The sequence below is a fragment of the Kitasatospora sp. NPDC001309 genome, assembly GCF_042896295.1.
Classification (GTDB): Bacteria; Actinomycetota; Actinomycetes; order Streptomycetales; family Streptomycetaceae; genus Kitasatospora.
Map to the genome: position 1 here is coordinate 57,672 of NZ_JBIAXC010000017.1, position 55,487 is coordinate 113,158.

The following is a 55,487-nucleotide window of genomic DNA, read 5'->3' on the forward strand; positions in this document are numbered from 1 at the left end:
CCTCGTGCAGTCGGACCCGGGCCAGCATCGCGCCGGCCTGCTCCAGGAGTCTCGCGCTCTCGGTCGCCATCACCTCGCCCGCCTCGGTCAGCGCGACCGAGCGGCGGCTGCGGTCGAACAGCTCGACCCCGACCGTCCGCTCCAGTCGGGCGACCTCCTGGCTGACCGTCGGCTGCGAGATGTGCAGCCGCTCGGCGGCCCGGCCGAAGTGCAGCGTCTCGGCGACGGTCAGGAAGACCTCCAGCTGCCGCAAGGTGAAGCCCATGCGGGTCATCCTAGTGCGAACCAATAGCTGACCGGCTATCGGAAACCCCAGGACTCATTCTGGTTTCCGATCCGAACCGTCCATACGCTGAGCGTCACGTTGCCCCACCGCAGTGGCATCTCACAGGAAGCTCCCGCCATGACCGGACAGCCCGCCAGCACCCCCGCCATTCAGATCTCCGAGGAGGTCGCCCGGGCCGTCGCCGACGGCCGGCCCGTGGTCGCCCTGGAGTCGACGATCTTCACCCACGGCCTGCCGCGACCCCGCAACCTGGCGGTCGCGCTGGAGGCCGAGCAGCAGCTGCGGGCGGCGGGCGTCGTCCCCGCCACCATCGGCGTGCACGCGGGCGTCCCCACCGTCGGCCTGAGCACCGAGCAGATCACCGAACTCGCCGCCACCGACGGCCTGGACAAGGTCAGCCTGCGCGACCTGCCGGTGGTCGCCGCGCTCGGCCGGCACGGCGGCACCACCGTCGCCGCCACCGCCTTCCTCGCCCACCGCGCGGGCGTGCGGGTCTTCTCCACCGGCGGCCTCGGCGGCGTCCACTTCGGTGCCGCCGAGAGCTTCGACGAGTCCGCCGACATGACCACCCTGGCCGCCACCCCGGTCACCGTGATCAGCGCCGGGGTGAAGTCCATCCTCGACATCCGGGCCACCCTGGAGCGCTTCGAGACCCTCAACATCCCGGTCATCGGCTACCGCACCACCAAGTACCCCGGCTTCTACGTCACCGACTCCGGCCACGAGATCAACTTCGCCGTGCAGTCCGCGACGGAGGCGGCCGCGGTGATCGACGCCCGCGACCGGCTCGACCTACCGCAGGCCGTGCTGATCGCCAACCCGGTCGACCCGGCCAAGCAGCTGCCGCCGGAGGAGCTGGACGGCATCCTGGCCCGCGCCTGGGCCGAGGCCGAGCGCCGGGGCATCACCGGCAACGCCTCCACCCCGTTCCTGCTCGACCACATCCAGCGCGACACCGGCGGGCGCAGCCTGGAGGTCAACGTCGAGGTCTACCGCGGCAACGTCCGCCTGGGCGGGGAGATCGCGGTGGCGCTGGCGGCGCTGGGGGGTGGGGCCGGCAGGGCCGGTAGGTCTGCTGGGGCCGACCGGGCCGACGGGTCCGCCGCCGCGACCGCCGGGGCCTGACCCGTGCTCGGGGTGCTCGGCGACCTCGTCGAGGACATCGTGGTCTGGGTCGACGGGCCGCTGCGCCACGGCACCGACTCCGGCGCCCAGGTCTTCCGGCGGCGCGGCGGCAGCGCGGCCAACGTCGCCTGCTTCGCCGCCGGACAGTACCCGGCCCGCTTCCTCGGCTGCGTCGGCGCGGACGCCATCGGGGACGGCATCGTGGCCGAACTCGGCGGCCACGGCGTGGACGTCCGGGTGCAGCGGCACGGTCGGACCGGCAGCATCGTGGTGCTGATCGACCGCGACGGCGAACGGACCATGCTGCCCGACCGCGGCGCCGCCAAGCTGCTGGAACGCGTCCCGGACGACTGGTTGGGCGGACTGACCCACCTGCACGTGCCCGCCTACTCCTTCGACGGCGAGCCGGTCGGCCGGACGGCGGTCGACGCGCTCGACCGGGTCCGGGAGGCGGGCGGCACCACCTCGGTGGACGCCTCCTCCACCGGGATGCTGGAGCAGTACGGGCGGGAGCGCTTCCTGGCCCTGCTGGCCGAGTTGGCGCCCACCTTCGTGTTCGCCAACCGCTCCGAGTCCGCCTACCTCGGGCTGCTGGTGGACGGCCTGCCCGGGCCGGAGCGGGCCCGGCTGGCGGCCTCGACGGTGGTCACCAAGGCGGGTGCCGAGCCGACCACCGTGGACGTGCCGGGGGACGGGCTGTTCACCGTGCCGGTGCCGCCGGTCGCCGAGGTGCGGGACCTCACCGGGGCCGGGGACGCCTTCGCGGCGGGCTTCCTGGCCGGGTTCCTGGACACCGGGGACCTCCACCTGGCGGCCGGGCTCGGGCACCGCAGCGCGGCGCGGGTGCTGGCCTCGCCGGGGGCTTCGACCGGGGGAATCGACCGGGGGGTGTGAGGGCGGGGGTAGGAGGGCGGGGGTAGGAGGGTGGGGCACTGCGGGCTCGGCAACTACGGAAGTAGTGCGGGGCACTACTTCCGTAGTGCGTCCTTGCGGAGGAACTGCTTCAACCGTTGCCACGTCCAGGCGTTGACCACGTCGTCGACGGTGAGCCACCCGCGCTGCGCCGTGCCGATGCCGAAGCGCGGGTAGCCGAGCTGGCCGGTGGCGTGGGCGTCGCTGTCGACCGCGAAGCGCACACCGTGCCGCTTGGCCCGCAGCACGTCCTCGTCCCGCAGGTCGAGCCGCTGCGGGGAGCTGTTGATCTCGATCGCGGTGCCGGTGCGGGCGGCGGCCGCGAACACCGCGTCCAGGTCGACGTCGATCGGCCCGCGCCGGCCGATCCGCCGGGTGGTGAGGTGGCCGATGACATGGACGTACGGGTTCTCGCAGGCCCGGACCAGCCGGCGGGTCTGGGCGGCGCGGTCCAGGGTGAAGTGCGAGTGGACGGAGGCCACGCAGACGTCGAAGCCGGCCAGGAACTCGGGCGGCCAGTCCACCCCGCCGTCCGGGCCGATGTTCAGCTCGGTGCCGTGCAGCAGGCGCAACTTCTTGTGACGGTCGGCGAGTCGGCGCAGCTCCTCGCGCTGGGCCAGCATCTTCTCGTCCGTCATCCGCTGCATCACCAGGTCCGGCGCGTGGTCGGTGACGGCGTAGTAGGAGTAGCCGCGGGCCGCCGCCGTGTCGACCATCTCGGTGAGGGTGGCCAGGCCGTCGGTCAGGTCGGTGTGGGTGTGGAGGTCGCCGCGCAGGTCCGACTCCTGGATCAGCTCCGGGAGTTCACCGTTCAACGCGGCCTCGATCTCGCCCCGGTCCTCGCGCAGCGGCGGCGGGATCCAGGGCAGCCCGAGCGCCGCGTACACCTCCTCCTCGGTCGCGGACACCACCTTGGCGCCCTCGTCCTTCTTCCTCGGAGCCTTTCCGTTCCCCGGGCCCTTTCCGTTCCCCGGGCCCTTTCCGTTCCCCGGGCCCTTTCCGTTCTCCGGGCCCTTGCCGGTGTCGCCGGCGGCCTCGAACAGCCCGTACTCGGAGAGCTTGAGGCCGGCCCGCACCGCCCTCGTGCGCAGCTTGATGTTGTGCGCCTTCGACCCGGTGAAGTAGACCAGCGCGGCGCCCCAGTCCTCCTCGGGCACGACCCGCAGGTCCACCTGGATCCCCCCGGTGGTGCGGACCGAGGTCTTGGTCGGCCCGCTGCCGATCACCTCGGCCACGTACGGGAGTTCGGTGAGCGCGGCCATCAGCGGGGCCGAGTCGGCGGCGGTCGCCAGCACGTCGATGTCGCCCACCGTCTCGCGCATCCGGCGCAGCGAACCCGCGTACGCGCAGCGGGTGCAGCCGGGAACGGCGGACAGCGCCTCGACCAGTTGCTCGGCCAGCTCGGTGGCGGCGTCGAGCAGGGTCCGGCCGCCGGACTGCCGCATCAGCTCGATGCCGTGCAGGATCTTCTCGCCGCTGCGCTCGCCGAAGCCCGCCACGCCGGACAGCCGGTCGGCGCGGATCGCGTCGGCGAGTTCGTCCACCGAGCCGATCCCGAGGTCCCGGTAGAGGGAGAGGGCGCGCTTGGGGCCGACGCTGGGGACGGCCATCATCTCCCGTACGCCGGACGGGATCTCGGCGCGCAGGGCCTCCAGCGCGGAGATCCTCCCGCCGGCGAGGTACTCGGCGATCTTCTCGGCGGTGGACCTGCCGACGCCGGGGATCTGCTGGAGTCCCTTGACGTCCAGACCGGCCAGGTCCTCGGGGTGGCCGCCGACGGCCCGGGCGGCCTTCTCGTAGGCGCGGGCCCGGAAGGCGTCCCCGCCGGTGATGTTGATCAGGTCGGCGTACTCCTGGAGCAGCTCCCTGACCTGGTCGTTGAGCCGGGGCATGGGGCAAGTCTAGGTTCGGAGCGCGCCGTTCGCCGTGCGGTGGGCGCCCGGGGGCGGTCGGGGGTGGCGGTGGCGGTGGCGGTCGCCGGGAGTGTGGCTGGGGCGGTGGCCGGGGCGTGGCTCAGTCGTAGGCGACCCCGAGCAGCAGCACGACCGTCATGCCGCCACCGGGGGTCGGCTCCACCGCGAGCCGGCCGCCGGCCGCCAGCACCAGGCTGTGCAACGCCGGTCCCACCGGTCCGGTGCTCCGCACGCCCGCCAGCAGCCACTCGCGGGCCTCGGGCGGCTCGTACGAACCGCGGTCGGAGATTCGTATCTCCACTCGCTCCCGGCCGTGCCCGGTCGTGCCGTGTCCGGTCACGCCGTGGCCGGTTGCGGTGCGTCCGGTCGCGGTGCGCGGTGCCGACGGACCCGAGCGCTTGACGTCCGCGCGGACCAGCACCCGGCCGCCCAACGGGCTGCGCCGGATCGCGTGGTCCAGCAGCCCGGCGATCGCGGCCTCCATCCGGCGGGCGTCCCCGGCCACCACCGGCAGGCCCGGTGCCAGCCGCAACGTGACCGCCGCCGCCCGGCCGCCGCCGCGCACCACCCGGCGGACCACCTCGGAGACCTGCACGTGCCGCGCCTGGGGCTCGCACCCGGCCTGGCGGCCGGTCCAGCTCAGCCGGTCCAGCTCCGTACGGGACAGCGGCCGGGGGCCGGCCATCGAGATCGGCGGATACGGGCCGAGCCCCTCCGCAGTGCCCCCGCCGCCCTTGCGTTCGGCGCCGCCCGCGCCGTTCGCGCCGCCGAGCGCGCCGAGCGCCCGGGCCCCCGACGCGACGTAGCCCCAGAGCTTCCCGCGTGCCATTGCCCTGCCCCTCGTGCCTGACCGACGGCCGTCATCTGTTCCGCGGCCGACCGGGGCGGGCCGCTTCCCTGGCCCTCCTGCCAGCCTGCGCCTACTCCGCCCGGGTGACAATCCGGCTCCGGGACGCGAACGGCTGCGGGGACCCCGCCGAGCGGGGGGTGGCGGGGGCGCCGAGTGGCGGGGGCCGCTGCGCGGGGCTTTGGTTCGGGGGTGGGCTCTCGGGAGGGTGGGTGACGCCGGGGGCGGTTCCGGGGGTGGCAGCTCCGGGGGCTGGATGATTTTCCGACCGCCGACCCTCATCGAGGGGGGTCGAGACCGTGGGCGGTCTGAAAATCACCCGCAACGCCCCCTTCCGCAGCCACCCCCTCCACCGCCCCCTCCCGCAGCGCGTCCCTCTCGCCTCGGTCAGGTGAGGGGGAGGTGGGTGGTTGGTGTGGGTGGGTGGGTGCCGGTGGGTCTCGGTGGGTGTCCGGACCAGTGGAGGAGGAGCAGGCTGGCGAGGGCGGCGAGGGCGCACCAGGTGGAGATGAAGGCGAACCTCCAGAGCAGGGCGCAGGCGAGGGCGCCCGCTGCCGTGAGGAGGCCGAGGCGGCGGAGCAGGTCGTCGGCGCTGAGGAGGAGGGAGCCGACGGTGGTGAGGAGGTAGCCGGTGAGCAGTAGGGCGGGGTGCGGGACGCCGGTTCCGTAGCCGAGGGTGTGGCCGTGCCGGGTGGCCGTCACCGGGTGGGTGGCGACGGCGACCGCGAGCGGTACCGCCACCGCTGCACCGAGCAGGGCGAGGAGGGCGAGCAGCCGGCGACGGGCGGGGGTGGCGGGGTGACCGGGTTCGCGGGCCGCGCACCACACCCCGGCCGGCACCAGGGCGGGCAGCAGCGGCAGGGCGATCACCGCCCAGGCGGTGCGGGCCGCCCCGGCGGGGCCGGCGGGCAGCTCGCCGTCCGTGCCGAGCCAGACCAGGGATTCGACGAGCTGGTGCACGCCGAGTACCAGCGGGAGCGCGGCGAGCGGCAGGCGCTGCGGTCGCCCGGACCGTCGGGCGCGGACCAGGCAGGCCACGCCGACGCCCGCGACCACCGTGCCGGCCACGGCGTCCGCCTGGGCGCTCCAGCACATCGGTGGGCCTACTCGGCTCTGCGGTCGGGGTCGGGGTCGGGGGCGGCATTGGTGTCGCTGGTGTCGCTCTCGGCGCTGCCGGGTCGGTCCTCGGGTGGCGCGCCGATGGACTCCAGGGTCTCGCGGACGCTGCCGGGCATCGCGGGGTGCCGTCCGATCACGATCACCCCGATCACGATCGCGACCAGCCCGGCCGTCTGCCAGGCCAGTGCGCCCGGGGTCACCCGCAGCCGGTCGCCGAGGAAGCCGACCGCGCAGGCGATCCCGGACAGCGGCTGGGCGGCGGTCAGCGCGGGGAGGGACATCCGCAGCGGGGCGGCCTCGAAGGCGCTCTGCACCAGCAGCAGCCCGACCACGCCCGCCACCACCACCGCGTACGGCTGCCAGGTGCGCAGCACCACCGCCAGCCCGTCGTGGTCGAGGCGTTGGGTGGTGGTGCGGGTGAGCGCGTCCTGGAGGCCGTAGAGGAGTCCGGCGGCGAGGGCCAGCAGGGTGGCCTCCTCGAACAGCGGCAGCCGTCGGGCGAGGGTGACCAGCAGCAGGGTCAGCCCGACCACCGTGCCGACCACCAGCCAGTGGCGCAGCTCCCCGGCGGGCGGACCGCCGCCGGTGGGCCGCCCGGCCACGATGAACGCCGTCACCCCCAGGCCGAGCAGCAGCACCCCGGCCCAGCCGGAGCGGCCGAGGGTCTGACGGGTCAGCACCCGGGACAGCGCCATGGCGAAGATCAGGTTGGTCGCCAGCAGCGGCTCGACCAGGGACACCTCGCCCTGGTTGAGCGCGAGCGCGGACAGCAGCAGGCCGCTGACCATGAACCCGGTGCCGAGCAGCCACTCCGGCATCCGCATCAGGTCCAGCAGCAGGCGCCAGTGCAGCATGTCGGCACGGGGGGCCCGCTGCGCCGCGTGCTGCTGGAGGACGAAGCCGAGTCCCAGACAGCAGGCCGCGCTCAGAGCGAGGAGGAAGACCGCCACGGAGGGACCACCAGGTTGTCGCTGCCCCGCGCCGCGCCGGCGGTTCCGGGGGAGGGACGGCGATCGCGGCGCGCTTGTGTCAGCGTACCGCCGGGGCGGCGGCCGGGCCGAGCGGGCGCGGCGCCGGGCACCGCCCGTGGCCACGGGCCCGCGCTTGCCGCCACGGGCCCGCGCTTGCCGCCACCGGCGGGGCGGGCGCACGCTGGTGTGAGCGGCCGCCACGGGCCCACCGCCCGGGTCGGCCGGGACCGGCGCGACGGGGGCCTGCGCCAGGAGGTGTGGCATGCACAACCAGTGGGACGTGGAGCTCAGCTTCGACGAAGACGGCGTGCACACGGTGTGCGACGCCAGGTTGACGGGCGCGCGGGCGCCGGGCCTGAGCGCGCACGGCGAGGCCGAGAAGAGCGCGGAGGACCGCCCGCTCGCCAGGATCGGCGAGGAGGTCGCGGCCTCCCGGGCCCTGGAGGAACTGTCCCGCAAGCTGCGGGCCCAGGCCACCGGGGAGATCGACGACGAGGGACACCGCCCGGGCTACCTCATCTACTGAACCCGCGTACGCCGAACCCGGCACGGGCCGCCCGGGCGGTTGCGGAACGTCGTCCCGGCCGGTCAGGTCCGAGCCGGCCGTCGGGGCCGTGCCCCCATGCCCGTGCCCACCGGGGCGGCTGATCGCCATCGCCAAGTAGCGTGTGGGGAGCGGGACTTGGATGACGGGCCGGCCACTGGGCGTCGGGGTGCCCTCCCCGGGCTACCGGATCGGCGCCTCGGTGCGGCACAGCCGTTCGGCGGCAGAGCGGACCCCCTCCATCCAAGCGCGGTACTGCTCGGTCGGGCCTTCCACGCGGACGTCCATCAGGTACTCGGGCCCGATGGCGTCGATGAACGCCTCCTCCGCCTCGGTGTCCCCCCTCATGGCGAGGAACCAGACCTCTCCCGCCACCGTGGCCGGTGCGAGCTCCCCAGCCGCCAGCAGGCCCGCCAGGTGGTGGATCAGGCAGCGGTCGGCCGTCCGCTCGTCCAGCAGGGCCTTGCCGAGCTCCGCCAACGCCTCGCGGAAGACCTCGGCGGTGTCGTCGTTCGGGGCCCGGCCGGCGAGGTCCCGCAGGGCAGGGGAGTCGAAACCGGCGACGAGCAGGTGGGCGGCGGCCATCGGCAGCTCCGCGGGCTCGACGCGGCCCGCGACGTACTGCCAGGTCAGAGTGGTCAGCTGGTCCATCCGGACATTCTGCCCACGGCCGTCAGCCGCGCCACCAGGAGGCCCGGATTCCGGCATCGGCTCGATGGTGCCCGCAGGCCCCCCAGGGCGTGGTCCCCGTCCCGGCCGGGTCGATGCGCAGCGCGAACGGTGCTCCCCACCAAGTGCGGGGAGGACGGCTGAGGACCCCCTGTCACCGGCGCCCGGTCCTCCGTACGATGCCGTGCGTGATCAAGGAAACGTCTGCCCGGCAGCCCCGGGGACCACAGCTGTCCGACGGGTCTCCCGTCGACCGCGCCGACCGTGCGGCGAACCGTCGAGGACGGCGATGAGGGCCGTCGCCTCGCCACCGCGGCCGCTGGACGTCACCTCGGTCTTCCCCGAGCTCGCCGCCCATGCGAGGACGGCGGTCCGGCTGCACCCCGTACCGGCGGTTCCGGGCCCGGGCGACAGCTCCGTGGGAGGGGCGCCGGCCTGGCCTGCGGACGAGGCATGGCCGACCTGCCCGGGTGGGCGTCATCCGAGGCACCGGCAGCCCCACCGTCCGGCCAACGTCCGGGGCGAGCGCTCGACCAGGTTCGCCTACCACGGTGAGATCACCTGGGACGGGATACCCGCGGACACGTCGTGGCCGTTGCTGCCCGTACTGCAGGTGTATGCGCGTGACGTGCCGGGGTACGACGGCTTCCCGGAGGGTACGGACGTCCTCCAGATCCTGTGGTGCCCGTTCCAGCACGTCTACGACGACCCGACGGCCCCCCGCAACGGAGTCGCCGGCCCGTGGGTCCAGGTCCGCTACCGCAGTACGGGCGACCTGGGGGAGCGCTTCCTGACGCCGCCGGAGCCGGTGGCCGTCGGCGAGCCCGGCTACCTGCCGACCCCGTGCCTGCTGCGGCCGGAGCCGGTGACCGAGTACCCGCACCCGGGCCTCCTGGGCGAGGGGTTCGAGGACCGGGTCGAGGCGTGGGAGACGGCGACCTTCGGCGACCCCGACGACCCCGAGGAGTACGACCCCCGCTACTCCTGGGACCTCTCGACGGCCCCGGGCTGGAAGCTCGGAGGCCACGAACCCTGGAACTACCAGGGCTACCACGGACCGCTGCGGTGCGGCGCCTGCGGCAGCGCGATGCGCTTCGTCGCGGCGATCGCGACCGACGAGTGGGACGGGGGCACCCGGAGCTGGGCGCCCCTCGGTCACCTCGAAGGCGCTCCCAGCGAGCAGCGCCGGAACCAGAGGCCGACCGACGTCGTCCTCGGGGGGCGGGAGACCATGCGCGTCTTCGACTGCCCCGTCTCCACGCACCACCCGGTCGTCAGCGACCTGATGTAGCCGACGGGCCCGCCGTGCCGTGGCCCGATCCGCCGCGGCCCCCGACACCGGACGGTCGGACCGGCGGGCCGCGTCCGAGGCGGACAGTCGCAGGAACGAGCGGGATGCGCGGTGTCAACCGCCAGCGGCACGGTACGCCGTCACGGCGGCGGCGAGGACCTGCTCCGTGTCCGGTGACGCCTTCTGGCCGGGCACCTGCTGCACCATGAGGATCACATCGCCCATGCGAACGAATGCAGTCTCCCCGACATACGGGTCCGGATCGCTGGGGAACGCCGACGTGGTGTGCAGCAGCAGGCTGTCGTCGGCCGGCATCTGGGCCGCTGTGACGGACGCGGTCTCCTGGAGCCGAGTACCGTCCGCGAGTGTCCTGGTGTAGTTCGCGCATCCCCGGACGACACTGCGGATGGCGTCCATGACCGCGGCCGCCTGCCCGGGCCCGTACCGGTCGAGCGACTCCTGGCCGAACCAGCCGAGGTCGTCATCGCCGACCGGTGTCCGTTCCACTCCCACCGCTACGTCCTCCGCAGGTGGGGCGTGGGCTGTCATGAAGGACGTGACGCCGAGCTCGGAGCACGGCATCGACGCGATCGAGACGGTTGACGGGGTGTGCGAGGCCCCGGTCGTCGTCAGGTTGACTTCCTCCGTGAGGAGTTGGAAACCGCCGGGAAGCCGGTCCCGAGTGAGTAGGTCGCTCCGCAGCCGGTCCGGGGACGCACGTTCGGAGCCCCCGCCGACACTGGCCTTCGGACGGGCTTGCGGCTCGGCCGAGCACGCGGATACACCGAGAATCGCCAGGGAAACCCCGGCCACCGCCACATGACGGGTACGCACTGACCCACCCCCTAGGATTCGTGATCGCCCCGTACCCTCCCACACGGACACCCCACGGCTCCGACGTCCCCGGGCGACGACGCCCTCAAGAGCCTGGCCGAGAGACACTTCTCGACGGGCACCGGTCAACGTCGCAGGAGCGCGGCCGTACCTCTGTGCGGCCGGCTCGGACCGTTCCGGAGTCCGTCAGGGGGATGTCGCACCGGACGGACAGGGCTCTCGTCGGCAACCCTGTCCGGACCCGCCCAGAGCTACGCCCGTCGGGAACCCGCTCGGGTGCGAGACCGCCGAGCGGCTCCTCCCCACTGCTGCCGGGGAGGAGCCGCCGTCACCCGCGGGCTAGAAGCGGCCGCGGATCTGCATGCCGGTGTCGGTCTCCGGGTAGTTCAGCGCGTCGTAGACCTTGTGGCCGGAGTCGCGGGCCCCACCGGCCCAGCTGACCGCGCCCTTGTCGGTGACCTTGGCCGCGACGCCGCCCCAGTACTTCGCCTCACGGTCCCACTGGACGTCCGTCAGGAGGGCGTCGAGCGTGACGCCCTCGGGCAACGGGTCGGCGGACCAGGACATGGTGCGGTTCATGGTCGCGCCGAGTCCTGCCACGACCGCGGGTGCGGTGATGGCGGTCTTGGCGTGGAAGAGCTCGGCGTTCTCCGCCAGGAAGGTGCCGACCGTCTCCATGATCTCGCGCTGGACGACGGCCTGGTCGGGGCGGTCGTTGTTCCCGTCGGCGGGGATGTCCTCGTACTCGATACCCGTCGAGGCGGCATGGATGCCGGCCTTGCCGAGCATGGCCGTGGAGATGAGGGTCCGCAGGACGGACATCGTCATCCACTCGGGAGCCTTGTCCGACACCTGGCGCTTGCCGGTGAGGATCAGGCCGGACAGCGGGACCGTGGTCTCGCCGGCCGGCACCTTGAGCGACTCCATCAGCTTGCGCGTCACCGTGGTGCCGAAGTCGCGGCCGTCCATCGACATGGCCAGGGACTTGTCGACCGGAACGCCCTTGAGGTTGCGGTCGTGGAAGATCTGCCGGGCGGCCATGACGCTGATCCCGTGGAAGATCTCGACGGAGAGCTTCATCTCGCCGAAGTCGAAGTCCTCCAAGCCGTACGCCGCCTGGTTCTTCCTGATCCGGTGCAGCGCCGTGACCTGGGTCTCGGCGTCGAGGGCGATCAGGCCGTCACGGATCGGCAGGTGCCAGACGCCGTTCTCGTCCGGCGCCAGAGGACGCGGGGACCAGAGGGTGATCTGCGGAACCGACCAGGCGCTGTCGAAGTCCCCCCGCAGGCCGGCCGCGATGTAGTCCGCGTACTCGCCGACGTTCTTCGCCTTCTTGCTGGCCGCAGTGCCGATGGGCCGCTGCACCTCGGCGCGCATGCGGGCGTAGGGGTCGACCTCGTAGCCGGCCTTCGCGGCGCGCTTGGCGTCCTCCTCGACCTTCGCCGGGTCGTTGACGAGGTGGAGCAGGTTCTCCCCGTCGATGACCGCGTTGGCCATGACCCCTTCGCGGACGACCAGGAGCTTGATCGGGAAGCCGGTGGTGACCGGCTTCGGGAACGTGGCTATGGACACACTCTCTCCCTTTGCAGCGAACTGCTTTGACGCTGCGTCATGTCAGGGGAAGGTGTCCGATGGCATACCAACGGTCAACTGAGGTGGAGGATCTGCTCGATGACGCAGCATACAGGTGAGGGAGGAGCTGCTGCGGTGGGAAGGATCCCCTCGATGAGGCAGCTGCGGGCCGCAGTTCCCTGCCAGGCGGGCGTCCGCGGAACGCACCGCCCCCACGGGTGCGGCGAGGGCGCAGAGGCAACGGGCAGTCCGCCACCCTGCTACGACGTCGGCACGACCGTCAGGCGCGCAGGGGGGAGCAGCATCGAACGCGGCCGGGCCCGAACCTGACGAGGGTCGTGGGAGATTGCGGTTACGACTCCACCGGTCAGGTCGCGGTGGGGATGTGGCGTGCTGCTGCGAGCTTGGCCAGCGTCCGAAGTCTCGCGAAGTAGGAAGCGCAGTACTCCGAGTTGATCAGGGGCACGACCTTGTCGAGGCCGGCGATGCACGCCCAGAGCACGGCGATGCCACTGTCGTCGAGCCCACCGTCCAACTCTTGCCGGACGAGGCCGGCGACGTCGGCGTCCAGGAGGATCAGCTCCACGCCCTCGATGTCCACGCCGCGGAAGCCGTCGGGGTACAGGGCGCACCGGTGTTCCTCCCACAGCCGGGCGAGTCGGCCCTCAGGCTGTGCCTGGCCTGTGTCGACGGCTGCCGCTTCTGCCGTGGATGGGGGCGGAGAAGCAGGGAGACGGCATCGAAGACGGCACGCACCAGGGCGATGGCCCTGGCCGGGCAGCGGTAGCGGGGTGTTCACCGGTGCAGTCTTGTCACTCGGAAGCTCTCGGTGCCAACGGATTTATCCGGGGCGGTCGGCAGCCCGGTGCCGCACGTCGCAACCGGCCCGCTCCTCCCTACCTAGTCCCCTCTCTTCGCTGCCAGGCGTCCCTGGCAGCACAGCTGCATCGATGACCTGCTGACACTGTCACCTGCGGCAGAACCCGGTTCAGGTGGCCCATCGGCCTAGGAGCGCAGCCGACTTGCGGCCTGGTCCCATGGACGCGGCTCGACCAGGTCGTCGCCTTCGAGCGCCTCCTCCTCGAACCAGCCCGTCCCGGCGAGCCATGTCTCCAGCCACGCTGAGAGGCTGGTGGAGTCGAGGAACCAGCACTCATCCCACGATCCGCCGCTGTACGGGTTCGGCTCGAAGAGCAGGACCTGACCGTCCCCACTGAGACAATCAACGCCCGCGTACATGGCGCACCCCCAGGTCAGGATCGGTACAACGCCTTCGGGCCACTGGGGGTGCTCCGCTCCGACGGACGCCTCGCGCCGCGTCAGGTACTCGCCAACGACGCTGGAACCCGGGCCGAGCAACGGCAGTAGCCGGTATTCGGGACCGAAGCCGCCGTCGGCGACGTCGCGGTACAGGCGTACGAGGAGGGGATGCAGCGAGAAGCCCAGTCGCGCCTCGGCCTCGGCAATCCGGGCATCGCCGACGGGTGCGGGAAGGTCCGTGCCGTCGGACGCAGCTCGGGCGGCGACGCGCTGTACGAGGCCATCGATGTCGGTCATGACCGTGATGTTGTCAGGGCCCACCGACATGTTGACGGCCAGGAACGCCAGACGGACTGGTGGGTCACAGGAAGCCCGGCGAAGGGCAGCCGGCCTTGGCCTGTCGTTCAACGCTTCGTCGGGCGAGACCGATGAGGGGCTCTGTCGGCCGGCGGCTTCGTGAGGGTGCTGGTGCGTGAAACCGGGTCTCCGGCTGCCGCTGCGGCCCAGGATCCGGGGGTCGGGTGTCCGGTCGATAATTGGGTGTCATCGGTCGGTTCGGGGCTGGTAGCGTCCCGGGCGTGGCAAAGCTGAACCAGATCATCGCCGTTGAAAAGGGCGTCAAGTCCAAGTCCTTCCAGGAGCTGACGCAGGCCCACCAGGACCTGCAGAAGCCCGCGTTGCTGGCCGGGATCTCCCGGACCTACCAGCCCAAGGACGAGGAGGGCGAGCAGCTGCCGCCGGAGTCGACCCGGGTGCAGCTGAAGGCCGAGGACATCCTGCGGTCCACCGCGAACACCCTCACCCGGCTCTTCGACGTGACGGCCACCAAGGACTGGGCGAACATCGGTGCCAGCGCGGACGTGGTGGTGGACGGACAGGTGCTCCTCACCCAGGTGCCGGTGCCGTACCTGCTCTTCCTGGAGAAGCAGCTCACCGACCTGTCCACCTTCGTGAAGAAGCTCCCGGTGCTGGACGCCTCCGAGTCCTGGAACCTCGACCCGTCCACCGACTCCTGGAAGACCGAGCCGGTGCGCACCATCCGGACCAAGAAGGTGCCGCGCAACCACGTCAAGGCCGAGGCCACCGAGAAGCACCCGGCCCAGGTCGAGGTGTACTACGAGGACATCGCGGTCGGCTACTGGACCACGGTCAAGTTCTCGGGCGCGCTGCCGGCCCGCCGGGTGAACGAGCTCGCCGAGCGGGTGGAGAAGCTCCAGCAGGCGGTCAAGTTCGCCCGCGAGGAGGCCAACGCCGTCGAGGTCACCGACCGGCGGGTGGGCGACGCCGTCTTCGGCTACCTGTTCCGGTAGCCTCACGATCGCCCGCCCGGGGAGCCGGGCGGGTGCACCGAGCGCGCCGAACCGTCCTGGGAGACCGGGCGGGTGCGCTGCACGGTGCGAAAGCTGACACTGACGTTGAAGCTGACCAGGGGTCACAGTGGAGGTTCGAATCCTCCCCCCGGCACCACCGGCCGGGGTAGCCCAAGCCAGGCAGAGGCAGGCCCCGTGAATCTCAGACTCTCGCTCAAGTCTCAGCATTCGCCGCCGAACACCGGATCGACCGGGTGCGGACGAATATCGACGAATGCAGGTTCAAGTCCTGTCTGTGCCGCTCCGTGGCACGGTAGTTCAAAGGTAGAACGCGTCGATTTCAAGCTGATCCGCGACCCTTAAACGTGCCGGTGTGCGCAATTGGGCGGCAAACAGGGGCCCGGGAGCTGGCTACGCTCCCGGGTCCTCTCATGTTTTCCACGGCGTGGCGCGGAGGGCTCTCCCTGGGCTGGGGGGTCAGGGCTGGGGGGTCAGGGGCGGGTGAGGAAGGTCAGGACGTGGGGGTTGACCTGGGGGGCGCCGGCGCTGGGGAGGGTGTGGTGGGAGGTGGCGGGGACGGTGGTGACGGTGGCGTGGGGGAGGGCGCGGCGGGTGGCTCCGGCGGTGCGGTGGGGGTCGTGGGTGCGGGTGCGGGCGGCGTAGAGGGCCAGCACCGGGGTGGTGAGGGTGCGGAGCCGGGCGGGGGTGGGGCGGGGGCCGGTGACGACGGGGGAGGCGGGGAAGTCGGCGTAGCCGAGGGCGTACAGCTCGCGCCAGTCGGGGTCGACGGCGGGGCCGGGGCCGGATTCCCAGTCGAGGTAGGAGCGGGCGCGGTCCGGGGTGCGGTGCGGGAGGAAGAGGGGCAGGGCGCGCAGGAGGTAGCCGGGGCGGAAGCCGGTGAAGCACTGGGTGGGGTCGAGGAGGACGAGGCGCCCGACCCGGGCGGGGGCGTGCAGCGCGTACTGGAGGGCGGTCCAGGCGCCGTAGGAGTGGCCGCAGAGGTCGGCCTCGTGGACGCCCAGCCCGTCGAGTACGGCGTCCAGCCAGCCGAGCAGGCCGGGGACGTCGCGTAGCGGGGCGCCGTCGTGGACGCTGCGCCCGGGGTCGCCGATCAGGTCGACGGCGAGGACGCGGTGGCCGGCCGCGGCCCAGGTGCCGGCGTTGGCGAACCACATGGCGGAGGTGGCGCCGCCGCCGTGGAGGAGGACGAGGGGGCGGCCGTCGGCGGGGCCGCAGGCGTTGACGCGGGTGGTGCCGTGGACGGTCCGGACGGTGAGGGGTTCGACCGGTACGGGCCAGCGGGCGAGGAGCTCGTCGTAGGCGGCGAGGAAGGGCGCGGTGCGGGCGGACATGGTGGGGCCTCCGCGGGTGTGGTGTGATCGCGTGCGGGCGGGCGGGTGATCGCCCGCCCGTAGAATCACTCGTTGGACAAGTATCTCGTTGAACGAGAGAATAATGGCACGGGAGTGCCCGAGGAAGGATGAGAGGGTGTCCGAACGCGAGGAGCTGATGCGGCTGGTCCACCTGCTGCGCGGTCTGACGGTCGAACTCGACCTGTTCGGGGCCGAGTTCGCGGCCCGCAGCGGCCTGCACCCGACCGATCTGCGGGCGCTGATCCACCTGCTGGACGCGGCCCGGGCCGGGCAGGTGGTCACCCCGGGGCGGCTCGGTGAGGCGCTCCGGCTGAACTCGGCCGGGACCACCGGCCTGGTGGACCGGTTGGAGCGGCTCGGGCTGATCCGGCGCGAGCGCGACCCGCAGGACCGGCGCCGGGTGCGGCTGGTGGTGGAGGAGCGGGCGATGGAGCTCGGCGAGGGCTTCTTCGGCGGGCTGATCGGCGACCTGGTCGCGGCGATGGGCCGGTTCGAACCGGCGGAGCTGGCGACGGCCCGCCGCTTCCTGGAGGCGATGACCTCCGTGGTGGCCGCCGCCCGGCAGGACGACCCTCGGGGCGCGCCCGAGGACGGAGCCTAGGCGGGGCCCAGGGTCCAGGCGATCACCGAGAGGGTCGCCATCGACACCAGGGTCGACCAGAGCACGGTGTCCCGGGCGAGGTCGGTGCCCTGTCCGTACTCGCGGGCGTAGGTGTAGATGTTCTGCGCGGTCGGCAGGGCGGAGAACAGCACCACGGTGAGCAGCTGGTGGGTGGGCAGGTGGAGCACCGGGCCGGCCACCAGCAGGGCGACGAGCGGCTGGACCAGGGTCTTGATCGCGACGGTCAGGCCGACCTCGGCGCGGCGCGAACGGCCGTCGGCCGCCGGGCGGTTGTGCAGCGACATGCCGAGGGCGACCAGGGCGGTCGGCACGCCGGCACCGCCGAGCAGGTCGGCGGAGTGGTGGAGTTCGGCGGGCAGTTGGAACCCGGTGGCCGAGGCGACGGCGCCGAGGGCGGTGGCGATCAGGATCGGGTTGCGCAGCGGCAGGGTGACCAGGGCGCGCCGGCCGGCCGCGCCGCTGTCCAGCACGGCCAGGACGGCCGGGGTGACCACCAGGATCTGGAAGAGGACCACCGGGCCGACGAAGGAGGCGTCGCCGACGACCTGCATGGTCACCGGGATGCCGAGGTTGGCGGAGTTGACGTAGCCGGAGGCCATCGCGCCGATCGCCAGTTCGCCGCGCTTGCGGCCGAACAGCCGCCACCCGACGAGCAGTCCGAGGCCGGTGGAGACGGCGGTGCCGGCCACGAAGGCGAGCATCGACGGGTTGGCGAAGTGCCCCAGCGGGGTGCGGGAGATCATCAGGAAGAGCGCGGCCGGCATCGCGACGTGGAAGACGAAGCGGGTCAGCACCAGCTCCGCCTGCGGTCCGAGCAGCCCGGCGCGGGCGACGACGTAGCCGACCGCGGTGAGGGCCCAGATCGGGGCGAAGGCGGACAGCAGCGGGTGGAGGTCTGGCATGGTTCCTCGGATCGCTCGGACGGGTCTGCCGGGTGCGGCGGGGATCGCCCGCCGGAGGGCCCCGGAACACCGGTGCCGCCGAGAACCCCCCGTGGCAGTAAACCAGTGGCCGTCCGGGTGTTGATCAAGGGGGCCCGGGTCCTGGGGTGGGATCCGGACCGGTGACCGGGGTGGGATCCGGGCCGGTGGCCGGGGCTGCGAGGGCGTCGCGGGGCGGGCCTACGATGAGCGGGTGGAGGACCAGTACCTGAGCCTGTCCGAGGTGGAGGCCGTCGCCCGTCGGGCCCACGAGGGGCAGGTGGACAAGAACGGGCACCCGTACGCCGAGCACATCGCGGCGGTCGCGGGCGGGACGGCGGCGCGCGGCGGCAGCGAGGCGCAGATCGCGGCGGGCTGGCTGCACGACACCGTCGAGGACGACCGGCTGAGCCGGGAGTGGCTGGCGGGGGCCGCGCTGCCGGAGGCGACCAAGGCGATCGTGGACGCGCTCACCCGGCGGCCCGGGGAGCCGGTGGAGGCGTACACCGCGCGGATCCTGGCCACGCCGGGCGCGCTGCTGGTCAAGCGGGCGGACCTGGCGCACAACTCGGACCCGGCGCGGCTGGCCGTGCTGGACGGGGCGACCGCCGAGCGGCTGGCCGCCAAGTACGCGCGGATGCGGGAGCTGCTGGGGCTCACCGGGGAGCTCTGAGGGCGCGGAGCGGCACGGGCGCGGACGGACCCGCAGAGGCGGACCCGCAGGGGCGGGAACGCACGGGAGGGAACGCACGGGAGGGCCCGGGCCACGCGGATCGCGCGGGCCCGGGCCCTCCCGGGTCACCCCGGTGGTCCCTGTCCGACCCCCGGGGTGAGGGGGAGTGGTCAGGAGACGGGTGTCACGTCGGTACGCCGGTGGTCGGTCGGCTTAGTACCAGTGGTTGGCCTGCCAGAAGTTCCAGGCGGCGTTCGGGCTGCCGTAGCGGGTGTTCATGTAGTCCAGCGCCCACTTGATCTGGGTGGCCGGGTTGGTCTTCCAGTCCGCACCGGCGGAGGCCATCTTGGAGGCCGGCAGCGCCTGGCCGAGGCCGTACGAGCCCGAGCTCGGGTTGGTCGCCGTCACGTTCCAGCCGGACTCGTGGGAGATGATCTGGCTGAACGAGGCCAGCTGGTTCGCCGGGACGATCTGGGCGGCGATGGCCTGCGGGGAGGCGGTCGCGGCGTTCGCGGTGGCGGGCAGGACGCCCGCGCCCAGGGCGGTGAGACCAGCGGTGCCGGCGAGAATCGCGGCGGAAGTGCGCATACGGAGCTTGAAAGTGGGCATGTAGAACAGGACCTCAATCAGGTTGGGCCGAGTCGCGCCCCACCCAGGACCACGGGCCGGACAGGGGCCGTTGCGGTTGTGGGGCGCGACTCGGCGGTAAGCCGTCGACCGGTGGGACAGGAACCGGTGCGGCTGACGACGAGAGCCATTGTTGCCAGACGGGATCGGCCGCCGCCAAGACCCCCTCGTTACGACGCACCGTCGTAGGCGCGAGGGTGGCCGTGGATTCGAAGGGCGGCTCGGGCGGGGCGCTCGGACCGGGGTCGAGCCGGGCGGACGGCGGTCGGCCGACGGTCGGCCGACGGGAGGTCAGGGGGTGCGGCGAGGGGCTCCCGGCCACCACTACCCGCCGTCGTAGCCGCTTTTCGGCTGTGAGCGCACTCACCGTTTGGGCGGCGCGGCCGTCACCGGACGGTCCGGTCACAGCACTTTGGGTACTGACGATCTGTGCCCGGCGCCACAGGAATCGGCCACGATGCGTGACCGTCCCCTGATCGGAGGTCACCGAAGGCCGTCAAAGGCCGCCGGGGATCACCGAAGGTCGCCGAGACGGCGGTGCCGGAGCGCCCGGGCGGCGAGCCGGTCCGCCTCGCCGGCGGCCGACAGCTCGCCGAGCGCCCGCGCGACCGCCGCGCCCAGCCGCTCGCAGAAGGCCGCCGGCTCCTCGGCGGCGTCCGGCAGCTCGGGGACCACCTCGTCCACCAGGCCGACCGCCGCCAGCTGCCCGGCGCCGATGCCCTGCGCCCGGGCCAGCTCGGCGGCGTGCGCGCCGTCCCGGTGCACGATCGCCGAGGCGCCCTCCGGCGGCAGCGGTGCCAGCCAGGCGTGCCCGGCGGCCAGCACCCGGTCGGCCGGGAGCAGCGCCAGCGCCCCGCCGCCGGACCCCTGGCCGAGCAGGACGGCGAGGACGGGCGTGCGCAGTGCCAGCAGGGTGGTCAGGCAGTGCGCGATCTCGACCGCGATGCCCTCCCGCTCGGCCCGGGCCGACAGTTCGGCGCCGGCCGTGTCCACCACGGTGACCAGCGGCAGGCCCAGCTGCTCGGCCAGTCGGGCGCTGCGCCGGACGGCTCGCAGGTCGGCGGCGGTGAAGGGGCGCTCGTGGTCGCCGTCCTGCCGCTGCCGGTCGTCGCCCTGCCGTTGCTGGCCGACGACCAGGACGGGGTGGCCGCCGAGCACGGCGAGGGCGCGGACCAGGGCGCCGTCGTGGCCGCCGGGGGCGTCGAGCAGGACCAGTTCCTCGGCGGTGCGGCGCAGCAGCTCGCGGGTGCCGGGGCGGTCGGGGCGGCGGGTGCGGCGGACGGAGTCCCAGGCGTCGGGGGGTGTGGCGGTGGGAGGCTCCGTAGGGAGGAGCGGGGCGTCCTGGTGAGGGGCGCCCTTATAAGGAGGAGGGACGGTCCCGAGGACGGCGAGCGTGCGGCGCAGCAGTTCGCGCAGTTCCCGCGGCGGGACCACGGCGTCCACCAGCCCCTGCCCGGCCAGGGTCTCGGCCCGCTGGACGTCCGGCGGCAGCTGCACGCCGCGCAGTTCCTCGTACACCCGGGGACCGAGGAAGCCGAGGCGGGCGCCCGGCTCGGCGAGGACCAGCTGGCCGAGGGTGCCCCAGGAGGCGAAGACCCCGCCCATGGTCGGGTTGCGCAGGTAGCTGAGGTAGGGGAGGCCGGCCGCGCGGTGGGCCTGGACGGCGGCGGTGATGCGGAGCATGCAGAGGAAGGCCGCCGAGCCCTCCTGCATCCTGGTGCCGCCGGAGACCGGCAGGGCGATCAGCGGGAGGCGTTCGGCGGTGGCGCGCTCGACGGCCCGGGTGATCCGTTCGGCGGTGGCGACGCCGATCGAGCCGCCGAGGAAGCCGAACTCGGAGGCGACCAGGGCGACCGGCCGGCCGTCGATCAGGCCGCGGCCGGTGAGCACGGCCTCGTCCAGGCCGGTGCGGGCGCGGGCCCGGTCGAGCGAGGCGCGGTAGTCGGGGTCGGCGGTGGGGAGGGACGGGGGTTCGTCCCAGCTGTGGAAACCGCCCGGGTCGACCAGCAGGCCGATCAGCTGGTGGGCGGTCAGCGCGGTGGCCCTGGCGGTCGGCGTGCCGCCGCCCGTGCCGCCGCCCGTGTTCGCCCCTGCGCTCGCGCCCGTGTCCATGTCCACCCCGTCAGTGATCGTTCCGGTCCGGCACGGTCCGTCACTCTATGCGGCGCGGGCGCGGCGCTGTGGGAGTGCTGTGAAGGTGTGAGGAGCCCGACAGCGGGGGCGGACGGAAGTTCGACAGCGGTCGACCCAAGGGTGGCGCGGACCGTTCGTGGACGGCTTCGGCGTGCCGGCTCCGGCGGCCGGCGTACGGGTGAAGTCTCAGATGGGACAAGCGAGTTACCCGTCGGTAAAAAGTTGATTCAAGCCTTCCGGAGTTGTCGGTGGCCCGCCACACTGATGGACATGACCCGCACTCTACGCGCGTGGAAGACCCGCGCTGCCGCCATCACCGCCGTCGCCCTGATGACCCTCGCCCCCGTCGCCGTCGCCACCGAGGCGCACGCCGACGTGAGCGGCACGGTGTGCCTGTCCGCGCTGCCGTCGCAGGCCACCGACACCCTGAACCTGATCGCCTCCGACGGGCCGTTCCCGTACTCGCAGGACGGCGTGGTCTTCCAGAACAGAGAGGGCGTGCTGCCGAGCCAGTCGTACGGGTACTACCACGAGTACACCGTCATCACCCCGGGCGCCCCGACCCGCGGTGCCCGCCGGATCATCACGGGCGAGTCCTCCCAGGAGGACTACTACACCGGTGACCACTACGCCACGTTCTCGCTGATCGACCAGACCTGCTGACCTGCTGATCTGTTGATCGAGTCCCGGTACGGCTGAGTCCACGTGCGGCTGAGTCCCGGTACGACGGTGGCCCGGCGGATCCTTCCGCCGGGCCACCGTCGTACCGGGACCCGCGTCACAGCTCGGACGGCCCCCAGTCGTCCACCGCCAGCTCGTCCCCCACCCGCACGGTGCCCGGGCGCAGTACGGCGAACTTGCTGCCGAGGGCCACCCCGCCGACCGCCGCCCGGCGGTACCGCGCCAGGGTGCGCAGCGGCTCCGGGCCCGCCTTGGCGCCGGTCGACTGGTCCACCAGCGTCACCGCGCAGCGGATCGCCAGCTTGGTGTAGCCGAATTCGGCGCCGCCGACGCGGAAGCGGCGCAGCAGGTCCTCGGTGTGCGGCTCCGGCCAGCCGTCCACCACCAGGTTCGGGCGGAACCGCTCCACCGGCAGCGGGGCGACGCCCTCGCCGGTGCGCGCGTTGAAGTCGTCCAAGGTCGCCCGGGAGAGCAGGTGCATCGCGCTGCTGTCGGCGAAGCCCGAGGTCCCCGGGGTCAGCCCGTCGGTCGCCCGGTCGTGCTCCGGCGGCACCCGGACCAGCCGGCTGGGCGCGCCCAGCACCCGGGACAGCCAGGCGGCGACCTCCTCGCCCTGGTCGACGGCCGGGTACGGCACGCCGAACAGCTCGACCTTGCGGCGCGGGCCCGCGGTGTCCACGGCGAAGGCCACCGGCGCCACCCCGGGCGCGGCCAGCGCCAGCCGGGCGCCGCCCTCCGCCACCGCCGGGCGGACGGTCGCCAGCAGCGGATCCCGCCGCTGGGAGCGGAACACGCCGTCCTGGTCCACCACCATGAACTCCCGGTCGTGGGCGAGCCCCGCCGCGGTCACCTCCGCCCGCTCCGTGCGCACCCCGGCGCAGCCCTTCACCGGGTAGTACCGGAGTTCCGTCACCGTCGCCATGCCGCCCCCGTGGTCCGCGGCCGCTCGGGCCGCTCTTCTCCTCGCCCCCGTAGGGTAGTTGCAGGGCGGGCGCGGACCGGACCGGCCGTCGTGCCGGTGAACACCCGGCGGCCGTGCGGTTGCTAGGGTCTGCCCATGGCACCGAGCAGCGCGAACCCCCCGGGACGGCTCCGGCGCGACGCGCAGCGCAACCGGGACCAGCTGCTCGCCGCCGCCCGCGAGATGTTCTCCCGGCACGGCCTCGACGTCCCGCTGGACCAGATCGCCAAGGAGGCCGGCGTCGGCAACGCCACCCTCTACCGGCACTTCCCGACCCGCGAGGCGCTGATCGCCGAGGTCTTCGCGGACGCCGGGACCGGACTCGCCGAAGCCGGGCGGGAGGCGCTCGCCGCCGAGGACGCCTGGACCGGTCTGGAGGGCTACTTCGAGCGGATCTTCGCCCTCGTCGCCGCCGACCGCGGCATCAACGACCTGGTCACCCAGGCCATCCCGGTCATCCCCGGCATGATCGAGATCAGCCGCGGGCACGCCGCCACCGTCGGCGCCCTGATCGCCCGCGCCCAGGAGCAGGGCACCATGCGGCGCGACGTGGTCACCATGGACCTGCTCTTCCTGCTCGGCCCGCTCTGCCGCGCCCTGCCCGCCGCCACCGAGCTGCGCCCCGACCTCTGGCGCCGGTACCTCGCCCTGCTGCTGGACGGCTTCCGCGCGCGGGCCGCCCACCCGCTGCCGGTCCCGCCGATCGGCGAGGAGCACCTGGACCGGATGTTCGCGGACCTGTGGGAGGCCGGGGCCCCGGAGGCCTGACCGCCCCCGCCCTTCCCCCGCCTCCCCTGCCCTCCTGTCGGCATCAGGGACGCGTACGGAACGCCGGGTGGGGCGTCAGGACCGTGTCAACGGGTGCGGGCGGGCTCGGGTGCGCCGGTTAGCTGGGGTGATCCGCCCGGGGGCGGCGGCGCGGACGGAGAGGCGGGGCGGGCGATGACGGACACGGGTGCGGGCGACGGCCGGATCGTGGTCGGCGTCAGCGGGTCGCTCGGCAGCCTCGCGGCCCTGCACCACGCGGTGGCCGAGGCCCGGCGGACGGACGCCGAGGTGCTCGCGGTGCTGTGCTGGACCCCGCCGGGGGAGGAGCTCGGCTACCGCCGCTCGGTCTGCCCGCCGGTGGTCGGCGCCGGCCGGGACGCGGCCGTCACCCGGCTGCGGCAGGCGCTCGACGAGGCCTTCGCCGGGCGGCACGCCGGAGCCCGGCTGCGCTGCCAGGCCGTGCGCGGCGAGACCGCCCACACGCTGCTGCGCTGCGCGGACCGGCCGGGCGACGTCCTGGTGCTCGGCGCCGGACGGGAGCGGGGCTGCCTCTCCCGGCTGATCCGGCCGTCCGTCACCGCCTACTGCGTCCGGCACGCGGCCTGCCCGGTGCTCACCGTGCCGCGCCCGCCCCTCCAGCGGGACCTGGAGGCGCTGGAGCGCGGCTACGGCCTGCGGGACCTGGTGGCGGGCAACTAGGCAGTCAACTGGCGCGCGGAGTAGGGGCGTTGGGCGGCGCCAGGCCCTACCGGAGCCCGGCTGCCCGGGCGAGGAGTGCGGCGGTCCGCCGGCCGGCCGCCAGGGTGGCGGGGTCGGTGGCGGGCAGGCAGCGGTCAGCCCCGGGGTCGTAGGTGGTCATCACCACGCCGGCGTGGTCGGTGGGGAGTTCGAGCAGTTCGGCGGTCGGCGCGACCGCGTGCAGCTGATGGGTCAGCCAGCCGGGTACCACCTCGTCCGTGGTGCCCAGCACCAGCAGGACCGGCACCGGGGACGGGCCCGCCGCCAGGTGGTCGAGCGGGACGTCCCCGGTGGTGGCCGCCGGGCGGCCGTACGCGGAGGCGATGCCGACGGCGGCGGTGGGGCGCAGCTCGGCCGGGGTGTCCGGGTGGGTGGCCACCGCCACGGCCTCCCGGCCGCCGAGCGACCAGCCGGCGAGCACGAAGCGGTCCGGATCCCCGCCGTACGCCGCCGCGTTGCGCCGGGCGAAGGCCAGCGAGGCGAGCAGGTCGGCGCGGCCGCCGTCCGCCCGGTCGGAGCGCCAGTCCGGGACGAGGACCAGCAGGCCGAGTCCGGCGGCCTCCTGGGCGAGGGTGTGCAGCACGTCGCGCTCGTCGGGGCCCGAGCCGTGCCAGAGCAGGACGACGGGGGCGGGCCCGGAGTCGGTGGCGGCGGGGCGGTGGACGTCCAACAGGCGTCCGTCCGCGTACGGAACGGCCTCCGGTCGCGCGGTCGTCATGCCGGGTTCGCCTCCGATTCGATGGGTGGTCACGGAGCTGCTACTGTACTTCCTGTCGCGAGGGAGATGATCTCTCGTCAGGCGTCAGCGGTGCTACCAGAGCACGTCCTACTTTCAGTAGGAAGAGTCCGTGCGATCCGGGCCTGGCGCTCCACGGTTCGGACGGGGTCCGGCACCTTCACGGGTGCCGGACCCCGTCCGCGTTTCCGTCCGCGTTTCCGTCCGCGGGGAGCGGGAGTTCAGGACGGCTGGCGGTCGGAGCCCAGTTCGCGGGAGATCCGCAGGCCGGCCTGGGCGACGACCGGGCCGAGGGCGCGGACCCGGGCGGCCGTCATCCGGGAGGTGAGGCCGGAGACGGACAGGGCCGCCGTGACCTCGCCGGTGTGGTCGAAGATCGGCGCGGCCACGCAGCGCACCTCGGGTTCGTTCTCCCGGTCGTCGATCGAGTAGCCGCGGGCGCGGATCCGGGCGAGGTCGGCGCGCAGCCGGGTCTCGTCCGCGATGGTCCAGGCGGTGACTGGGCGCAGGCCGGCCGCGACCACCTCGGTGACCGCCTCCTCGGGCAGCCAGGCGAGGATCGCCTTTCCGGTGGCGGTGCAGTAGGCGGGCGCCCGGCTGCCGACCCGGGAGGCCATCCGGACGTTGGTCTCGTCCTCGACCTTGTCCAGGTAGACGATCCCGGGTGCCTGCCAGACGGTCAGGTGGACGGTCTCGCCGGCCTCGCGCTGGAGCCGGCGCAGGTGTTCGGCGGCGACGCTGCGCAGGTCGAGGGTGGTCAGGTAGGCCTGGCCGAGCCGGAGCGAGCCGTGGCCGAGGCGGAACCAGCCGGTCTCGCGGTCCCGTTCGAGCAGGTGCTCGTCGAGCAGCGGGCCGGCCAGCCGGAGCACGGTGCTCTTGTTGAGGCCCAGGGCGTCGGCGAGTTGGGCGAGCGGCACGCCGCGCCCGTCGCCGTGGTCGCGGACGTGGCCGAGGACGGCGAGTGCGCGGCGCAGCGAGGAGGACTGGTTGCGCTCGGTCGTGGGCTTCGACGCGGGCGCGGCCGTCGTCGTGGGCTGCTGGGGCGACGTCTCCGTCATGGGTCCGTTCCCTGGTCCGGGTTCTGCTGGCGTGGCCCCCGCACGTCGGCGGGGGTGGTCAGAACGTACCCCTTCGGGCCCGGGTCGGCGCATCCTCGATACAACGTTGTGCAGTGCAAAACTTCGTGAACCACCTCTTGTTGGGCCCGATCGCCCACGCCTAACGTCCCTGCCATCGAGCAGGCGGCGTCGCCCACCCGAGGCGCTGCGCCCTGCCGTCACCCCCACCACTTCACCCACCATCGGCCCCGGTCAGGGCCTGCTTCGACGCGCCCGTCCCCCGGCGGGGAGCGTCTCGGCGGCAGCTGTCGGGAGGGGAGGTCTCCACCCATGCGACTCACCAGTCGGGCCGCCGCGGCCGTCGCGCTCGCCGCCTGCTGCCTCGCCGCCACCGCCTGCGCCCCGGGCACCGCGGCGCCGGCCGGCGGCAAGGCCGACGACCGCACCGGCACCCTCCAGGTGTGGCTGTACAACGAGGCGGGCAACGCGGCCAAGGAGGCCGTGGTGGCCAAGGCCGTCAACGAGTTCCAGGCCTCCCACCAGGGCGTCACGGTGAAGGTCGGTTACATCGACACCGACGCCTCGGCCCGCGCCGCCAAGATGAAGGGCGCCTTCAACGACCCCAACAGCGCCCCCGACCTGGTCGAGTTCGGCAACACCGACCTGCCCGGCTACGTCGCCGCCGGCGGACTGGCCGAGATCGGCGCCGACTTGGACACGTGGCAGTCCAAGGGCGACCTCGACCCGGCGATCGCGGGGACGGCGGTGGTCGACGGCAAGACCTACGGCCTGCCGTGGTGGGTCGGCGTGCGCGCCCTGTACTACCGCACCGACCTGTTCACCGAGGCCGGGCTCAACCCGCCCGCCTCGTACGCCGAACTGGTCGCGGCCGGTGCGAAGATCCACGCCGCGCACCCGGACACCTTCGGCATCGCGGTCGGCGGCAAGTACACCTTCGGCGCGCTGCCCTTCGTCTGGGACGCGGGCGGCGACATCGCGGCCAAGAACGGCACGGCCTTCAAGGCCGCCATCGACTCGCCCGCCGCGCAGGCCGGGATCAAGCGCTACACCGACCTGTTCGGCCCGGACGGCTGCCCCGCCCAGCAGTGCGCGGACCTGACCGGCGGCAAGACCGTCGACCTGTTCGCGGCCGGGAAGTCGGCGATGGCGATCCTGGTCAACTCCAACCGCGGCAAGGTGGAGGCGGGCGCGGTCAAGGGCAAGTACGGCGTGGTGCCGCTGCCCGGGGAGAAGGCCGGCTCGATCGCCCCCGCCTTCGCGGGCGGCAACAACCTCGGGGTGATGAAGGCGGCCAAGCACCGCACGCTGGCGGTGGAGTTCGCGAAGCTGCTGGCGAGCCCGGCCTACCAGGCGCAGATGTACGACGCGATGGGCAACCTGCCGACGCTCAAGTCGGTCAGCGCCGAGGTCGGGGCGAAGGACGCCTTCCTCAAGCCGTTCACCGACACCATCGCCGCCGGCACCCGCTTCGTGCCGCTGGACCAGGCGTGGGCGCAGATCGACGCCCAGGCGGTGATCCCGACCATGCTGCAGCAGGTGGTCACGGGCAAGGCGGACGTGGCCAAGGCCTCCGCCGACGCCGCGGCGCAGATCAATTCGGCCTTCGCCGCGCACTGACCCGCCGAGCAGAGAGCAGGTCCCGCACGTGTCCGCATCCACCACGACCGCCCCGTCGGCGCCGGCCTCCCCGCAGCGGCGCCGTGGGGGCAGGGCGCCGGCCGCACCCCCGGGCGGCCGGCGCCGCCGGCCCCCGCTGCTGCTGCTCCTGCCGGCCGCGGTCATCCTGGTCCCGCTGGTGGCCTACCCGATCTACCAGCTCGGGCTGTTGTCCGTACTGGACTTCGGGCAGGCCCAGGCCTCCGGCGGTGTCCCGACCTCCTTCGTCGGCCTCGGCAACTACGCGAAGATCCTGGAGGACGGCCAGTTCTGGACGGTGCTGGTGCAGACCGTCGGCTTCGCCGCCTTCTGCGTGGTCGCCACCCTGGCCGTCGGTGCGACCCTCGCGGTGCTGCTGACCAGGGTGGGCCGCTGGCCGCGGCTGGTGCTGACCACGGCGGCGATGGCCGCCTGGGCGGCGCCCGCGATGACCGGTTCGACGGTGTGGAGCTTCCTGTTCGACACCAACCTCGGGCTGGTCAACCACACCCTGGTGCGGCTCGGGCTGAGCGGCTTCCACGAGTTCAACTGGTTCTACGACAAGTGGACGGCGTTCCTGATCGTCGGCGCCGTGGTGGTGTGGCACTCCTACCCGTTCGTCATGGTCACCCTCTACGCGGGCATCCGGGCCATCCCGGAGGAGGTCATGGAGGCCGCCGCCCTGGACGGCGCCGGCACCTGGACCACCTTCCGCCGGATCACCGCGCCGATGCTGCGGCCGATCCTGACCATCGTGGTGATCCAGTCGGTGATCTGGGACTTCAAGGTCTTCACCCAGATCTACGTGATGACCGAGGGCGGCGGCATCGCCGGCCAGAACCTGGTGCTCAACGTGTACGCGTACCAGAAGGCCTTCGCCTCCTCGCAGTACGGGCTGGGCGCGGCGATCGGCGTGATCATGCTGCTGATCCTGGTGGTACCGACGGTCCTGTACATCCGCAGCCTGCGACGGACGGGGAACGAGCTGTGAACGCCCTGCGCAACCCCCGCGGCCGGTGGCGGCTCGCGGCGAACAGCGGTGCCGTGGTGCTGGCGGTGGTCACCGCCTTCCCGATCTTCTGGATGGTGCTCTCGGCCTTCAAGCCCAAGGGCGAGGTGCAGTCGCTGGACCCGAGGCCGTGGACCGCCCACCCGACGCTGGACAGCTTCCGGCAGGTGCTCAGCGTGGACGGCTTCGGCCGGTACTTCGTGAACAGCCTGGTGGTCGCGCTGTCGGTGGTGGTGCTGTCGGCGGTGGTGGTCTTCCTGGCCGCCGTGGCGGTGACCCGGTTCAGGTTCCGGTTCCGCACCACGATCATGGTGATGTTCCTGATCGCCCAGATGATCCCGGTCGAGGCGCTGACCATCCCGCTGTTCTTCATGTTCCGCGACGCCGGCCGGTTCGCCCCGGGCGTCGGCCTGAACACCCTGGCCTCGCTGGTGCTGGTGCAGCTGGCGTTCTCGCTGCCGTTCGGGATCTGGATGATGCGCGGCTTCGTCGCGGCCGTGCCGGTCTCGATCGAGGAGGCCGCGCAGATCGACGGGGCGAGCCGGACCCGCATCCTGTGGCGGATCCTGCTGCCGCTGGTGGCCCCGGGCCTGGCCGCGACCAGCGTGTTCTCCTTCATCGCGGCGTGGAACGACTTCGTCTTCGCGAAGACCTTCATCATCAGCGCCAGCCAGAACCAGACGCTGCCCTCCGCGCTACTGGTGTTCTTCAAGCCGGACGAGAACGACTGGGGCGGGATCATGGCGGCGTCCACGCTGATGACGGTGCCGGTGCTGGTGTTCTTCATCGCGGTGCAGCGCAGGCTGGTGTCCGGGCTGGCCGGCGCGGTCAAGGACTGATGAGCGAGGGGGTGGCCCTCAGGCGACCCCGTACGGGCGGAACTGGATGCTGATCCGCGGGCCGACCGGGCGGGCGGTCTTCGGGATCGCGTGCTCCCAGGTGCGCTGGCAGGAGCCGCCCATCACCACCAGGTCCCCGTGGCCGAGCGGCCGGCGGACGACGGCGCCGCCGCCGTACCGGGGCCGCAGCGCGAGGACGCGCGGCTCGCCCACGGAGAGGATCGCCACCATGGTGTCCTCCCGGGCGCCGCGCCCGATCCGGTCGCCGTGCCAGGCCACGCTGTCCCGGCCGTCCCGGTAGTAGCAGAGCCCGAGGGTGCGGAAGGGCTCGCCCAGCTCCGCCGCGTAGTGCCGGCTCAGCGCCGTCCGGGCCAGGCCGAGGACGGGGTGCGGCGGTTCGGCGTCGGCGCCGTAGGAGGCGAGCAACCGGGGGACGTCGACGGTGCGCTCGTACATCTCCCGCCGTTCGGCCCGCCAGGGGACGTCGGCGGCCAGCTGGTCGAACAGCCGGTCGGCGCCGTGCAGCCAGCCCGGCAGCACGTCCAGCCAGGCGCCGTCGCCGAGGAGCAGGCGCTGGACGCCGTCGAGCGGGCCGAGCCGGGGGTCGGCGGCTTCTTCGAACAGCGAGGGCTGGAGGTGGACGGTGCCGGGCATAGGGCCAGCGTACGCGGTGATTCGAACAGGCGCTCGAATTACCTGGACCAGGCCGGCTCGGGCGCCCAGTTGGGTCGATTGCAAGGCGATATTCAGTGAATACCTTTGATTTGTAGGTCTGCGCGACGGTGTGGCAGCATAATCGCAGACACTGGATAGGCTTCACATCGGAAAGCGAAGGATCATGTCGGACGGCGCCCGCGTCATCGTCGGAGTCAGCGGTTCCCTGCACAGCCTGACCGCCCTGCACCGGGCGGCGGAGGAGGCCCGGGCCCGAGGGGCCGTCCTCGTCCCGGTGCTGGCCTGGACCCCGGTCGGCGGCGAGCGCAGCTACCGCGCCCGGCCCTGCCCGCCGCTGCTCCGCGCCTGGCGGGACGCCGCCGGGGCCCGGCTGGAGAGCGCCCTCGGCCAGGCCTTCGGCGGTCTGCCGATCGGCCTGCCGGTGCAGCCGCTGGTGATGCGCGGCGAGCCCGGCCCGGTGCTGACCGCACTGGCCGACCGGCCCGGCGACCTGCTGGTGATCAGCGCCGGCCGGCACGGCTCGCTGCGCGGCCGCCTGCGCCGACTGCTGCGCGGCTCGGTCGCCCGCCACTGCCTCGACCACGCGCGCGGCGGCGTGCTCGTCGTCCCGCCGTCCACCCTGCACGATGACCTGCGCGCCCTGCACCGCGGCGACATCGACCTGCGGGAGCTCATCGCGGCCTGACGGCCCATCAACTGCCGTGCACGGTCGGGCCGTCATCCCCCGTGCACGGTTCGGCCCCCGATCACCGTACGGAGCGGCAGCAGCCCGCGCAGGTCCGCCGTCGGGCAGTGCAGCGGGTCGACCGGCCACAGCGTCAGGTCGGCGAGCGCCCCCGGCCGCAGGCTGCCCCGCTCGGCCTCCTCGCCGGTCAGCCGGGCGGCGTTCACGGTGTGCAGCGCGATCGCCTCGGCCCGTCCGATCGCATGCTCGGGGCCGACCACCCCGGCCGTGGTGCCGCGGGTCGTCATGCCCCACACCGACACCATCGCGCCGTACGGGCCGACCGGGAAGTCCGATCCGGCCGACAGCTGCGCTCCCTCGTCCAGCCACTCGCGCAGCGGGAACAGCGCGGCGGTGCGCTCCTCGCCCCAGGCCCGCTGCTGGGTGAGCGCGCCGTCGTGCAGCAGCGGGTGCTGCACCGTCACCGGGATGCCCAGCGCCACCGCCCGGGCCCGCTGGTCGGCCCGGGCCAGTCCGCCGTGCTCGACCACGAGCGTTCCCGGCGGCAGCCCCGGGTGGCGCTTCACCACCTGCTCGAAGACGTCCAGCAGCACCCGCAGCCCGCGGTCGCCCCAGGCGTGCACACCCACCCGCCAGCCGCGCCCGACCACCCGCTCCACCGCGGCGAGCAGCTCGGCCGGCTCCCAGAGCAGCCGCCCGTGGTAGCAGGGCTGCCCCTGGTACGGCTGCTCCAGGGCGCCCGCCTCGAAGCCGCCGTCGATGCCGAACTTGACGCCCCACAGCCGCAGTCGGGCGTCGTCCCGGCCGTCCGCGCGCCAGCCGTCCATCCGGTCGAGCAGGGCGTCCACCTGGGCGGGGGTGCGGGCCGCGAAGCCGGAGACCAGGGCCCGGACCCGGACGGCGAGCGCCCCCGCGGCCCGGGCCGCGTCCAGCACGTCGAGGTCCTCGACCGGGACGAGGCAGTCGCGCACCGTCCCGATCCCGGTGGCCGCGTAGTCGGCGGAGGCCGCGCGCAGCCCCTCGATCCGCTCGGCGAGGGTCGGCCGCGGCAGCACCCGCTCGACCGCCTCGACCGCCCGGTTGATCAGCCGGCCGGTCAGCCGCCCCCGCGCGTCCCGCTCGATCACCCCGCCGTCCGGGGCCTCGGTGGACTCGTCGATCCCGGCCAGCCGCAGCGCGGCCGAGTTGAGCACCATGTTGTAGGCGCCGCGGCGCACCAGCACCGGGTGGTCGGCGGTGACGGCGTCCAACTCGGCGGTGGTCGGCAGGCGTTGCTCGGCGAGCAGCACCTCCTGCCAGTTGACGGTGGTGGCGATCCACTCCCCGGCGGGGGTGCGGGCGGCCCGGTCGCGGATCAGCGCCAGGAAGCCGTCGAGGTCCCGGGCCCGGTGCACCGGGACGCCGTGGACGCTGTGCCCGGCCAGGATCAGGTGGGTGTGGGTGTCGTCGAAGGCGGGCAGCACGGTCGCGTCCGGGGCGTCCACCACCTCGGTGTCCGGCCCGACCAGGGCGTCCAGGCCGCTCGGTTCGGCGGCGAGGGCGGTGATCCGGCCGCCGGTGACGGCGACCGCCCGCTGCGGCGCCCCGCCCGGGACGAGGGTGTGCACGGCGGCGGCGCGGATCAGCAGATCGGCGGGGGGCGTGCTCGCGGCCGGGGCGGGGGTGCTGGTGGCCGGAGCGGGGGTGCTGGTGGCCGGAGCGGGGGTGCGGTCCGGGGTGGGGGTGCGGTCCGGGGTGGGGGTGCGGTCCGGGGCGGTCATGGCAGCTCCTCGGGGTGGGACAGTCCGGTGACCTTCTCGACGTAGCGCAGGCTCGGCTCGGCGAACAGCCCGTGCACCTCGGTGAACACCGCGCGGGCCGGCACGGCGTTCCAGTGCTCGGGCAGCAGCGGCGCGGGCAGCCCGGGGTCGAGGTACGGCAGCCGGCGCCACTGGGTGAGCATCGGCACGTAGTCCCGGAAGGCCTCGACCGGGTCGATCCGCTCCCGTCCGCGCACCTGCTCGGCGACCGGCCGCCAGGCGTCGGTGAAGGCCGCGTACTGCGCCTCGATCGCCGGGAGGTCCCACCACGTCGCCACCGCCGTACGGAGTTCGGCGAAGCCGGCGTACTCGGCGGAGAGGAACAGGTGGACGTAGGCGCTTAGGCCGAGGCGCTCCAGCAGCCGGCGGGCGTCCGGCAGCAGCCGGGCGGGGGCCAGCCAGACGCCGGGGGCGGCGTTGCCGAAGCCGAGCCAGCTCAGCCGGGAGCGCAGCTGGTGGCGGTGGGCGCGTTCGGACTCCGGCACCGAGAAGACCGCCACCACCCAGCCGTCGGCGAGCTCGGCGGGCTCCAGGCTGTGGAAGATCCGGCGGTCGCCCTCGTCGAACACCGGGCCCATCGCCGGGGCCAGCCGGTAGCCGGTGCCCGAACGGCGCTCCTGGAGCAGGGTGCCGGCCTTCTTCAGGCGGGAGATGGCCGAGCGGACGGCCGGGCCGTCGACGTCCAGCTCGGCCATCAGCGCGATCAGGTCGGCGATCGATATCCAGCCGCCGAGGCGGCGGACGAACTCTCCGTAGACGGTGTTGATCAGGGAGCTGGGCCGGGTGGTGCTCTCCGGCATCTGCGGGCCCTCCTCCCCGACGGCTGGTGGTGATCATAGCGACGGCACCGCGGGTCGGGCGCGGGCCGGTGGCGGGTTGGTGCGGATCGGCCTCGGGGCGGGTGGGGGCCGGGCGTGACCGGGGCGTGGCTCAGGCGTACGCGCCGGAGAGCAGGTGCCCGGCGCCGGGGGCGACGGCGGGCAGGCCGAGCGCCCGGAGCAACTGGTGGGTGGTGCAGATCGCCGCCGAGACCACCGGCTTGCCGAGCTGCTGCTCGGCCTCCTCGACGGCGGACAGCGAGGGCATCTGCACGCAGGCGGAGAGCACCACCGCGTCCGCGTCTCCGTGCGCCAGGCCCTTGGCGATCCCGGGCAGCCGGGCCGGGTCGTGGGCGGCCACGTCGAGGTTGTCGGCGATCTCCAGCGCGACGTGGTCGAGCACCTCGATGCCCTCCCCGCCGAGGTAGTCGACCACCGTCGCGGCCAGCGGGCGCAGGTACGGGGTGACCATCGCGACCTTCCGCGCGCCGAGCGCCTGCAGCCCGGCGACCAGGGCGCCGGCGCTGGTCACCACGGGCGCGGGCGCGCCGTTCTCGACGGTGCGGCGGTGCAGCCGCTGCTCGGCCTCGCGGTGGTAGCCGGGGCCGGTGGCCATCACCGCGACCAGGCAGGCGTAGCCGATCACGTCGACCCGGGCGTCCGAGAGCTCGGCGGCGCAGCGGTCGGACTCGCCGTCCATGGCGCGCAGTTGCTCGGGGGTGACCCTGGTCATCCGCATCCGGCTGGAGTGGAAGGTGAACCGTTCCGGGGCGACCGCCTCGCGGGCCCGCAGCAGGGCCGGGACTTCGGTCTCCATGGTGACGTTGGAGCTCGGGACGATCTGGCCGATCCGGTAGGTGGTCATCTGCGCCGGACTCCTCTCAGCGGGCGTCGATCACGGGGTTGGCGAGGGTGCCGATCCGCTCGATGGTGGCCTCGACCAGGTCGCCGGGCTGCAGGAACTGCGGCGGGACCATGCCGGCGCCGACCCCGGAGGGGGAGCCGGTGGAGATGACGTCGCCGGGTTCCAGGGTCATCCCGGCGGAGATGTCGGCGATCAGCCGGGCGATGCCGAACAGCATGTGGCGGGTGTTGGAGTCCTGCCGCAGTTCGCCGTTGACCCGCAGCGAGAGGTCGAGCCGCTGCGGGTCGGGGATCTCGTCGGCGGTGACCACGACCGGGCCGAACGGCGCGTAGCTGTCCTGGCCCTTGGAGAAGAACCACTGCCCGCTGCGGCGCTGGTCGCGGGCGCTGATGTCGTTGACGATGCTGTAGCCGAACACGTGCCGCCAGGCGTCCGCCTCGCTCACCCGGAACGCGGGCTCGCCGATCACCACGGCGAGTTCGCACTCCCAGTCGAGCTGCTTGGTGAGGTCGGCGTTGTGCAGGATCGGCCCGCCGGGGCCGGTGACGGCGGTGGTGGGCTTGCCGAACAGCACCGGGCGGTCCGGGAGTTCGCGCTCGGTGTCCAGGGTGCGGTGGGACTCGGCCACGTGCTCCACGTAGTTGAGGCCGACCCCGACGATCTTGCCGGGGCGCAGCGGGGCGCACAGCGTGACCTCGGCGAGCGGCCGGGTGGTCGGCGCGCCGGCGGTGAGGGCGCCAGGGGTCAGGGCGCGGGCGGTCAGGGCGCGGGCGGTGGCCAGGGCCGGTTCGCCCGCCCGGATCAACCCCAGCAGGTCGGGCGGGAGTTCGGCCCCGGCGGCGGTGGCCAGGGCGGTCAGGTCGACGACCCGGTCGCCGTCGGTGCGGGCGCCGAGCCGGGGGGTGGGGTCGCCGTCGGCGCGGAAGGTCAGCAGCTGCATCGGGTGGACTCCTGTTACGGGGCGGTGGGCTCGGGGGTGTCCTGGTGCCCGTCGTGGGCCGGGTGGGCCTCCTCGCGGTAGAGGCCGAGGGAGTGCATCACCGGGAAGTCGTTGAAGGAGAACAGGCAGGCGTCCTCGCCCTGGTCGAGGTTCTCGTGCTCGTGCCAGGCCCAGGACGGGACGACGAAGATGTCGCCCTGCTGCCACTCGAAGCGCTGCCCGGCGATCACCGAGACGCCCCGGCCCTTGGCGGCGGTGTAGACCACCGAGCCGGTGTGCCGGTGGGCGCGGGTGGCCTGGCCGGGGCGGAGCAGCTGGAGGTGGGCGGCCATGGTGGGCATCACCGAGCCGCCGGTGACCGGGTTGGTGTACTCCATGATCACGCCGTCGTACGGGGATCCCTCGGTGGCGCGGGCCAGTCGGCACAGCGCGTGGTAGCTGGGCTCCCAGGGCCAGCCGAGCAGCGGCGAGTACGGGCGGGTCCACTTCTCGACGCCGTACGGGAGCAGGTTGCCGCCGTAGCTGAGCAGGGAGGAGTTCGGGACCGGGCCGGGGCGCTGGTAGAGGTCCGGGTGGACTTCGTAGAAGTTGGCGTCCAGGGTGTTGACCAGCGGGATGTCCAGGCCGTCCTGCCAGATCACCGGGTTGTCCTCGGCCTCGTTGCCGTGCTCGTGCCAGGTGCTGTTGGGAGTGATCGCGAAGTCGCGCGGGCCGACCCGGAGCTTCTGGCCGTCGACGATCGTCCAGGCACCGGTGCCCTCGTGGACGAAACGCAGGGCGGAGGCCTGGTGGCGGTGCGCGGTCATCGCCTCGCCGGGGCCCATGATCTGCAGGCCGGTGTACAACAGGCCGACGGCGGCGCTGAGTTCGCGGCGCCCGGGGTTGACCAGCATCACCACCCGGCGGCCCGCGTCGTCGGCCTTCACCAGCGGGAGGGCCTTGCGGACCAGCGGGCGCAGGTCGGCGTAGCGCCAGAGCACCGGGACGGACTTCGGCTGCGGGTACCAGGGTTCGATCTCGTTCGCCACCGTCCACAGGGCGCCGGCCTCGTGCTTGGCCAACTCCTCGTAGTAGGCGAGCAGTTCGGTGCTGTCGTTGACGCGGGCCCGGCCGATCCGGCCGTCGTCGTAGGTGCCTTCGGTGCTCATGACTCCTCCTCGGGGAAGGTGAGTGGCCGCAGCGGGCGGTCGTCCACGTGCAGCCGGAAGACGTCGAAGCGGTTGTAGTGGCCGACGATGTCGTGCATCTGCTTGGGCTGGATGCAGCGGCCGAGGTCGATCTCGGCGTAGACGATGCCCTCCTCGTCGACCAGCGGTTCGGTGACCGCCCGGCCGTCCGGTCCGAAGATCCCGGACAACGCACTGTGCGGGCGGGCGAGTTGGCTGCGCAGCCGGCGGTCGTCACCGGCGATCAGGTCGATCATCTCGGGCGACACGGTCGAGCAGGAGACCACGGTGAACAGCTTGCCCTCGAAGCAGTGGGCGGCGGCGCGCAGCGCGATCGCCTCCGCCATGTCGTAGTCCTCGGGGCCGACCGGCAGGGCGATGTAGGCGGCGGCGTGGACGAGTTCGCCCTGGGCCAGCAGGGTGAAGCGGGCCAGGGTGTTGGTGTTCTCCCCGCAGGCCAGGGCGCCGAGCGGGCCGACGGCGGTGCGGTGCACCTTCAACGAGCTGCCGTCGCCCTGGGTCCAGGTCAGCTTCTCGGCCCAGGTGGGTACCAGTTTGCGGTGCACGCCGAGGAGTTCGCCGTCCGAGCCGATGATCAGCAGGGTGTTGTACAGCACCCCGAGGCTGTGCCGGCCGCGCTCGTTGACGCCGATCACCAGCACCACCCCGGCCTGCCGGGCGGCCGAGCACAGGGCGTCCACGTACGGTCCGGGGACGTCCACCGCGGCGCGGTACAGCCGTTCGTACCAGGGGGAGCCCTGCACGGGGGTCATCGTCCAGTTCCAGTACGGGTAGCCGGGCACGAAGACCTCGGGGAAGACCACGAGTTCGGCGCCGCGGCCGGCTGCCTCCCGGATCAGGGCGACGGCCTTGTCCACGGTGGCGGCCGGGTCCAGGTAGACCGGGGCGGCCTGGACGGCGGCGGCGGTGAAGCGCGGCAGGTCCATGCGTCCTCCTCACTGCCCGTCCGGAGCCGGCCGCCAGCGGCGGTGGACGGGCGGGGCGGCCTCCCGCAGCAGGTGCAGGCGCGGGGCGACCTTGTCGGCGCCCGGGCCCGGCGGCCTGCGGCGCCCGGCGAGCCAGGGCGCGGGCCAGGGGGCGCCCGGGCCGGTGTACGCCTGCTCGGCGGCGGCGTGCAGGGTCCAGAACGGGTCGTGCAGCTGGGCCCGGCCGACCGCGACCAGGTCGGCGCGGCCCGCCAGCAGGACGGAGTTGGCGTCGTCGTGGCCGGAGATCGCGCCGACCGCGACGGTCGGCAGGCCGGTGGCGGCGCGGACCAGTTCGGCGAAGGGCGTCTGGAAGCCGCGCCCGTACGGCGGCCGCTGGTGCGCCACCACCTCGCCGGTGGAGACGTCCACCGCGTCCGCCCCGGCCTCGCCCAGCGCCCGGCAGATCGCCACCGCCTCGTCCTCGGTGGTGCCGCCGGGGGCCCAGTCGGCGGCCGAGATCCGGACCAGCAGCGGCCGCCCGGCGGGCCAGACGGCGCGGACGGCGGACAGCACCTCGACCGGCAGCCGCAGCCGGTGGGCGAGCGGGCCGCCGTAGCCGTCGGTGCGGTGGTTGGTGAGCGGGGAGAGGAAGGCGGAGAGCAGGTGGCCGTGGCCGAACTGGAGCTCCAGCACGTCGAACCCGGCCCGGGCGGCGCGTTCGGCGGCGGCCGCGAAGTCGGCGGTGACGACGGCCAGGTGGACGTCGTTCGCCTCGTGCGGGACGGCGCTGCCGGAGTCCCAGGGCAGCGGTGAGGGGGCGAGCAGCGGCCAGCCGTCGGCGAGCGGGCGGCCGATGCCGTCCGGTCCGGGCGCGGCGGTGGCGCCCCGGCGGCCGGCGTGGGTGAGCTGGAGGCCGACCGGGGTGTCGCTCACCGCCGCGACGGCGCGCCGCAGTTCCGCCCAGGCGCCCTCCTGGCGGTCGGTCCACAGCCCGGGGCAGCGGTCGGTGGCCCGGCCCTCGGGGCTGACCGCCGTCATCCCGGCGATCACCAGCCCGGCGCCGCCGAGCGCGTGGGCGGTCAGCTGGGCCCGGTCGAAGGCGCTGGGCAGTCCGTCGGGGGAGGTGAAGGTCGCCAGCGGGGGCACCACGATCCGGTTGCGCAGCTCCAGGGCGCCGAGTTTCAGCGGCCGGAACATCGGCGGCACCCCGGGGGAGCCGCCGGTGGCGGCGTCCACGGCGGCGGTGAACTCCGGGTCGCGGGCCCGCAGGTTGTCGTAGGTGACCCGGCGGCTTCGGGTGAGCAGGTCGAAGGCGAACCGGTCCGGGTCCCGCCCGGTGCGGCGCCCCACCGTCTCGAACCACTCCAGGCTGGCCTGCGCGGCCCGCTGGGTGGACTCCACCACCGGCCGCCGCTCGGCCTCGTAGGCGGCCAACGCGCCGTCCGGGGTGGGCTGTTCGCTCAGCGCGGCGGCCAGGGCGAGGGCGTCCTCCAGGGCCAGCTTGGTGCCCGAGCCGATCGAGAAGTGCGCGGAGTGCGCGGCGTCGCCGAGCAGCACGGTGTTGCCGTGGCGCCAACTGGCGTTGCGGACGGTGGTGAAGCGGATCCAGCGGGAGGCGTTGGGGATCAGCCGGTGGCCGTCCAGGTGCCCGGCGAGCAGTTCCGCGCAGCGCTCCACGCTCGCCAGGTCGCTCTCGCCGCGCGCGAACTCCCTTGCGGCGAGGGCCTCGAAGCCCGCCCGGCGCCAGGCGTCCGCGGCGATCTCGACGATGAAGGTCGAGCGGGTGGCGCTGTACGGGTAGGCGTGCACCTGCACGGTGCCGAAGTCGAACTCCTCGACGATGAAGGTGAAGGCCTCGAAGACCTTGTCGGTGGCGAGCCAGATGTAGCGGCAGTGCCGCTCGTCCAGTTCGGTGCGGAACGCCTCCGGGCGGGCGGCCCGGGTGCCGGAGTGGATGCCGTCGGCGGCCACCACCAGGTCGTACTCGGCGGCGAGCCGGTCGGCCGGCGGGGCGGGCGTGCGGTAGCGCACGTCCACCGCCAGCTCGGCGCAGCGGTCCTGGAGGACGGCGCGCAGCCGGTTGCGGTCCAGGGCGGCGAAGCCGTGCCCGCCGCTGGTGCGGACCTGGCCGGCGTAGCGGATGTCGATGTCGCTCCAGCGGGCGAACTCGGCGCTGATCGCGGCGAAGACCTTCGGGTCGGCCTGGGCGATGCCGTCCAGGGTCTCGTCGGAGAACACCACGCCGAAGCCGAACGCGTCCTCCCGGCCGTCCCGTTCGAACACGGTGATCTCGCGGGCGGGGTCCAACTGCTTGGCCAGGGCGGCGAAGTAGAGCCCGCCGGGGCCGGCGCCGATCACCGCGATGCGGCGCGGCCCGCCGGGCGTCGGCTGCTGCGGCCCGCCCGTCGGCCGCTGCCCGCCCGTCTGCTGTCCGGCCGTCGACTGCTGCGGCCCGCCCGTCACGCGACCACCTCGGGCTGCTGCGGACCGGCCTCGGTGAGCGCCCGGCGGACCGGGTCGGGCCAGGGCTCGGCGCCCTTGACCCGCGGCGCGGCGTGCACCACCGACATCCGGCCGCTGGCGGCCAGCCCCTGCGGGCCGTGCACCTCGAAGGCGTAGTGCAGCGAGGAGCCGCCGACCCGGACGACCCGCAGCTCGGTGCGGACCACGTCCCCGAACCAGAGCCGCTCCCGGTAGTCGGCCTCGAAGTGCACCCGGGGGATCCGTCCGAACAGCTCGGCCAGGCCGAGCCGGCGCAGCAGCGCCGCCTCGGCGGCCTCGGCCCAGCGCTGGACGGCGGAGAAGTGGTAGTGCCCGGCGGCGTCGGTGTCCGACCACTCGACCCGGCGCTCGATGGTGATGGCGGCCGGGGCGGGCTCCGGCTCGGATCGGTGTGTCACGGCGGCCCTTCTGCGCAGCTCGGCGCGGAGCAGCTTGCCGGTCGCGGTGCGCGGCAGCTCGGGGACGAACTCGACGGCGCGCGGGTACTTGTACGGCGCGATGGTGCGTTTGACGTGCTCCTGGAGCTCCTTGACGGTCCCGGCGCCGGCCGGGGTGCCCCCGGTCAGCACCACGTACGCCTTGACCACCGTGCCGCGCCGTTCGTCCGGCGCGGCCACCACGGCGCAGTCGGCGACCGCGGGGTGGGCGGCCAGGGCCTGTTCCACCTCGGGGCCGGCGATGTTGTACCCCGCCGAGACGATCATGTCGTCGTTGCGGGCCTGGTACCGGAAGTAGCCGTCCCGGTCGCGGAGGTAGGTGTCGCCGGTGAGGTTCCAGCCGCCGCGGACGTACTCGCGCTGGCGCTTGTCGTCCAGGTAGCGGCAGCCGGTGGGGCCCTTGACGGCGAGCAGTCCGGGTTGGCCGTCCGGCACCGGGTTGCCCTGCCGGTCGAGTATCGCCGCCCGGTAGCCGGGGACGGGGCGGCCGGTGGCGCCGGGCCGGGCGTCGTCGTCGGCGGCCGAGATGAACACGTGCAGCAGCTCGGTGGCGCCGATCCCGTCGATCAGCCGTCGGCCGGTGGCGGCGTGGAAGGCCTCCCACACGGCGGCGGGCAGCGGCTCGCCGGCCGACACGCAGCGCCGTACGCCGGACAGCCGGTCGGCGAGCCCGGCGGCCAGGATCGCCCGGTAGGCGGTGGGCGCGGTGAACAGCACGCTCACCCCGTGCCGGGCGACCTCCTCGGCGAGCTGTTCGGGGGTGGCCCGCTCCAGCAGCAGGCTGGCGGCGCCGGCCCGCAGCGGGAAGACCAGCAGGCCGCCGAGGCCGAAGGTGAAGCCGAACGGCGGGGTGCCGGTGAAGAGGTCGTCGGGGGTGGGGCGGAGCAGGTGGCGGGAGAAGGTGTCGGCGTTGGCCAGCACGTCCCGGTGGAAGTGCAGGGTGGCCTTGGGTCGGCCGGTGGTGCCGGAGGTGAAGGCGATCAGCGCGACGTCGTCGGCGGCGGTCGGTACGGCGGTGAAGCCGGGCCGCTGGGTGGCACTGCGGGCGGTGAGGTCCTCGGGGCCGGGGCCGCCGAAGGAGAGGACCCGCAGCCCGGGGGCGTCGGCGAGGTCGAGCTCGGTGCGGAAGCGGTGGTCGCACAGGGCGAGGGTGGGGCGGGCGATCCGGGCCAGTTCGGTCAGCTCGGCCGCCCGGAGCAGCGGCACGGTGGTGACTACCACCCCGCCGGCTTTCAGGACCCCGAGCCAACAGGCGGCCAGCCAGGGGGTGTTGGGGCCGCGCAGCAGGACGCGGTTGCCGGGGACCAGGCCCAGTTCCTCGGTGAGCAGGCGGGCTGTCCGGTCGGCGTGGTCGCGCAGTTCGCCGTAGCTCCACCGGGTGGTGGGGGTGAGCAGGCAGCGGCGGTCGGGGCCCAGGCGGGCGATGGTGTCGTCGAGCAGGGCGGACGCGCAGTTCAGTCGGTCGGGGTAGGCCAACTCCGGGAGTTCGAAGAGGAGTTCTGGCCACTGGTCGAAGGGCGGGAGATGGTCTCGGCAGAACGTGTCCATGTGCGCCGAGGGGGAGAGCTCCATGGGCGGCACCTCGTCGGGCGAGCGGGAGTGAAGCCAGTATGGCGCGCTCGTGACGCCAGTCAAGAGAGCGATACATGCATTCGGGCGACGGGGGCGGTCGGCGCAGGTCAGGGGCGGGGCGGGGCGAGCGGAGCGCCCCGCCGGCCGGTGGGGCCTGCGGGGCGCAGGGGAGCTGCGGTGCGGGTGGGGTTCCCGGGGTGGCTGTGCCTCGTTGGGCGGCCGGGTTTGCCGGGTTTGCCGGGTGGCCGGGCTTGCCGGGGCGGCCGGGAAGCGTCGGCGTTCAGCCCCCGGTGGCGTGGAAGACGGCGTCCGGGGTCCGGCCGTCCTCGGCCTGCCGGGCGCGCTCGGCGAGCATCCGGGCGAACGGGGTGAGCCCGGGCAGTGCCACCGCGGCCCCCGGCCCGGCGTAGTGCACGTAGAGCAGCGTCGAGTCGACCCGGACCACCGTCTCCGCCGTCGAGTCGCCCCGGGTGCGGGCGGCGCTCCGGTCGCCGACCGCCTGGACGGCCGCCGGGGCCGCGTCGCCCCGGGCGTCGAGGAGGTCGAGCCGGGTGTCGAAGGCCCGGCCGGCCGCCTCGGCGGAGCTGAAGGTGACCACGGTGAACTGCACGGACGGCAGCGGCGCGGCACTGAACGACACCGTCGCATAGGCGAGTTGCTGGTCGCAGGCGCCCGGGAGCAGACAGGGCGCGCCCGGCCCGCTGCCCGTCCCCGAACGCGGCGCCCCCTGCTGCTGCCAGCCGCCCGGCATCGCGGCGGCGTCCGGCAGCACGCCCTGCACCCGCGCGGGATCGCGGATGGTCCGGGCGGCGTGGGCGAAGTCGGGCCCGGTGGGTTGCAGCAGCGGGCGCGAGCCGAGGTTGATCCCGAGTGCGACCAGCGCGGCGATCAGGACCAGGGCCAGGACGGTGAGGACGGCGACGTTGCCGCGCCGGGCCGCCAGGGCCCGGGCGGCGCCGGCGGCCGCCGGGTCGACCCTCAGCTGGACGGTGCTCGGGCCGCCGGCCGGGGCGTCCGGGTCCGCCCCCGGCCGGACGGTGCGAGGCTCCGGTTCCGCGTCCGGCCCCCCGGTGCGCAGCTGGACGGTGCTCGGGCCGGTCCGCAGTTGGACCGTGCTGGGGCTCGCGTCCGTCCGCAGCTGGACGGTGTTCGGATCGGCCGTCCCGCCGAGGTCGGTGGTGGTCAGGTACTGCGCGAACCCCTGGTCGGTGGCGAGCAGCCGGGCGACGGCCGCGGCCAGTTCGGCCCGCGCCGCCGGATCGTCCGGGTCCGCCTCGATCGCCGACAGCGCCCGGGCCCCCTCGGGCGTCAGCCGCAACCGGGCCCGGACCACCTCGGCCACCGCCCGCCCCCGCCCGCCGGGCGTGCCCCGGGCCAGTCGCACCAGCGCCCCCACCACACCCGCCACCAGCCCGCGGCCGTCCCCCATGGCAACTCCCCCCGCCGTACGAGTCGTTGCCCCCAGGCTCCCGGACCGGCCGCCGGGGCACACCCCCCTCCGGTTGAACGGAGACGCAACTGCAACCGCGCGCGGACCTGGCGGAGACCCGGCGGCCCACCGGTCCCGTCCGTCGCCGGTCCCGTCGGTCGCCGGTCCCGTCGGTCGCCGGTCCGGTCCGTCACCGGGTGGCCAGCTCCGCCATCACCGCTACCGGCAGCGCCGGGTTGGCGGCCGCGGCCTCGGCGGTGCGGTGGTCCGCGGAGGCCAGGCAGGCGGTCAGCGCGGCGGGGGAGGCGTTCGGGTGGGCGGCGAGGGTCCGCAGGGCCTTGACGGGGGTGGGCGGGGTGGTGGCGATGCGGTCGAGCAGTGCGGTGGTGGTACCCGGGTTCCTGGTCACGGCGGTGGCCACCTTCGTGCCGAACCGGTCCAGCACGGTGGCCAGTTGGGCACCGCTGAGGCCCGGATGCGGGGCCACCGACTTGACCACGCTCGCGTCCGGGTCCGCGGCGAGCCGGTCCCGGAGGTCCGTCGGCAGGGCCCGGTGCTCGGCGACCAGCACGCGGACCCTGGGTTCGGGTACGGCGGCGAGGGCGCGGAGTTCGGCCGGAGTGGCGGCGGCGATCCGGGGAAGCAGGGTCGAGCCGATCCGGACGGCGGCCGCGAGCCGGGCGAGGAGGTCGAACGGGATGGCGGGGTTGTGGGCGAGCGAGCGCCGGACGTCGTAGCCGTCGTCCTCGGCGAGCCGGCTCATCAGTGCCGCGTCGATCCCCGGGTTCCGGGCCAGGTTGGAGCGGACCCAGGGGATCTCGTCCCCGGCCAGCCGGCGGTACGCCTCGGCGGGCAGCCCGGGGTGGGTGGCGAGCGCCTGCCGGATCATCATGTGGTCACCCACCAGGCGGGCGGCGGCCGACCCCGGGGTGGTCGGATGGGCCGCCGCCCGTTCGCGGACCATCACCTCGGGATCGTCCAGCAGGGCCGTGAGCAGTTCCGCGGGCGTGGCCTCGTTGGCCGCGGCCGCGCGTCGGACCTGCGCCGCCGGGTGCGCGGCCAGCCGTGCCAGCAGGTCCGGGCGCCCGGTGCAGTGTCCGAGAACGGCCACCACGTCGTCGGACTCGTCCACCGCGAGCAGGTCCGCGACCTCGTCCGGGAGCCCGACCGCGGAGGCGAGCCGTTCCCGCACCAGCTCGTCCGGGTCGCGGGCGAAAAGCCGGGCCCAGGCCGGGTCCCCGCGTCCTTCGTCCAGCAGGACGAGCGCGACCCGCGGCCGGGCGAGCGGGTCGACGTCCCCGACGGGCAACAGGCCGCGCTCGGCGAGCCGTACGGCGGCGTCCTCGAAGCGTTCGGCCAGCAGCCGGACCTGCCCCGGGTCGAGGTCCGGCCGTTCCGCGAGTGCGCACGCCAACTCCTCGTCCGCGGCGGGGAGTCGGTCGATCAGCTGCCCGAGCAGCTCGGGCGGCAGGGCGGGGTTGCGGGCGACGGCGTACAGCAGGGTGGGCATCCGCGCATTCTGCCCGCCGCCCGGTCGGGCCCGCCGCCGATTTCCGTGCGGGCCCGACCGGTTGCCGTCGTCCGACCGGTTGCCGTCGTCCGCCCGCCGGGGCGTCGGCCCGGGTCAGCGCACGGGCGCCGACATGTAGACGGCCCGCCGCCCGTAGTACTCCGGCACCGTGACCTCGCGGTGCGCCCGGTAGCCGAGCAGCCGCAGCAGGATGTCCGCGCCGCGCACCGCGACCATCGAGATCCGTTCGAAGCCCGACTCCTCGGCACGCTCCCGGAAGTGCCGCATGAACCCCAGGGCGACCTCCCGGCCGCGCAGGTCCTCGGCGATCACCAGGTCGTGCACGTGCAGGTTGGCCGAGGTGTACGCCGTCTCCTCCGGCCGGGTGAGGTCCGGGCAGCGCAGCGGCGGGTACGGCAGGCTCAGCAGGTAGCCGCGGACGACGCCCTGCTGCTCCAGCACGTAGCAGGTGTCCGGTGAGCTGCGGGCCCGGGACTGCAGCGCCTCCCGGCCCTCGGACAGGCCGTCGGCGGCGTAGGCGTCGTGTTCGAGCGCGACCACGGCGTCCCAGTCCCCGTCGGCCAGCCGCCGGATCCGGAGGTCCTCGCTCACCGGGTCGCCCCCTCCGCACCGGCGTCCGGGCCTTCCGGGCCTTCCGCACCTTCGGGACCGGCGTCCAGTCCGTGGGCGCGGGCGGCGGACACCATCGCGGCCCAGGCCTCGACCAGCACCGCCCAGCGCTCGGCGTCCTGCCGGGCCTCGTCCAGGAGCTGTCCGCGCCGCTCGGCCACCACGTCCGCGAGCTCGGTGTACTTGCCGCCGAGCTTGCGGTAGGAGCGGTCCAGGACGTCCAGGCAGTGCTCGTTCCCGGCCTGGTCCCAGTCGACGCTGCCGCGCACCAGGTCGACGATCGGCTCGACCTTCAGCCCGTGCCGCTCGTCCAGCAGCCCGCGGCCCAGGTCGATCATGCCGCCGTAGACCGGGTACAGGTACAGCATCGAGAGCAGGAACTTGACGAACCGCAGCTGGTAGTTGACGAAGCCGGCGCCGATGCGGCGCTCGGGCGTGTAGTAGTTGACGATGTGCCGGTTGTGGACGACGCCGGGCAGCCGGGAGTGGACCAGGGCGTGCAGCAGGGCGTAGTCGCTGCCGATGGTCTCGATCGAGGGCAGCAGCGGCAGTACCTCGTAGGCCCGGTGGTCCAGGGCGATGTTGCACATGTAGACGTCCCAGATGTCGGGGACGCCGAGGACGGACTCGTCGGCGGTGAACGGCTCGGAGCCGGCGCCCTTGAACGAGACGTCGACCATCGCGTCCCGGTCCTCCTCCGGCCAGACCGGCGGGGTCCAGAGGCGGACGATCTCGCGGTAGACGGCCGGGTCCAGCTCGTGGATCTCGCTGATGTCCACGTTGAGTTCGCCGATGAAGGAGCCGCTGACCAGCATCACCGGCTTGTCCGCGTCGGCCGGGTCGAGCTCGGAGCGGGTCACCCCGGCCACCGCCTCGCCGGCCGGCCGGCCGATCGAGAGCAGCTCGTGGTGGATCGGGAAGACCTTCCGGCCGTCGACGACCTGGAAGTCGGCGTCGTCGTTGCGCAGGTGCGCCGAGGTGCAGCCGAGGGCGGCCGCGCCGAGGAAGAGCCGGTTGACGCAGGAGCCGTACGCGACGGCCGGCGGGAGCATCAGGTCGAGCAGCAGGCCGGGGTCGGCGGCGCCGGAGCGCTCGGCCACCCGGCGCAGGAACTCCCGCTGCCGCGCCTCGCCCAGGTGGTGGACGGCCACGCCGGGGGTCGGCTCCAGCGCGGCCACGGCGTCCGCGTTCTGCGCGAAGGCGGCGGCGCCGGTGGTGTCGAGGATGAGCAGGTGCACCTCGACGCCGAAGGTCGCGACGGCGTAGGCCGCCTCCTCGGCGAGTTCCGCGATGGTCTCGGGGCAGGAACGCATGGTGGGCAGGGCGAGGCAGACTCTCTGCATGGCGGTGGTTCTCCGTCGGTTCGTCAGAACGGTTGCGGCGGTGGCGCCGTGAGGGCTTCGAGCGCACCACCGTGGACTAGACCACTTCCCAAGTCAACGATTGACAGCGGGGCTGCGGCGGGGTGGAATGCGCCCCCGCCCGGTGGCTCCGGAGGGCCCTCGGAGGGCCTTCGGGGTCGTCCGGGGGCCGTGCGGACCGAGCCCGGACCCGCTTCCGGACAGGGCGGAGCACGGAACCGGCGGCGCGCCCTGTCGCCGCCGGTTCCGCACGTGAGGACGAATTCCCCTCGTTGATCCGAACGGCCGTGCGGCCCCGGGCGGTTCAACCCCGCCGATCCCGCCGCCGGGGTCAATCCGCGACCCGGACCTGCCGATACCGGCAACGACGTCATTACGCCGTTCGGAGGAGCCAGCATGCCCGAACCGTGGCTGCCCGGTGCCGAGATCCACGACCTCGGCGACCACGCGCCGACCGACCACCAGTACCCCCCGAAGGCCATCGCCCACATCACCTGGGACCGCAACGCCACCGCCGCCGCGCCGCAGGACTGGTGCACCTACGAGGACCTCGTCGGGTACTTCACCGGCGCCGGCGCCGGCGACGCCCCGCACCTGGTCTGGGACCCGTTCAGCGGCCGCACGGCGCAGCTGTTCCCCGCCGACTCCCGCTCCAAGAGCCTGCTCAGCCCGGCCCAGAGCCCCACCCGCACCAACCGGGCCGGGCTGGTGGTGATCCAGATCGAGGCGGTGTTCTTCCCCTACTGCCGCCACCAGGGCACCGTCTACCCCCGGCTGGTCGACACCCCGTGCGCGGGCTGGGACCGGATCCACGCCTGGATCACCTCCTGGGGGGTGCCCGACGCCTGGCCGATGGGGCGGCCGACCGACTTCACCGAGCACCGCGACGAGCGGGTCTGGGAGACCGCGGGCGGCTGGTACGCGCACGCCCACGTGCCGTACAACGACCACGTCGACCCCGGTTCCTGGCCCGCCTTCACCGCGGGCCCCGGCTCGCCCACCGGCCCGCCCTCCCAGCAGCACCCCGCCCCGCCCGCCGACCCGACCCCCGCCCGCTACCAGGTCACCGTCAACGGCCTGGCGTACGGCTACGGCGCCCAGGGCTACCAGGTGACCACCGTCGGACGGGCGCTGGTCACGGCCGGCTTCGGCACCCACTACCACTCCGGGCCCGGACCGACCTGGACGGACGCCGACACCGAGAACTACGCGGACTACCAGGCGAGCCTGGGGTACTCCGGGCCGGCGGCGGACGGCGTCCCGGGCGAGGCCTCGCTGCGCCGGCTGCTCGGCTACCTGCCCGGCCCGCGCACCGTCTCGCTCGCCCACGTCGTCGCGGCGGCGCGCAGCGACCCGGGGGCGGAGCAGGGACACCGGACGTACGGGGCCGAGGTGGCGATCGTCGAACAGGCGCTGGCGGACGAGGGGTTGCTCGAACAGCGCTGGGTGGACGGGTCCTACGGCAGCCTCACGGTGACGGCGTACGCGGGCTGGCAGCGGCGCTGCGGGTACTCGGCGGGTGCCGCGGACGGGATCCCGGGGCGGGACTCGCTGCACCGGCTGGGGGCGGCGCGGGGGTTCGCGGTGACGGACTGACGGACTGACGGGCCGACGGGCGGGGCGCTGCGGGGCCGCGGGTCGGTGTGGGTACTCCCCGGGGAGTCGGTCGGTCGCGGCGACGGCCGGTGACGTACTCGCCGGGGAGTAGCCGAGGTTACTTCCGCCGTCAGATGCCCGATGAGGGGCGGACGGGGGAGTCTGGGCGCGTCCTCGTGACCCCGACTCGAAGGAGGTACCTGTGCGCCCGTCCACCGAAGCCGTCGCGGCCCCCGGCGCGGGGCGGCGGTCCGCCGGCCGCCGACTGTCGCCGGGAGCGCGCAAACGCCTGGTGGTGCTGCACGTCGTCGCCTCGGTGAGCTGGCTGGCCCTGATGCTCTGCCTGCTCACCCTGGCGGTGACGGCCCTCACCACCGACGACGCCGACCGGCTGAGAACGGCCTACCGGGCGATGGGCCTGCTCGGCGACGCGCTCATCCTGCCGCTGAGCCTGCTCACCTTCCTGAGCGGGGTGGCGCTGGGGCTCGGCACGTCCTGGGGCCTGTTCCGGTACTACTGGGTGAGTACCAAGTTCTGGCTGACGCTCGGTGCGATGGCGGCCTCGGTCTTCGCCCTCACCGCCCGGCTGCACGACGCGGTCCGGGTGGCGGACGCCCACCCGACCGGCCCCATCCCGGTGGCGGACCTCGGCTTCGTCCGCTACAACACGGTGATCGTCCCGGCGGTGGCCCTGGCGCTCTACCTGTTCAACGTGATCCTCTCGGTGTACAAGCCCTGGGGCCGCCGCAAGGCCGCGGGCACGCGTACGGGCCGAATACCCGGGGCCTCCGGCGCGGCCGGGGCCGGGCCAGGGCCCGAGGGTCGGTGACGGCGCGCCCGGGCGTACCGGCGGGGAATGCCCGTACGGCGGGTGGGCGTTGTCCACCCACGTGACCAGCGCTACGCCCGCGACCAGGCTCTCCGTCCTCGACCGCTCCCGGACCAGGCAGGGCGAGGAGCCGGCGCAGGCGCTGCGCGACACCGTGGCCTTCGCGCGTGAGATCGAGCGGCTGGGCTACCACCGCTTCTGGGTCTCCGAGCACCACGGCGTGCCCGGGGTGGCCGGGTCGGCGCCCACGGTCCTCGCCGCGGCGGTCGCGGCGGCCACCAGCCGGATCCGGGTCGGCACCGGCGGGGTGATGCTGCCCAACCACCGGCCCATGGTGGTGGCCGAGCAGTTCGGGGTGCTGGCGGCGCTGTTCCCGGGCCGGATCGACATGGGGCTCGGCCGCTCGGTGGGCTTCACCGACGGCGTCCGGCGGGCGCTCGGGCGCGAGAAGGACGCGGCCGAGGACTTCGGCGGCCAGCTGACCGAGCTGCTCGGGTACTTCGACGGCTCCCAACAGGTGCACCGCGGCGTCCACGCCCGCCCGGCCGAGGGCCTGCACGTGCCGGCCTTCGTGCTGGCCACCGGCGCGGGCGCCGAGCTGGCCGCCGAGGCCGGGCTGCCGCTGGTCATCGCCGCCGCACGTGGGGAGGAGCGGATGCTCGCCGCGCTCGACGGCTACCGCAGCCGCTTCCGCCCCTCCGCGCAGGCCGCCGAACCGTACGTGGTGGTCTCGGGCACGGTCGCGGTGGCCGAGACCGAGGAGCGGGCCCATGACCTCCTCCTCCCGGAGGCCTGGGCCGGCGCCTACTCCCGCACCCACGGGGAGTTCCCGCCGCTGGCCCCGGCCGCCGAGATCCGGGCGCGCACGATGAGCCCGCGCGAACGGGCGGCCTTCGAGCAGTCGCTCAAGGGCCACATCGCGGGCACCCCGGAGCAGGCGGCCGCCGAGCTGTCCGCCCTGGTGGCACGCACCGGTGCGGACGAGGTCCTGATCGCCACCAGTACCTACGACCGGACGGCCCTGCTCGACTCGTACCGACTGCTCGCCGAGGCCGTCGGCCTGCTCTGACCGGCTGCGGCCCGCCGCCTGCCGCGCTGCCCGTTCCGCAGCCCGCGCCACCGCCCACTCCACCGCTCCCCGGCCGTCCGGGCGGATTTCTGACCAGGCCCGATGGCCTGCTACTGTTCTTCTCGTCGAGGGGAAATGATCTTCCGAAACGGAGATCCCGGAACCCTTGAACGTGCGTCAGTGGTGCTACCAGAGCACGTCCTACTTTCAGTAGGAAGAGTCCGTGCGATCCGGGCCTGGCGCTCCATCCGAAGGGGCTCGTTCCGTCAAGGGAACGGGCCCCTTCGCCATGTCCGGCTGTGCACCGTCCTCGGCCCTGGTGCGCGCCGGGTCCTCTTATCGCACTTTCGCTGGCGAAACTCCGGGCGGCGATCCGGTATCGGCCAAGGTCCCGTACCAGGTGGCCGACGAGTGACGGTCTGCGGCGGCCGGGCGGCCAGCAGTTTTGCCGCTCCGGTCGAGCCGGTGGATCGTCGCACCTTGGCCGGAAGTCGCCGTAGCTGGTGTGAATATGCCATTGGAATGTTCGTCATACGGAAACCGGCAGTAGCCTTCCGTGTCGAACCTGCCACTGCTGGTGGCGATCCGGCCGGATCTGCGCTGCGCCCGGCCACCCCCAGACCCCCTCGAAGGAGCCGGTGTGCCGGGTATCGACGAATGTCTCTCCGGAGCGATGGCGATCGCCGGAGCCCGCTCGGCGAGCCTGGTCGACTGGAGCAGCGGACTCGCCCTCGGGAGCCTGGGCGAAAGCCCGGTCGGCGAACACGAGACCGCTGCCGCCGAGGCAACCGACTTGGTGCGCGCGGCCGTTGAGAGCCAGACCTTCACCGCGGCGGAGGGCCGGCGCTCCCCATTGGAGGACATCATCGTCACTGCGGGCCGCAGTTACCACCTGATCCGCTTCATCGACACCGTCTTCGACAGCCGGCTCGTCCTGCACCTCTGGCTCGACCGCGAGTCGGGCAACCTCGCCGCGGCCCGGTTCCGCCTCCAGGCCCTCGCCGAGGAACTGGTGCTGGGGTGAACACGAGGCCCGCACCGACCGTCGCATTCCGGCCAGCCGATCGCGTGGCCGCCCCGTACACGCCCCTGGTGGAGGCCGCCGACCACCACGTCCAACCCGCCGCGCCGAGGACCCCGGGCGAGGCCGTCGCCCTGCTCGCCGCCCGCCGCGCCACCGGGGCCCTGCACGGCCCGCTCGGCATCCTGTGGCTGGTCGACGGCCAGGTCGCCGCCGCGGAGTCCCCCCGCGCGCCCGGCCTGGCCGACCTGCTCACCGGCTGCGGTCGGCTCACCCCCGAGGAGTGGGCCGACCTCCTGCACCGCCACGGCCCGCAGGGGCGGGTCGGCGAGGCACTGGTCGACCGGCAGCTGCTCACCCGCGGCGAACTCGAACTCGGCCACCTGGGAACGCTGTTCGACGCCGCCTACTTCGTGCTCGCCGACCGGGCCGGCGGCACCTGGCGGTTCGAGTCCGAGGCCCGGCACTGGCTCGGCACGGTGACGCCGGTCGACCCGGCGCGGCTCGGTCGCGAGGTCGAGCGCCGGCACCGACTCCTCGACCGGATCTGGCCCTGGCCGCAGCTCGACACCGCGCCGGTCCGGCCGGTCGAGCACAGTCGATCGCCCTCCCACCGCCCGCCCGGCCGTCGGCGGCGCGAACTGCTGGACCACGCCGACGGCCGAAGAACCCCGGCGGACCTGGCCCGGCTGCTCGGCCGCTCCGGCTTCGGCGTGACGGCGGACATCCGCCGCCTGGCCGCCGCCGGACTGCTCGACACCCCCCGGCACGCCGCGCCGGCCGCCGCACCCTCCCGCCCGGCTGCCGACCCCGTCCGCCCGGTCGCCGACCCCGTCCTCTCGGCCGCCGCACCCTCCCGGCCTGGCAGCGGCCTGCACCGCAGGGTCCCCGGAGCCACCCTCCGGGGCCTCCCGAGCACCGGCCCCGCGGCAACGACCGGCTCCGCAGCAACGACCAGCCCCGCAGTCCCTGTAGCCCCCGCCCCCACGCGCTCCGACCGACCGCCCACCACGGCAGCGGCCCACCCGCTGACCGTCCCCGACCCGGACATCGCGCTGCTGACCCGGGTCCGAGACCTTCTGGAGGCCCGACTTTGAGTCACTCCCCGCCCGCGACCCCGCCGTACCGGCCATGAGGCGGGCACTCAAGCAGCGTGTCGGAAGGAGACAACTGATCGCCTTGGAGACCGAGCTGCTCGCCGAACTCCGCGCCGTCAAACGTCGCGTCCCGCACCTCGCGGGCGGGCTGGTGGCCAGCGTGGACGGCCTGTTGGTCGCGCACGACACCCACGGGACCGAACCCTCGGGCCTGGCCGCGATGACGGCGGCCTCGCTCTCGCTCGCCCAGCGGCTCGCCGACACCACCGGGCAGGGGGAGTTCCGCGAGTCCGTGGTGCGCGGTGAGCACGGCTACGTCGCCACCTACGCGGCCGGCGGCAGCTGCGTGCTGACCCTGCTGGCGCTCCCGGACGTCAACGTCGGCCGGCTCCACCTGGAGGGCCGCCGCAGTGCCCGGCACATCGCCGAACTGCTCAACGACGCCCTGGTGCCGAAGGACCCGCGCGACGCGCTCTGACCCGTCCCGGGACCGAACGCCCCGCCCACCCCCGTACCGAGCCGCCCCCGTACCGACCCACCGACCCACTGACCCACCCACCGACCAACCTGTCGACTTACCGACCCACCGACCAACCGACCCAAAGGAGTTGATCAGAATGACCGACGCAGCCGGCGCGCTCAAGCAGGCCATGACCGTCATCGAGGGCGCCATCGGCGCGGCCCTGGTGGACTACAACAGCGGCATGGCGCTCGCCACCCTCGACGGCCCCGGCGGCCTGGACCTCAACGTCGCCGCGGCCGGGAACACCGACGTGATGCGCGCCAAGATGCGCACCATGGACATGCTCGGCCTCCAGGACGGCATCGAGGACATCCTCATCACGCTGAGCACCCAGTACCACCTGATCCGCCCGCTCACCGGCCGCACCGGCAAGGGCCTGTTCCTCTACCTGGCACTGGACAAGGGCCGCGCCAACCTGGCGATGGCCCGCCACCAGCTGGTCAAGATCGAGGCCGACCTGGAGGTCTGACCGGGCACCGGCACGGCCCCGGCGGCGGCTCACGCCCCGCCGGGCCCCGCCCCGCCGGGCCCCGCCCCGCCGGGCCCCGCCCTGCCGGGCCCGGCCCCGTCCGGCGGTGCCCACTGGACCTCCCCGCCGGCCAGCCCCGCGCAGACCGCCCCCTCGGCGCTCAGCACGCTCCACGGCGCGAGCACCGCGTGCGGCGGGACGGACAGCTCACCGCCCTCCGTGAAACCCAGCTCCAGGCCGCCGGCCAGGGTGATCCGGGCGGTGCCGACGGTCCGGCCGACCAGGGCCAGCAGGGTGGGCGTCGGCCGGAAGGTGAGCGCGGGGAAGAAGTGCCCGACCTCCTCCGGCGTGGTGAAGGACGGCGCCGCGAAGCGGAACTCGTGCACCACTCGTACGGTCACCGGCCCGTCGAGCCGCAGGTCCAGCCGGTCGCCTCCGCTGACCGCCTCGACCGTCCGGCCGGCCAGCACCTCAGTGATCGTGTTCTGCATGCTCCCAGTCTTCACCGGCCGACGCGTTCCCAACCACGGGACCGACCGGCCGTCCGCGTACCAGCTCGACCGGTCCGCCCGCCCGCTCCCGGGCCGCGAGGGCCGCGGCCACCCGGTCCCAGGACGGTCCGGAGAGCAGCGTCCGCGCCTCGGCCGGGTCGCACAGCCGCCACTCCACCAGTTCCTGCTCCTGGAGGACGATCGTGCCGAGCGACTCCTCCGTCACCGCGCCGCCGTCGTAGACGTACACCAGCACGGCGGTGTCCTGACCGGTCGCAGGGTCGGTCGCGGGATCGGCCCCGGGATCGGCCGCCGCCCCCGGCAGCCAGTCCAACGCCAGCAGCCGCCCGGGCTCGACCTCCCAGCCCAGTTCCTCGCGGATCTCCCGCCCCGCCGCCGTGCGGGGCGTCTCGCGGTCCGCCTCCACCCCGCCGCCCGGCAGTGTCCAGTACGGCACCCGCCCGCGCGGCCCGTCCCACGGCCGCAGCCGCACCAGCAGCACCCGGCCGTCACCGTCCGTGAAGAGGGCCCGCGCCTTCGCCCGGATCCGCGGCCGGGTGGCGTAGTAGGTGTCCCGGTCCATCGGCGGCTCCAGCGGCTCCGGCGCCTCCGACGGCTGCCCCGCAGCTGACCCCGACCCCGACCCCGGCCCCAGCCCTGGCGCGGCGGCCAGCCCGGTGTACTCCGGCACGGGCCCCTCGGCGGGCAGCGCCCCCAGGGTGTGCCCCACCGGCCGGCTGTCCTCCAGCTCCAGGGGCCCGGCCTCCCGCGGCGCCCGCAGACAGGCCGCCACCCGGCGGGACAGCCGCGGCGGCAGGGCGTGCCCGGCCTCCTCCGCCGTCAGCCAGACCCAGCCGCCGACCTCCGCCGCGTCCGGCCGGATCGCCGACACCTGCTCCGGCGTCAACGCCTCGGCCCAGTACAGGTAGGCCACGATCGGCGGCCGGCTCGGGGACATCGCCCAGTCGACGCACGCCAACGCTCCCAGCCGGGGCGTGAACCCCAGCTCCTCGGCGATCTCCCGCAACGCCGTCTCCCGCGGCGACCGGTCGCCGGGCTCCCACCCGCCACCCGGGATCGCCACCGGATGCTTCCGGTCGTACGGCAGCCGCACCACCAGCACCCGCCCCCGCCCGTCCGGGAACAGCACCCCGGCGGCCGCCATCATCTCTCGTCCCGCCGCACCCGACGCCTCCACCCCGACTCCCTCCACCCCGACTCCTTCCACCCCGACTCCTTCCACCCCGACTCCTTCCACCCGCTCATCTCCCGGGGGACGACATCCCCACGCACCCGATGGTTCCCGCCCACCCCGACCACCACCCGGAAGGGACACGCCCCCGCACCGCCGCCCGACCTGCCCTCCCGGCCCCGCCCGGCGGGCCGTCACCCCAGGGAGGCCAGGGCCTGGGCGGCCGCTCGGGCCATCTGTTCGTCGTGCCGGGCGCTCGATCCGCGGAGGCGGGCGGCGCCTTCGACGGCCGCGAGGGCGAGCAGGCCCGGTAGGAGGTCGGTGCTGCGGGCGGCGAGCCAGCGGGTGCCGCGGGTGGCCATCCACCACAGGTCGGCGGCGAGGCCGGGCGGCGGTTCGACGGGTTCGGCGGCGGGTGGCGGGCCGAGGGGGTGG

At 74.1% G+C, this 55,487-nt stretch carries 54 protein-coding genes and 1 pseudogene (2 of these 55 cut by a window edge); 21 read left to right on the forward strand and 34 right to left on the reverse strand.

Going from position 1 to position 55,487, the window contains the following annotated elements; all coding sequences use genetic code 11:
• On the reverse strand, positions 1–265 hold the 5' portion of the coding sequence (locus ACFY2K_RS18910; protein ID WP_380402036.1) for a LysR family transcriptional regulator. It extends 638 nt beyond the left edge of the window; only the first 265 of its 903 coding nucleotides appear in the window; the start codon lies at positions 263–265; its stop codon lies beyond the left edge, outside the window.
• Positions 266–403: 138 nt separating this feature from the next.
• On the opposite strand from ACFY2K_RS18910, the gene ACFY2K_RS18915 reads away from it, so the two are divergent.
• Both ACFY2K_RS18915 and ACFY2K_RS18920 read left to right on the forward strand, forming a co-directional pair.
• Positions 404–1,411, forward strand: a complete 1,008-nt coding sequence (locus ACFY2K_RS18915) for a pseudouridine-5'-phosphate glycosidase (RefSeq protein WP_380643585.1) — start codon at positions 404–406, stop codon at positions 1,409–1,411.
• A gap of 3 nt (positions 1,412–1,414) precedes the next feature.
• Positions 1,415–2,305 carry a carbohydrate kinase family protein gene (locus ACFY2K_RS18920; RefSeq protein WP_380526608.1) on the forward strand — a complete coding sequence of 297 codons (891 nt, stop codon included), beginning with the start codon at positions 1,415–1,417 and terminating at the stop codon, positions 2,303–2,305.
• 74 nt (positions 2,306–2,379) lie between these two features.
• On the opposite strand, the gene ACFY2K_RS18925 is transcribed toward ACFY2K_RS18920, so the two are convergent.
• The 4 genes from ACFY2K_RS18925 to ACFY2K_RS18940 form a co-directional block, all read right to left on the reverse strand.
• Positions 2,380–4,215 carry a helix-hairpin-helix domain-containing protein gene (locus tag ACFY2K_RS18925; RefSeq protein ID WP_387712624.1) on the reverse strand — a complete coding sequence of 612 codons (1,836 nt, stop codon included), beginning with the start codon at positions 4,213–4,215 and terminating at the stop codon, positions 2,380–2,382.
• A gap of 121 nt (positions 4,216–4,336) precedes the next feature.
• Complete coding sequence (locus tag ACFY2K_RS18930; protein ID WP_380592427.1) at positions 4,337–5,065, reverse strand: hypothetical protein; 729 nt, start codon at positions 5,063–5,065, stop codon at positions 4,337–4,339.
• A gap of 405 nt (positions 5,066–5,470) precedes the next feature.
• A complete protein-coding gene (locus ACFY2K_RS18935; protein WP_387712627.1) occupies positions 5,471–6,178 on the reverse strand; it encodes a DUF6629 family protein in 708 nt (235 codons plus the stop codon).
• A gap of 8 nt (positions 6,179–6,186) precedes the next feature.
• Positions 6,187–7,152, reverse strand: a complete 966-nt coding sequence (locus ACFY2K_RS18940) for a DMT family transporter (RefSeq protein WP_380592424.1) — start codon at positions 7,150–7,152, stop codon at positions 6,187–6,189.
• Positions 7,153–7,435: 283 nt separating this feature from the next.
• On the opposite strand from ACFY2K_RS18940, the gene ACFY2K_RS18945 reads away from it, so the two are divergent.
• Positions 7,436–7,699: a dsRBD fold-containing protein gene (locus tag ACFY2K_RS18945; protein WP_363437335.1), complete on the forward strand. Its 264-nt coding sequence runs from the start codon at positions 7,436–7,438 to the stop codon at positions 7,697–7,699.
• 201 nt (positions 7,700–7,900) lie between these two features.
• Here ACFY2K_RS18945 and ACFY2K_RS18950 read toward each other — a convergent pair whose 3' ends face one another.
• A complete protein-coding gene (locus ACFY2K_RS18950) occupies positions 7,901–8,368 on the reverse strand; it encodes a hypothetical protein (RefSeq protein ID WP_387712630.1) in 468 nt (155 codons plus the stop codon).
• A gap of 646 nt (positions 8,369–9,014) precedes the next feature.
• Here ACFY2K_RS18950 and ACFY2K_RS18955 point away from each other — a divergent pair.
• Complete coding sequence (locus ACFY2K_RS18955; protein ID WP_387712632.1) at positions 9,015–9,677, forward strand: hypothetical protein; 663 nt, start codon at positions 9,015–9,017, stop codon at positions 9,675–9,677.
• Between the two features lie 114 nt (positions 9,678–9,791).
• Here ACFY2K_RS18955 and ACFY2K_RS18960 read toward each other — a convergent pair whose 3' ends face one another.
• From ACFY2K_RS18960 to ACFY2K_RS18975, 4 genes are all read right to left on the reverse strand, one after another.
• A complete protein-coding gene (locus ACFY2K_RS18960) occupies positions 9,792–10,190 on the reverse strand; it encodes a hypothetical protein (protein WP_387712635.1) in 399 nt (132 codons plus the stop codon).
• 660 nt (positions 10,191–10,850) lie between these two features.
• Positions 10,851–12,083, reverse strand: a complete 1,233-nt coding sequence (locus tag ACFY2K_RS18965) for a DNA sulfur modification protein DndB (protein ID WP_380526597.1) — start codon at positions 12,081–12,083, stop codon at positions 10,851–10,853.
• 367 nt (positions 12,084–12,450) lie between these two features.
• Positions 12,451–12,684: a hypothetical protein gene (locus ACFY2K_RS18970; protein WP_380592418.1), complete on the reverse strand. Its 234-nt coding sequence runs from the start codon at positions 12,682–12,684 to the stop codon at positions 12,451–12,453.
• A 404-nt stretch (positions 12,685–13,088) separates the two neighbouring features.
• Positions 13,089–13,640 (reverse strand): SMI1/KNR4 family protein, encoded by a 552-nt coding sequence (locus tag ACFY2K_RS18975; RefSeq protein ID WP_380591846.1) that lies wholly within the window; start codon positions 13,638–13,640, stop codon positions 13,089–13,091.
• Between the two features lie 281 nt (positions 13,641–13,921).
• Here ACFY2K_RS18975 and ACFY2K_RS18980 point away from each other — a divergent pair, with 281 nt between their 5' ends.
• Positions 13,922–14,653 (forward strand): hypothetical protein, encoded by a 732-nt coding sequence (locus tag ACFY2K_RS18980; protein ID WP_375893669.1) that lies wholly within the window; start codon positions 13,922–13,924, stop codon positions 14,651–14,653.
• 491 nt (positions 14,654–15,144) lie between these two features.
• Here ACFY2K_RS18980 and ACFY2K_RS18985 read toward each other — a convergent pair whose 3' ends face one another.
• Entirely contained in the window at positions 15,145–16,005 is an 861-nt protein-coding gene (locus ACFY2K_RS18985; RefSeq protein WP_387712640.1) for an alpha/beta fold hydrolase, read from the reverse strand.
• Positions 16,006–16,162: 157 nt separating this feature from the next.
• Between ACFY2K_RS18985 and ACFY2K_RS18990 the strand changes: the two genes are divergently transcribed.
• Positions 16,163–16,627, forward strand: coding sequence for a MarR family winged helix-turn-helix transcriptional regulator (locus ACFY2K_RS18990; protein ID WP_387712732.1), 465 nt, complete (start codon positions 16,163–16,165; stop codon positions 16,625–16,627).
• Here ACFY2K_RS18990 and ACFY2K_RS18995 read toward each other — a convergent pair.
• Positions 16,624–17,550: an AEC family transporter gene (locus ACFY2K_RS18995; RefSeq protein ID WP_375893673.1), complete on the reverse strand. Its 927-nt coding sequence runs from the start codon at positions 17,548–17,550 to the stop codon at positions 16,624–16,626. The genes ACFY2K_RS18990 and ACFY2K_RS18995 overlap by 4 nt on opposite strands.
• A gap of 232 nt (positions 17,551–17,782) precedes the next feature.
• Here ACFY2K_RS18995 and ACFY2K_RS19000 point away from each other — a divergent pair, with 232 nt between their 5' ends.
• Positions 17,783–18,241, forward strand: coding sequence for an HD domain-containing protein (locus tag ACFY2K_RS19000; protein WP_380643606.1), 459 nt, complete (start codon positions 17,783–17,785; stop codon positions 18,239–18,241).
• Positions 18,242–18,454: 213 nt separating this feature from the next.
• Here ACFY2K_RS19000 and ACFY2K_RS19005 read toward each other — a convergent pair whose 3' ends face one another.
• Both ACFY2K_RS19005 and ACFY2K_RS19010 read right to left on the reverse strand, forming a co-directional pair.
• Positions 18,455–18,829 carry a transglycosylase SLT domain-containing protein gene (locus ACFY2K_RS19005; RefSeq protein ID WP_375893676.1) on the reverse strand — a complete coding sequence of 125 codons (375 nt, stop codon included), beginning with the start codon at positions 18,827–18,829 and terminating at the stop codon, positions 18,455–18,457.
• 552 nt (positions 18,830–19,381) lie between these two features.
• Positions 19,382–20,980, reverse strand: a complete 1,599-nt coding sequence (locus tag ACFY2K_RS19010; protein WP_387712735.1) for a carboxyl transferase domain-containing protein — start codon at positions 20,978–20,980, stop codon at positions 19,382–19,384.
• 291 nt (positions 20,981–21,271) lie between these two features.
• Between ACFY2K_RS19010 and ACFY2K_RS19015 the strand changes: the two genes are divergently transcribed.
• Positions 21,272–21,664 carry a ribonuclease gene (locus tag ACFY2K_RS19015; protein WP_375893679.1) on the forward strand — a complete coding sequence of 131 codons (393 nt, stop codon included), beginning with the start codon at positions 21,272–21,274 and terminating at the stop codon, positions 21,662–21,664.
• Between the two features lie 115 nt (positions 21,665–21,779).
• Here ACFY2K_RS19015 and ACFY2K_RS19020 read toward each other — a convergent pair whose 3' ends face one another.
• Entirely contained in the window at positions 21,780–22,604 is an 825-nt protein-coding gene (locus ACFY2K_RS19020) for an MOSC domain-containing protein (RefSeq protein ID WP_375885823.1), read from the reverse strand.
• Positions 22,605–22,739: 135 nt separating this feature from the next.
• Here ACFY2K_RS19020 and ACFY2K_RS19025 point away from each other — a divergent pair, with 135 nt between their 5' ends.
• Entirely contained in the window at positions 22,740–23,411 is a 672-nt protein-coding gene (locus ACFY2K_RS19025; protein WP_375885825.1) for a TetR/AcrR family transcriptional regulator, read from the forward strand.
• A gap of 174 nt (positions 23,412–23,585) precedes the next feature.
• On the forward strand, positions 23,586–24,110 hold the full coding sequence (locus tag ACFY2K_RS19030) for a universal stress protein (RefSeq protein ID WP_387712644.1): 525 nt from the start codon (positions 23,586–23,588) through the stop codon (positions 24,108–24,110).
• A gap of 46 nt (positions 24,111–24,156) precedes the next feature.
• Here ACFY2K_RS19030 and ACFY2K_RS19035 read toward each other — a convergent pair whose 3' ends face one another.
• Both ACFY2K_RS19035 and ACFY2K_RS19040 read right to left on the reverse strand, forming a co-directional pair.
• Positions 24,157–24,867, reverse strand: coding sequence for an alpha/beta hydrolase (locus tag ACFY2K_RS19035; RefSeq protein WP_387712647.1), 711 nt, complete (start codon positions 24,865–24,867; stop codon positions 24,157–24,159).
• Positions 24,868–25,106: 239 nt separating this feature from the next.
• The gene (locus ACFY2K_RS19040; RefSeq protein ID WP_375885829.1) at positions 25,107–25,943 is read right to left on the reverse strand and encodes an IclR family transcriptional regulator; all 837 of its coding nucleotides are present in this window, start codon (positions 25,941–25,943) and stop codon (positions 25,107–25,109) included.
• A gap of 330 nt (positions 25,944–26,273) precedes the next feature.
• Between ACFY2K_RS19040 and ACFY2K_RS19045 the strand changes: the two genes are divergently transcribed.
• Genes ACFY2K_RS19045 through ACFY2K_RS19055 form a run of 3 tightly spaced genes read left to right on the forward strand, consistent with a single transcriptional unit; the run spans position 26,274 to position 29,447 of the window.
• A complete protein-coding gene (locus ACFY2K_RS19045) occupies positions 26,274–27,581 on the forward strand; it encodes an extracellular solute-binding protein (RefSeq protein WP_387712651.1) in 1,308 nt (435 codons plus the stop codon).
• Between the two features lie 28 nt (positions 27,582–27,609).
• On the forward strand, positions 27,610–28,590 hold the full coding sequence (locus ACFY2K_RS19050; protein WP_375885832.1) for a carbohydrate ABC transporter permease: 981 nt from the start codon (positions 27,610–27,612) through the stop codon (positions 28,588–28,590).
• Positions 28,587–29,447, forward strand: a complete 861-nt coding sequence (locus tag ACFY2K_RS19055) for a carbohydrate ABC transporter permease (RefSeq protein ID WP_387712654.1) — start codon at positions 28,587–28,589, stop codon at positions 29,445–29,447. The genes ACFY2K_RS19050 and ACFY2K_RS19055 overlap by 4 nt, the downstream gene beginning before the upstream one ends.
• Positions 29,448–29,465: 18 nt before the next feature.
• Here the strand turns inward: ACFY2K_RS19055 and ACFY2K_RS19060 are convergent, their stop codons facing one another.
• Positions 29,466–30,101, reverse strand: coding sequence for an alpha-ketoglutarate-dependent dioxygenase AlkB (locus tag ACFY2K_RS19060; RefSeq protein ID WP_380526804.1), 636 nt, complete (start codon positions 30,099–30,101; stop codon positions 29,466–29,468).
• A 184-nt stretch (positions 30,102–30,285) separates the two neighbouring features.
• Between ACFY2K_RS19060 and ACFY2K_RS19065 the strand changes: the two genes are divergently transcribed.
• Positions 30,286–30,807, forward strand: coding sequence for a universal stress protein (locus ACFY2K_RS19065; protein ID WP_387712658.1), 522 nt, complete (start codon positions 30,286–30,288; stop codon positions 30,805–30,807).
• Between the two features lie 32 nt (positions 30,808–30,839).
• Here the strand turns inward: ACFY2K_RS19065 and ACFY2K_RS19070 are convergent, their stop codons facing one another.
• The 13 genes and pseudogenes from ACFY2K_RS19070 to ACFY2K_RS19130 form a co-directional block, all read right to left on the reverse strand.
• Positions 30,840–32,567: an amidohydrolase gene (locus ACFY2K_RS19070; protein ID WP_387712661.1), complete on the reverse strand. Its 1,728-nt coding sequence runs from the start codon at positions 32,565–32,567 to the stop codon at positions 30,840–30,842.
• Positions 32,564–33,406, reverse strand: a complete 843-nt coding sequence (locus tag ACFY2K_RS19075; RefSeq protein ID WP_375885840.1) for a PaaX family transcriptional regulator C-terminal domain-containing protein — start codon at positions 33,404–33,406, stop codon at positions 32,564–32,566. The genes ACFY2K_RS19070 and ACFY2K_RS19075 overlap by 4 nt, the downstream gene beginning before the upstream one ends.
• A gap of 130 nt (positions 33,407–33,536) precedes the next feature.
• Positions 33,537–34,289: an Asp/Glu racemase gene (locus tag ACFY2K_RS19080; RefSeq protein ID WP_375885842.1), complete on the reverse strand. Its 753-nt coding sequence runs from the start codon at positions 34,287–34,289 to the stop codon at positions 33,537–33,539.
• A 16-nt stretch (positions 34,290–34,305) separates the two neighbouring features.
• Positions 34,306–35,229 carry a fumarylacetoacetate hydrolase family protein gene (locus ACFY2K_RS19085; protein ID WP_380526798.1) on the reverse strand — a complete coding sequence of 308 codons (924 nt, stop codon included), beginning with the start codon at positions 35,227–35,229 and terminating at the stop codon, positions 34,306–34,308.
• Between the two features lie 14 nt (positions 35,230–35,243).
• Complete coding sequence (locus tag ACFY2K_RS19090; RefSeq protein ID WP_387712665.1) at positions 35,244–36,377, reverse strand: cupin domain-containing protein; 1,134 nt, start codon at positions 36,375–36,377, stop codon at positions 35,244–35,246.
• Positions 36,374–37,342, reverse strand: a complete 969-nt coding sequence (locus ACFY2K_RS19095; protein ID WP_380643343.1) for a carbon-nitrogen hydrolase family protein — start codon at positions 37,340–37,342, stop codon at positions 36,374–36,376. Before ACFY2K_RS19095 ends, ACFY2K_RS19090 begins: the two co-directional genes overlap by 4 nt.
• Before the next feature lie 9 nt (positions 37,343–37,351).
• Entirely contained in the window at positions 37,352–39,787 is a 2,436-nt protein-coding gene (locus tag ACFY2K_RS19100; RefSeq protein ID WP_380643341.1) for an FAD-dependent monooxygenase, read from the reverse strand.
• Positions 39,784–40,224, reverse strand: a complete 441-nt coding sequence (locus ACFY2K_RS19105) for an acyl-CoA thioesterase (protein WP_375886190.1) — start codon at positions 40,222–40,224, stop codon at positions 39,784–39,786. The genes ACFY2K_RS19100 and ACFY2K_RS19105 overlap by 4 nt, the downstream gene beginning before the upstream one ends.
• Before the next feature lie 3 nt (positions 40,225–40,227).
• Positions 40,228–41,835, reverse strand: a pseudogene (locus tag ACFY2K_RS19110) (AMP-binding protein); the annotation flags it as partial.
• A 280-nt stretch (positions 41,836–42,115) separates the two neighbouring features.
• A complete protein-coding gene (locus tag ACFY2K_RS19115) occupies positions 42,116–43,264 on the reverse strand; it encodes a hypothetical protein (RefSeq protein WP_380526792.1) in 1,149 nt (382 codons plus the stop codon).
• A gap of 190 nt (positions 43,265–43,454) precedes the next feature.
• Entirely contained in the window at positions 43,455–44,774 is a 1,320-nt protein-coding gene (locus ACFY2K_RS19120) for a hypothetical protein (protein ID WP_380591820.1), read from the reverse strand.
• Positions 44,775–44,888: 114 nt separating this feature from the next.
• Positions 44,889–45,386, reverse strand: coding sequence for a GNAT family N-acetyltransferase (locus ACFY2K_RS19125; RefSeq protein WP_375885858.1), 498 nt, complete (start codon positions 45,384–45,386; stop codon positions 44,889–44,891).
• A complete protein-coding gene (locus ACFY2K_RS19130) occupies positions 45,383–46,747 on the reverse strand; it encodes a DUF6271 family protein (RefSeq protein ID WP_387712670.1) in 1,365 nt (454 codons plus the stop codon). The genes ACFY2K_RS19125 and ACFY2K_RS19130 overlap by 4 nt, the downstream gene beginning before the upstream one ends.
• Before the next feature lie 414 nt (positions 46,748–47,161).
• Here ACFY2K_RS19130 and ACFY2K_RS19135 point away from each other — a divergent pair, with 414 nt between their 5' ends.
• The 7 genes from ACFY2K_RS19135 to ACFY2K_RS19165 all read left to right on the forward strand — a co-directional run bounded on the left by ACFY2K_RS19135 (position 47,162) and on the right by ACFY2K_RS19165 (position 53,369).
• The gene (locus ACFY2K_RS19135; RefSeq protein WP_380526786.1) at positions 47,162–48,361 is read left to right on the forward strand and encodes a peptidoglycan-binding protein; all 1,200 of its coding nucleotides are present in this window, start codon (positions 47,162–47,164) and stop codon (positions 48,359–48,361) included.
• Between the two features lie 202 nt (positions 48,362–48,563).
• Positions 48,564–49,190, forward strand: coding sequence for a DUF2269 domain-containing protein (locus tag ACFY2K_RS19140; RefSeq protein WP_387712673.1), 627 nt, complete (start codon positions 48,564–48,566; stop codon positions 49,188–49,190).
• Positions 49,191–49,251: 61 nt separating this feature from the next.
• On the forward strand, positions 49,252–50,259 hold the full coding sequence (locus ACFY2K_RS19145; protein ID WP_380643357.1) for an MsnO8 family LLM class oxidoreductase: 1,008 nt from the start codon (positions 49,252–49,254) through the stop codon (positions 50,257–50,259).
• Between the two features lie 640 nt (positions 50,260–50,899).
• Entirely contained in the window at positions 50,900–51,283 is a 384-nt protein-coding gene (locus ACFY2K_RS19150) for a hypothetical protein (protein WP_387712675.1), read from the forward strand.
• A 44-nt stretch (positions 51,284–51,327) separates the two neighbouring features.
• Entirely contained in the window at positions 51,328–52,377 is a 1,050-nt protein-coding gene (locus ACFY2K_RS19155) for a hypothetical protein (protein WP_387712678.1), read from the forward strand.
• An 82-nt stretch (positions 52,378–52,459) separates the two neighbouring features.
• Positions 52,460–52,855 (forward strand): roadblock/LC7 domain-containing protein, encoded by a 396-nt coding sequence (locus tag ACFY2K_RS19160; protein WP_375885869.1) that lies wholly within the window; start codon positions 52,460–52,462, stop codon positions 52,853–52,855.
• Positions 52,856–52,994: 139 nt separating this feature from the next.
• A complete protein-coding gene (locus ACFY2K_RS19165; RefSeq protein ID WP_375885872.1) occupies positions 52,995–53,369 on the forward strand; it encodes a hypothetical protein in 375 nt (124 codons plus the stop codon).
• Between the two features lie 29 nt (positions 53,370–53,398).
• Here the strand turns inward: ACFY2K_RS19165 and ACFY2K_RS19170 are convergent, their stop codons facing one another.
• The 3 genes from ACFY2K_RS19170 to ACFY2K_RS19180 form a co-directional block, all read right to left on the reverse strand.
• On the reverse strand, positions 53,399–53,860 hold the full coding sequence (locus ACFY2K_RS19170) for a DUF6188 family protein (RefSeq protein ID WP_387712682.1): 462 nt from the start codon (positions 53,858–53,860) through the stop codon (positions 53,399–53,401).
• Positions 53,841–55,073 (reverse strand): NUDIX domain-containing protein, encoded by a 1,233-nt coding sequence (locus ACFY2K_RS19175; protein WP_387712685.1) that lies wholly within the window; start codon positions 55,071–55,073, stop codon positions 53,841–53,843. Before ACFY2K_RS19175 ends, ACFY2K_RS19170 begins: the two co-directional genes overlap by 20 nt.
• A 173-nt stretch (positions 55,074–55,246) precedes the next feature.
• On the reverse strand, positions 55,247–55,487 hold the end of the coding sequence (locus tag ACFY2K_RS19180) for an SGNH/GDSL hydrolase family protein (RefSeq protein ID WP_387712688.1). It continues 644 nt past the right edge of the window; only the last 241 of its 885 coding nucleotides appear in the window; its start codon lies beyond the right edge, outside the window; its stop codon occupies positions 55,247–55,249.

Bases quoted from the DNA above. Each gene is read 5' to 3' on its own strand.
- ACFY2K_RS19010 (WP_387712735.1), bottom strand. From the start codon at position 20,980: ATGGACACGGGCGCGAGCGCAGGGGCGAACACGGGCGGCGGCACGGGC.
- ACFY2K_RS18950 (WP_387712630.1), bottom strand. From the start codon at position 8,368: ATGGACCAGCTGACCACTCTGACCTGGCAGTACGTCGCGGGCCGCGTC.
- ACFY2K_RS19115 (WP_380526792.1), bottom strand. From the start codon at position 43,264: ATGGGGGACGGCCGCGGGCTGGTGGCGGGTGTGGTGGGGGCGCTGGTG.
- ACFY2K_RS18985 (WP_387712640.1), bottom strand. From the start codon at position 16,005: ATGTCCGCCCGCACCGCGCCCTTCCTCGCCGCCTACGACGAGCTCCTC.
- ACFY2K_RS18945 (WP_363437335.1), top strand. From the start codon at position 7,436: ATGCACAACCAGTGGGACGTGGAGCTCAGCTTCGACGAAGACGGCGTG.
- ACFY2K_RS18925 (WP_387712624.1), bottom strand. From the start codon at position 4,215: ATGCCCCGGCTCAACGACCAGGTCAGGGAGCTGCTCCAGGAGTACGCC.
- ACFY2K_RS19095 (WP_380643343.1), bottom strand. From the start codon at position 37,342: ATGGACCTGCCGCGCTTCACCGCCGCCGCCGTCCAGGCCGCCCCGGTC.
- ACFY2K_RS19165 (WP_375885872.1), top strand. From the start codon at position 52,995: ATGACCGACGCAGCCGGCGCGCTCAAGCAGGCCATGACCGTCATCGAG.
- ACFY2K_RS19025 (WP_375885825.1), top strand. From the start codon at position 22,740: ATGGCACCGAGCAGCGCGAACCCCCCGGGACGGCTCCGGCGCGACGCG.
- ACFY2K_RS19005 (WP_375893676.1), bottom strand. From the start codon at position 18,829: ATGCGCACTTCCGCCGCGATTCTCGCCGGCACCGCTGGTCTCACCGCC.
- ACFY2K_RS18995 (WP_375893673.1), bottom strand. From the start codon at position 17,550: ATGCCAGACCTCCACCCGCTGCTGTCCGCCTTCGCCCCGATCTGGGCC.
- ACFY2K_RS19045 (WP_387712651.1), top strand. From the start codon at position 26,274: ATGCGACTCACCAGTCGGGCCGCCGCGGCCGTCGCGCTCGCCGCCTGC.
- ACFY2K_RS19130 (WP_387712670.1), bottom strand. From the start codon at position 46,747: ATGCAGAGAGTCTGCCTCGCCCTGCCCACCATGCGTTCCTGCCCCGAG.
- ACFY2K_RS19015 (WP_375893679.1), top strand. From the start codon at position 21,272: ATGACCCGCACTCTACGCGCGTGGAAGACCCGCGCTGCCGCCATCACC.
- ACFY2K_RS19090 (WP_387712665.1), bottom strand. From the start codon at position 36,377: ATGAGCACCGAAGGCACCTACGACGACGGCCGGATCGGCCGGGCCCGC.
- ACFY2K_RS19135 (WP_380526786.1), top strand. From the start codon at position 47,162: ATGCCCGAACCGTGGCTGCCCGGTGCCGAGATCCACGACCTCGGCGAC.
- ACFY2K_RS18975 (WP_380591846.1), bottom strand. From the start codon at position 13,640: ATGACCGACATCGATGGCCTCGTACAGCGCGTCGCCGCCCGAGCTGCG.
- ACFY2K_RS18990 (WP_387712732.1), top strand. From the start codon at position 16,163: ATGCGGCTGGTCCACCTGCTGCGCGGTCTGACGGTCGAACTCGACCTG.
- ACFY2K_RS19075 (WP_375885840.1), bottom strand. From the start codon at position 33,406: ATGCCGGAGAGCACCACCCGGCCCAGCTCCCTGATCAACACCGTCTAC.
- ACFY2K_RS19070 (WP_387712661.1), bottom strand. From the start codon at position 32,567: ATGACCGCCCCGGACCGCACCCCCACCCCGGACCGCACCCCCACCCCG.
- ACFY2K_RS19120 (WP_380591820.1), bottom strand. From the start codon at position 44,774: ATGCCCACCCTGCTGTACGCCGTCGCCCGCAACCCCGCCCTGCCGCCC.
- ACFY2K_RS18915 (WP_380643585.1), top strand. From the start codon at position 404: ATGACCGGACAGCCCGCCAGCACCCCCGCCATTCAGATCTCCGAGGAG.
- ACFY2K_RS19060 (WP_380526804.1), bottom strand. From the start codon at position 30,101: ATGCCCGGCACCGTCCACCTCCAGCCCTCGCTGTTCGAAGAAGCCGCC.
- ACFY2K_RS19080 (WP_375885842.1), bottom strand. From the start codon at position 34,289: ATGACCACCTACCGGATCGGCCAGATCGTCCCGAGCTCCAACGTCACC.
- ACFY2K_RS19065 (WP_387712658.1), top strand. From the start codon at position 30,286: ATGTCGGACGGCGCCCGCGTCATCGTCGGAGTCAGCGGTTCCCTGCAC.
- ACFY2K_RS19085 (WP_380526798.1), bottom strand. From the start codon at position 35,229: ATGCAGCTGCTGACCTTCCGCGCCGACGGCGACCCCACCCCCCGGCTC.
- ACFY2K_RS19030 (WP_387712644.1), top strand. From the start codon at position 23,586: ATGACGGACACGGGTGCGGGCGACGGCCGGATCGTGGTCGGCGTCAGC.
- ACFY2K_RS19020 (WP_375885823.1), bottom strand. From the start codon at position 22,604: ATGGCGACGGTGACGGAACTCCGGTACTACCCGGTGAAGGGCTGCGCC.
- ACFY2K_RS19040 (WP_375885829.1), bottom strand. From the start codon at position 25,943: ATGACGGAGACGTCGCCCCAGCAGCCCACGACGACGGCCGCGCCCGCG.
- ACFY2K_RS19035 (WP_387712647.1), bottom strand. From the start codon at position 24,867: ATGACGACCGCGCGACCGGAGGCCGTTCCGTACGCGGACGGACGCCTG.
- ACFY2K_RS19170 (WP_387712682.1), bottom strand. From the start codon at position 53,860: ATGCAGAACACGATCACTGAGGTGCTGGCCGGCCGGACGGTCGAGGCG.
- ACFY2K_RS18930 (WP_380592427.1), bottom strand. From the start codon at position 5,065: ATGGCACGCGGGAAGCTCTGGGGCTACGTCGCGTCGGGGGCCCGGGCG.
- ACFY2K_RS18935 (WP_387712627.1), bottom strand. From the start codon at position 6,178: ATGTGCTGGAGCGCCCAGGCGGACGCCGTGGCCGGCACGGTGGTCGCG.